We start from the raw sequence: 56,506 nt of genomic DNA on the forward strand, positions 1-56,506 counted from the left end.
TGAGGGGGAGTTTCCGCGCGTCCAACTCTCACCTTTTTGTGCCGAGAGAGCCCCTCATCCCCGACCCTCTCCCCGTAAGAACGGGGAGAGGGAGAAGAAGCATCGAGCCCCCCATGCGCATCGCCCTTATCCACGCCCTCAAGCATTCCATCGCCCCGATCGAGGCAGCGTTTGCGCAGGCGTGGCCCGAGGCGCGGCTGATGAACCTGCTTGACGACAGTCTCTCGGCGGATCTCGCCCGCGACGGGCAACTCAACAATGCCATGACGGAACGGTTCCTCGCGCTCGGCGACTATGCAGCGGCGACGGGAGCGGATGGAATCCTGTTCACCTGCTCCGCCTTCGGCCCGTGCATCGAGGCCGTCGCGCGCGCGCATGCGCCGATGCCGGTGCTGAAGCCGAACGAGGCCATGATCGAGAGGGCGGTGACCATCGGCCGGCGCATCGGCCTGCTCTCGACCTTTCAGCCGACGCTGGCGTCGATGCCGCCCGAGTTTCCCGCCTCCGTCGAGGTGGTGCCGAAGCTCGCCGACGGCGCGCTGGCCGCGCTCGACCGCGGCGACCGCGCCACGCATGACCGGCTGATCGCGGAGGCCTCACGGAGCTTGCGCGATTGCGACGTCATCGCGCTGGCGCAATTCAGCATCGCCGCGACGGCGCCGCTGGTCGCGGAGGCCACCGGCCGCCCCGTCGTGACCACGCCGGACAGCGCGGTCGAAAAGCTGATGAAGCTGCTGAAGGCGAAGGCCTAAAGCGCGATGCGATTAGGATGGATCGTCATCGCGCTTTAGGTTATTGTTTGAGCATGATCTTTTCGGAAAACCGCCATGCACTTTTCCGGATCATGCTCTAAGCGCCGGCCTTGGTCCGACGTCGCGCATCCTTGATCGCGACCGCAAGCGCAGCCTTCGTCTCGTTGACGAAATCCTCGACCAGCTCCTCGCGCGTGGCATGCGCCGCCTCGCCCGTGAACAGGCCCTGCTCGGCCAGCATCACCACGCCGTGCAGCGCCGCCCAGATCTTGAGCGCCTGCCGTTCGCGCAAATAGCCCACGGCGGGCGCTTCCAGAGCTTCGATGACGAGCGCAAAGGTCTCCCGCGTTGCCTCGTGCAGCTCGCTGCCCTTGGCCGCGCAGGACACCGTGCGCGAGGCGAACATCAGGCGGTAGATGCCATTCCGGCGCAAGCCGAAATCGAGCGTCGCCTGTGCGAGCCGCGAGAGCTTCGATTGCTGCGACGGCTTTGCCATCGCATCACGCAAGAGCGCCGAGAGCTGCCGGAATGCTTGCGCGGTGACGGCGGCGAGCAGCGCCTCGCGGTCGGCAAAATGCCGGTATGGCGCCGGCTGCGAGACCCCGAGCTTCTTGGCAAGCGCCTTGATGCTGATCGCCTCCGCGCCGCCCCGCTCCGCCTCTTGCAGCGCGGCCTCGATCAGCGCATCGCGAAGATCGCCATGGTGGTAGGTCTTCGCGGGCTTGCGGGCTGGTCGTGAACGCATGTCGGGGCGAAGCCTACAAGTTCCCGCTTGACAAGGGAAGCCCGCCGCGAATGTAATAGTATATAACTTAAATAGAACCGAGATGAGGAAACGCGCCGCCTTCGGGCCCTCGCGCGCACACGACCAAGGAAGCCGAGCATGGCAGAGCGACTGAAGGTTCACGTCGATCCCGACAAATGCCAGGGCCATGCCCGCTGCAAGGCGCTCGCGCCGGAGCTTTTCGAGCTCGACGAATACGGCAACGCGCACGAAGCTGGTGACGGCACCGTCCCTCCGGGACTTGAGGACAAGGCCTGGCTTGCGAAATCCAACTGCCCGGAAATCGCAATCGATGTGATCGAGGAATAGTGCGGCCGTTGCCGCCCCGCTGCGTTCAGCGAATACGAGCCAAGGGATTCCCTGCCATGTCCGACGTCGACCAGCCTGTCGCCCATCCGCCCGTCACCGACTGGGTTCATGATTTCGACCACACCGATCCGCAATGGACCGAGGACCCGTTCCCGATCTGGGACGAGCTGCGAGCCGTAAGCCCCGTGGTGCACACGAAACGCTTCCTCGGCTGCTATTTGCCGACGACCTATGAGGCCGTGCGCGAGATCGCCAACGACACCGAGCACTTCTCCTCCCGCCGCATCATCGTCCGCGACGTACGGCCGGAAATCACCAGCAGGAACGCAGCCCCGCCGATCACCTCCGATCCGCCCGAGCACAAGCCGGCCAAGCAATTGCTGCTGCCGCCGTTCACCCCGGACGCGATGAAGAAGCTCGAGCCGCGCGTCCGCGCCATCTGCAACGAGCTGATCGACGACTTCATCGCCGAGCAGAGGGTGGACGCTGCGGCGCGCTACACCAAGCACATCCCGGTTCGGGCGATCGCGCACATGCTCGGAATTCCCGAGAGCGACAGCGACCTTTTCATCAATTGGATCCACATGATCCTCGAGCTCGGCATCAAGGACGAGAGCAAGCTGCTCCAGGCCGTGCAGGAGATGACGGCCTATTTCGGCGGCCACATCGAAGCGCGCAAGAGCAAGCCCACCGACGACCTGATCTCCTACCTGATGAACGCCAGGGACAAGAACGGCAATCCGCTCGAGGACACCCATGTGATGGGCTCGCTGCGCCTGCTGCTGATCGCCGGCATCGACACCACCTGGAGCGCGATCGGCTCCTCGCTCTGGCATCTTGCGAAGACGCCGGCCGACCGCGAGCGGCTAATCGCCGAGCCCGGACTGATTCCAACCGCCGTGGAGGAGCTGCTGCGCGCCTATTCGCCGGTGACGATGGCGCGCGAGGTGGTCAAGGAGACCACGGTGTCCGGCTGTCCGGTCAAGCCGGGCAACATGGTGCTGCTGTCGTTCCCGGCAGCCAACCGCGACCCCACGATGTTTCCGGACGCTGACAAAGTCGTGATCGACCGGCGCGAGAATCGTCACGCGGCCTTCGGCCTCGGCATCCACCGCTGCGTCGGTTCCAACCTCGCGCGCATGGAAATGCAGGTGGCGCTGGAGGAATGGCTGAAGCGGATTCCCGACTTCCGGCTCGATCCGGCAGGCACTGTGACTTGGTCGCAAGGAACGGTGCGCGGCCCCCGCCAGTTGCCATTTTTGCTCGGAAAGGCGATGTAAGGCCTTCCCAAAGGAAGCGGACAGGCCTTTCATGGCGGGCGCGACACCAAGCACGCCTCTGCCATGCATCGCCACGAGCACAGGCCATGACCGACGAGACGCCATCCGACAGCAAGCTGACGCGCATCAACGAGAAGTGGGCGCGCGAGGGCCGCTTTCTCACCGGCAAGATGACACGCCCGGAGGATCAAAGGCTTCCGCCCGGGCAGCACCTCACCAAGGACTGGCCGGTACTCGATCTCGGGGTCACGCCGCCGGTCTCGCGCGAGCGCTGGCGGCTCGACGTCTATGGCGCGGTCGAGGCCCCCGTGTTCTGGACCTTTGCTGAATTCGCCGCGCAGAAGCAGTCCCGGTTCACCTCGGACATCCATTGCGTCACGACCTGGTCGCGCTATGACAACGAATGGGAAGGGCTCGCCACGCGTGAGCTGCTGGTGGCCTGCCAGCCGCGCGAGGATGCTCGCTTCGTCGTGCTGCATTCCTATGACGGTTACACCACCAATCTCGCGCTGGAGGATTTTGCCGCCGAGGACGCGCTGCTCGCCCACAGCTGGTCCGGCCAGCCGCTGACGGAGGAGCATGGCGGCCCGGTGCGGCTGGTCGTGCCGCACCTCTATTTCTGGAAGAGCGCGAAATGGCTCCAGGCCATCGAATTCCTGACCGAGGACGCGCCGGGCTTCTGGGAAGTCCGCGGCTATCATAACCGCGGTGATCCCTGGGCCGAGCAGCGCTATTCGGGCGATTAGGTTCGAGCAAGACGGGGGGAAGCCCATGCCGACGGAACGCTTTCAATTCACCGGCGAAGGCGGCCATCAGCTCGCGGCCGCGCTGGAGCTGCCTGACGGCGAGCCCGCGGCTTTCGCGCTGTTCGCGCATTGCTTCACCTGCGGCAAGGACACGCTGGCGGCCAAGCGCATCTCGGTCGCGCTCGCCGCCAAGGGCATCGCGGTGCTGCGCTTCGACTTCACCGGGCTCGGCTCCAGCGGCGGTGATTTCGCCAATTCGACGTTCTCCTCCAACGTTGCCGATCTCGTGCGCGCGGCCGATCATCTGCGCGAGACCCGCAAGGCACCCTCGATCCTGATCGGCCATAGCCTGGGTGGCGCCGCGATCCTCGCCGCTGCCGGACAAATTCCCGAGGCACGAGCGGTGGCCACCATCGCGGCGCCCTCGGATCCCGCCCACGTCACCGGCCTGTTCCGGGAGCATCTCGACAACATCCGCGCGCAGGGCGAGGTCGAAGTCTCGCTCGCGGGACGCCCGTTCCGGATCAAGCGCGAATTCCTCGACGACATCGCCGAGCACGAGCTGATGAAGGACGTCACCGGCCTGCACAAGGCGCTGCTGGTGATGCATTCGCCCCTCGACGACACCGTCGGCATCGACAACGCAACGAAGCTCTTCGTCGCGGCAAGACACCCCAAGAGCTTCGTCTCGCTCGACCATGCCGATCATCTTCTGACCAAGCCTGCCGACGCGCTCTACGCCGCCGACGTAATCGTGGCATGGGCCAGCCGTTACGTCGATGCAGCGACGCCCGCGAAGGCGATGGATCTGCCGGAGGAGCCGCGCAAGGTCGTGGTGCAGGAGACCCGCAAGAGCAAGTTCAACCAGACCATCACCGTCGGCCCGCATCATCTGGTGGCGGACGAGCCCATTGCAGCCGGCGGCGCGGATGCCGGGCCCGGCCCGTACGATTTCCTGCTCGCCGGCTTAGGTGCCTGCACCTCGATGACCATGCGTCTCTATGCCGACCGCAAGTCGCTGCCGCTCGACCGCGTCACGGTCACGCTGAAGCATTCCAAGATCTACGCCAAGGATTGTGCGGAGTGCGAGACCCGCGAGGGCATGCTCGACCAGATCGAGCGCGACATCGCGATCGACGGCGCCCTCGATGCCGAGCAGCGCAAGAAGCTGATGGAGATCGCCGACAAGTGCCCGGTGCACCGGACGCTGACGTCGGAGATCCGGATCGTGACGAAAGCGGTGGAGTAGCGATGCCCCACTAGAAGCACGACGCCATCGTGCGCACGGCCGCGCTGATCTCGTTTTCGCGCCACGCCGCAAAGCCGAGCAGCAGGCCGTGATCGCGCGGCTTGCCGAGCGCCAGGCTGGACAAGGCGCGCGTTTCGACGCCCGCCTCGACCAGCCGCTTCACCGCCGCCCGATCAGTGCGGCCGCGCTCGAGACGGGCGACGAGCTGGATACCGCCGGGGGGCACCTCGACCAAGAGCATGCCACCGAGATGCCGCTGCAGCTCCTCGACAAGATGATCGCGGCGCGCGTGATAGAGCCGGCGCATGCGGCGCAGATGTGCGAGGAAGTGCCCATCGGCGATGAATTCGGCCAGCGCCTCCTGGATGTGGCTGGCGGCGATCAGTCCCATGTGCTGCTGCGCGATCTCCAAGGTGCTGACCAGCGCCGCCGGCGCGACCAGATAGCCGAGCCGGATGTCCGACCTCATCGCCTTCGAGAATGTGCCGACATAGAACACACGGCCATGGGCATCTAACCCCTGCAAGGCCGGCACCGGCCGGCTGTCGTAGTGGAATTCGCCGTCGTAATCGTCCTCGACGATCCAGGTCCTGCCGGGCCGGCTTGCCGCGAGAAACTCGGTTCGACGGGCTAGCGACATCAACCGGCCGGTTGGGTGCTGATGCGACGGCGTCATGAAGATCAGCCTGGGAGCTCCAAGGCCTGGCATTCGCTGCATGCCCTGTTCATCCAGCCTGATGCCGGTCAGGCGCGCGCCGGATGCGTGAAAGGCAGCCGCCGCGCCGGGATAGCCGGGGTCTTCAACCCATACATGATCGCCCGGTGAAATGAGTGTGGCAGCAATCAAGGTCAGCGCGGCCTGCGCGCTCGGCAGGATCATGATCTGCTCCGCCGTGGCGCGGACGTCCCGGTTCGTCGCCAGATAATGCGTCAGCGCCTCCCGCAGGCGCAGCCGGTTGACCGGTCCCAGCTCGCGCCTGCCTGCATGCACGGCACTGCGGCGCAGGCAGCGTGCCCAGACCTCGTTCGGAAACTCCCTGAAATCGCCCAGCCCCGGGCGCAGCGGTTTGAGCTCCCCCCGATAAGACATCGGCCAGTCGGCCTGCTGGAGCTTCGTAGCCCAAGGCGAGAGCCGCAGTTTGCCGACGCATTCGCCCGCTGCGACGGCGCCCCGTTCGATGCGTTCGTGGCCGTCGATCATGACCACGGGACGGCGGCCATGAGACGCTGCGACATATCCCTCGGCCGCGAGCTGCTCGAACGCGTATGTGACGGTGTTGCGCGAGACGCCGAGATCGCTCGCAAGCCGTCGACTCGACGGCAGCACGCGGCCTTTGCCGAGGCGGCCGGTCGCGATCAGGCCTCGCAGCTGGCTCGTCAGTTGCGCCACCAGCCCCTCGCCATCGGTCCGCTTCAGCTCGATCAACGCGGAGATCGTCGTGTCGGATACTGGCACTCTCTTCTTCTCCAATCTGGCACTTTTTCAAATGCCAGTCGGGATGCTATCCGGCGGCTCGGACTGCTTCAAGGACCTGCGACATGAACACCCTGTCACCCCGTGCGGCCATCGGCCTGTTCCTCATCGTGGTGCTGGCCTGGGGCGTGAATTGGTCGGTGACCAAGCAGCTCGTGCAGTTCGTCCCGCCGTTGTGGAGCGCGGCAATCCGGAGTTGGATCGCGCTGGCTGGATTGTTCGTGCTGCTCGGACTGAGCAACAATCTCGTGATCCCGGAGCGACGCGACTTTCCCGTGATCCTGAGCGTGGCGCTGCTGCATATGACGCTGTTCTCGATCCTGGTTGCCAGCGGCCTTCGCTTCCTGCCCGCAAGCAAGGGCATCGTGCTCGGCTACACCACGCCGCTCTGGGTCGCACTCGCCGCGCCCCTTTTCGGCAAGGACACGCTGACGGCGCCGAAGCTCGCCGGCGCTCTGCTCGGGCTGATCGGCCTTGCCGTCATCCTGAATCCATCCTCGATCGACTGGACCAACCCAAACGTGCTGCTCGGCGCCGGCATGGTCATCCTGGCCGCGATCTCTTGGGCTGCGAACATCATCTATATCCGCGCGCATCGCTGGATCGGATCTCCGCTTCAGCTTTTGCTTTGGCAGGTGCTCGTGGCAACGATCGTGCTGTCGGTCGGCGCGACAGCTGTGGATGGCCTCCCGCATGTGGAGTGGTCGTGGAGGCTCGTATTGTTGTTTCTCTATTCGGGCCTGGTCGGAACGGTCCTGGCTTATTGGGCGATGTCGATGGTCAACAAGAGCATCTCAGCCCTGACGACGTCGCTCGGCACCACCGGGACACCGCTGGTCGGCATCGCCAGCGCTGCGATCCTTCTGGGTGAACCCATCGACGCGAGCCTTGCCGTCGCGGCCGCGCTGATCGTCTCCGGCATCGGCCTTGCGACGCTGGGCGATCGGTTGTTGCGCAGTCAGGCCACCGCGAGAGGCTGAACCCGCAGAACCCCGCGCAGGCCCGCCGCGGTGCCGAGCAGGATGCCGGCAGCCGCGACGCACGATCCCAGCGCGAGCGTAGACACGCCGGTGAGCCCCTGCCCGATCGAGCAGCCGAACGCCATCACGCCGCCGATCCCCATCAGCGCGGCACCGGTCCCTGAGCGGAGCATGTGGCGCGGCGAGGAATAGCCTTCGAGCTTGAAGTGGCCAGTTGCGAGTGCCGTCACCAGACTGCCGGCGAAGACGCCGGCCACCGTCGCGATGCCGAAGTTGAGCGTCAGTCCAGTCGAGAGCATGGCATATTGCAGGCTATCGGCGATCGGCGCGACGAACGTAAGGGAGGTCACGGGGACCGGATTGAAGTCGTCGGCACCGAGATAGCCGGTGGCCAGCCAGCCGCCGGCGACGAGGAGGCCCACAATGATGCCCGCTACGACCTGACCGGGCGAGCGACGGAACGCAGGATGCGCAAAAGCGAACAGGCTCAGCGCGACGGTTGTCGCGGCCGCGGCGAGCGCACGTGAAAGCGATTCCGTGAAGCCGAGCGTCGCCAGCAACGACGGCAGCGAATTGGCAGGAGCCGTGGCTTGCGTTGCCTGGACCAGCGCAATGCGCGCCGGTGCGATGAGGCCCTTCAGCGTCATCTGCGCGGCAATCGCGAGCACGATCACGACCACGAAGGAGCGGAGATTGCCGCGGCCGAGCAGCACCAGCGCCCGCAAGCCGCAGCCGTTCGAAAGCACCATGCCGTAGCCGAACAGCAGGCCGCCGAGGAACAGCACCGCCGGCGAAAACGATTGCTGCAGATAGATCGACTTGCCGAGATCGATCGTGCCGCTGCCGGCGAGGAACTGGCTCGCGGCGATCGCAACAGCGATTGCGAGCGCGTAGGTCCGCACCAGCCGCCCGTCGCCCTCAGCCAGTAACCCGCGCATGCTGCTCATCAGGCAGAAACCGCTGAGCAGGCCAACGGCACCGTAGACGAGACCGATGGCCAGGCCGGCGAGGATAACGAGTTGCGTGGATTCCATGGTTACGGCTTCAGGATCACCCGGTCACGTGACGAGCCGGCGACCGCAACATACGCTTCCTTCGCGCGCTCCAGCGGATAGATCGCATTCGCCCTGATCGGAAACGGCTTCAGATGGCCGCTAGCGAAACCCGGCCCGAGGTCGCGCAGCACCGCGCCCGTCGCGGCCGAGGATAGACCCAGCGTGTCGATGCCGACATAAGTGTGCTGGCCCCGATAGAATTCGAGGATGTTGAACTGCACGATGCGGTCGATCGCGGCGATCAGGATTTGGCGGCCGCGAAGCGCGAGCGATTTGTGCGCGGCCTGGAAATAGGGATCGCCGACCGTGTTGAAGACGACGTCGGCGCCCTTGCCGCCGGTCAATTCGTGCACGCGCGCGGCGATTTCGGTGGCGGAGGCGTCGATCACCTCGATGGGCGCGTTGGTGTGGCCTTCATAGGCTTCCGCCCTGCGCACCACGCCGATCACGCGCGCGCCCTGCCAGGTCGCGATCTGCACCGCGGCCTGACCGACCTTGCCATTCACCCCGAAAACCAGAACGGTCTCGCCGCGCTTCGGCACGCCCGCCCTGCGAAAGCCTTCCATCGCGGTCACGAAGGGCACGCCGATGCCGGCGGCCTCCTCCCAGGACACAGTCTTCGGCTTCTCCACGACCGCATCGGCTTCGACCACGAGACGGCTCGCATGAGTGCCGTCACGACGAATGCCGAGGTCCCCGGACGAGCCGAACACTTCGTTCCCAATGGTGGCGGCGGGCCCGTCAATCACCACGCCGGCATAGTCGCGGCCGGGGGTCCGGGGGAACACGGCATAGGGCATCAGCCCGGTCGCAGCCTTGACGTCGGAGGGATTGACCGCGGCAGCCTTCACCTCGATCAGAAGATCGTTCGGCCCGCGCGCAAGCATCTGCCGCTCAATGGTCGGCGCAAGCGCAGCGGCATTTTCAGCTTTGGCGCTGAGGCGCACACAGCGCGCTTCGACGGTTTTGGCATCGGCTGACATGAAAAGACCCGCGATTTCTCGCGGGCCTTGTCGCCTCTGGCGCCGGTCGAGTCAATCCGTCCGGTCAGTCCTTTGGCCGCTTGTCGAAGAGCCGCTTGGCCTTGCCGAGCGAGCGCTCCAGCGTGGCCGGCGCAACTACCTGCACCCTGGAGCTGACGCCGATCGTATTCTTGATGTGGGTCGAAATTCGATCCGCATGGTCAACGAGGCCGCGGCCGTCCCAGCTCTCGGGCCGCGCCTCGGCGATGATGGTGAGCTCGTCCATGCGGCCTTCCCGGGTGAGCTCGAGGATGAAATGGCCGCCGCACCAGTCGGTCGCGAGCAGCACCTCCTCGATCTGGGTCGGGAACAGATTGACGCCGCGCAGGATGATCATGTCGTCCGAGCGCCCGGTCACCTTCTCCATCCGCCGCATGCCCGGCCGTGCCGTTCCCGGCAGCAGCCGCGTCAGGTCGCGGGTTCGATAGCGGATCACCGGAAAGGCTTCCTTGGTGAGCGAGGTGAAGACCAGCTCGCCCTTCTCGCCGTCGGGCAGCACCGCGCCGGTCTCGGGGTCGATCACTTCCGGGTAGAAATGATCCTCCCAGATGTGCAGGCCGTCCTTGGTCTCGATGCATTCCTGAGCGACGCCCGGGCCGATCACCTCGGACAGGCCATAGATGTCGGTCGCGTCCATGTCGAAGGCGTCCTCGATCTCGGCGCGCATCGCGTTGGTCCAGGGTTCCGCGCCGAAGATGCCGATCTTGAGCGAACACTGGCGCGGATCAAGCTTCTGGCGCTTGAACTCGTCGAGGATCGCCAGCATGTAGCTCGGCGTTACCGTGATGATGTCGGGGCGGAAATCGTTGATGAGCTGCACCTGCCGCTCGGTCATGCCGCCGGAGATCGGCACCACGGTGCAGCCGAGCTTCTCGGCGCCGTAGTGCACGCCGAGACCGCCGGTGAAGAGTCCATAGCCATACGCATTGTGGATGATCATGCCGGTGCGGCCGCCGGCGGCCCGGATCGAGCGCGCCATCACCTCGGACCAAGTGTCGATGTCGCGCTGCGTATAGCCGACCACGATCGGCTTTCCGGTCGTGCCGGATGAGGCATGCACCCGCACCAGCTTTTCGCGCGGCACGGCGAACATGTCGAAGGGATAATTGTCGCGCAGGTCCGTCTTCACCGTGAACGGGAATTTGGCGAGATCAGAGAGCTCGCGAAAGTCGGACGGATGCACGCCCGCTTTGTCGAACGCCTTGCGGTAATGCGCGACGTTGTCGTAGGCGTGCTTCAGCGACCACGCCAACCGCTGCTTCTGCAGCGCCATGATCTCGCCGCGCGAGGCGCGCTCATGCGCATCCATCTCGGCGCTATAGGCGTTGCCACCTTCCTTGAGCCTCGTCAGAGCCATCCTCGTTTCCCCACATTGCCTGTTCTTTTTTGTTTGGTTTTATTGATCTTGCGCCGGCAGCCATTTGCCGGGAATGACGCGGGAATGTCCGCGGAATTCCGCGATGACGACCTCGCCCACCGTGACACGCACATCGTAGATGCCGGAGCGGCCGCCGCGCGTGATCTCCCGCGCCTTGGCGATGAGACGATCGCCGAGCTTGCCGGGCTTGATGAAGGTGATCTGGCCCTGCGCCGCCACGACGCGCTCATTGTGCGAGTTGCAGGCGAACGCGAAGGCGGAATCGGCGAGCGTGAAGATGAAGCCGCCATGAGCAATACGCTGGCCGTTGACCATATCAGGCCGCACCGTCATGGCGAGCGTCGCGAAGCCCGGGCCGATCTCGACGATCTCCATACCGAGACCCTTGGAGGCATCGTCCTCAGCCCACATCGCCTCGGCGCAGGCACGGGCAATATCCTCAGGCGACAGGGCGGCTTTGACGTTCACGCGCTTCTCCCGGCCAGACGGTTGCTCATGATGTTGTTCTGGTTGGCTCACTCTGTCAAATATTGCGACGCATTTGCATTGCGGAGCCGCAGAACGCCTGATCAGACATGATCATAATCGACCACGACACGCTCGGTGGACGGCTTGGCCTGGCAGGTGAGAACAAAACCGGCCTCGAGCTCCCACGGTTCCAGCGAATAGTTGATGTCCATCGGCGCCTCGCCTTCGACCAGCTTGGCGCGGCAGGTCGAGCACATCCCGCCCTTGCAGGCGAAGGGCAGATCGACGCCGGCGCGCAGCGCGGCATCGAGGATGGCCTCGTCCTCGGCGACGGGCACGTCGCGGCGCTTGCCGTCGATGATCAGCGAGGCGATCGCCTTCGGCGGCGCGTCGGGCGCAACCGCCTTTTTCGGCCGCGGCTTGCCGCCGAACTCGGAAACGAAGCGCTCGACATGGATGCGCTCGTCGGCGATGCCGAGATCGCGGCAGGTCGCCTCGATCTCCTCGCTCATGCCAAGAGGACCGCAGATGAAGACGTGATCGACGCTGGCCGCCGGCACCAGCGCGCGGAGCAGCACCCTCACCTTGTCGCCGTCGAGCCGGCCATGCAGGATCGGAATGTCCTGCTCCTCGCCGGAGAGCACGTAAAAGATCGAGAGACGATCGATGAAGCGGTCCTTGAGCTCCTCGAGCGCTTCGAGGAACATGATGTTGTCGGTGGTGCGGTTGCCGTAGAACAAAAAGAAGCGGCTGCCCGGCTCGCGCGCGAGCACGCCCTTCACGATCGACAGGATCGGCGTGATGCCGGAGCCGGCGGCGAAGCCGACATGAACGCGCGCACGATCTGTCGGCGGGACCAGACCGAAGCGGCCGGTCGGCGTCATCACGTCGAGCTCGTCGCCGCATTTGAGATCTTCGGCGGCCCAGCTCGAAAATGCGCCGCCATCGACCTTCTTGACGGCGATACGGATCTCGCCGTCGTCAGGGCCGGAGCAGATCGAATAGGAGCGGCGCACCTCTTCGCCGTCGAGCGTGGCGCGCAGCGTCAGATACTGGCCAGGCGTGAAGGCGTAATCGCCGGCGAGTTCGTTGGGGATGGCAAAGGTCATCGAGACGGCGTCCGTGGCCTCGCGGCGGAGGTCCCTGACGGCGAGGCGATGGAAGCGCGGTGCGGCTGCGGACATGGTCAATGGCACTTGAAATAGTCGAAGGGTTCGCGGCAGGCCTTGCAGCGCCAGAGCGCCTTGCAGGAGGTCGAGCCGAATTCGGACAGCAGCTCTGTCTTGTCCGAGCCACATTGCGGGCACGCCACCGTCTGATCGCCGAACAGCGCACGGCGCGAGTTCGAGGCTTGCGGCGGCGCGATGCCGTAGGCGCGCAGCTTCTTGCGTCCGTCCTCGGTCAACCAGTCCGTGGTCCAGGCCGGCGACAGCACGGTTCGTACCTTCGGATGATGGAAACCGGCGCGCTCCAGCGCGATCTCGATTTCGAGCGCGATCATGTTCATCCCCGGACAGCCCGAATAGGTCGGCGTGATCGCAACCTCGACATGATCGCCGTCGAGAACGACGTCGCGCAGCACGCCGAGATCGCCGATGGTCAGCACCGGGATTTCCGGATCGACCACGCTGGCGGCGGCGTCCCAGGCGCGCTGGCGCAGCGCGGCGTCATCGGTCACCATCACCATGTCAGCCCCGGAAAAGTCCGCTGCATCGATTGCAGCTCCGACAGGAGGTGGCCGAGATGCTCGCTGTGACGACCGGAGCGGCCGCCCTGCTGCATCCACTCGTTCTGCGGCAGCGCGAGCGTTGCTTCACGCGTGACGTCCGAGAGCGTCGCCAGCCAGCGCCCGCGCAAGCTTGCGGGATCGACGGCAATGCCGGCATGGATCAGCGCGCGTTCGCCGTCGTCGACGGCAAACATCTCGCCGGTAAAGGCCCAGAGATGATCGATCGCTCCTTGCGTGCGCGCGTGGCTCTCCTCAGTGCCGTCGCCGAGCCGGATAATCCATTCCGAGGCATGGCGCAGATGGTAGGCGCTCTCCTTCTCCGATTTCGCAGCAATCGCCGCCAGCGTCGCATCGCGCGAATTCATCATCGCGCGCCAGTAGAGATCGGCGAAGGCGGAATAGAAGAATTGCCGCACCAGGGTCTGGGCAAAATCGCCGTTGGGTTGCTCGACTAGGAGAAGATTGCGGTACTGCCGCACGTCGCGCAAGTAAGCGAGCTTGTCCTCGTCGTTGTCCCTGCCTTCGACCTTGGCGGCAAAGGTGTAGAGCTCCCGCGCCTGGCCGATCAGGTCGAGCGCGATGTTGGAGAGTGCCATGTCCTCTTCCAGCATCGGCGCATGCCCGCACCATTCCGACAGCCTGTGACCGAGGATCAGCGCATCGTCGGCGCGGCGCAACGCGTAGATCACCAGCGGGGTTTCGGAGACCTGGATGTTGGCGACCACCATCACATGTGCCCCACTTCATCCGGCACCTCGTAGAACGTCGGGTGCCGGTAGATCTTGGATTCCGCCGGCTCGAACATCATGCCCTTCTCGGCGGGATCGCTCGCGGTGATCGCGCTCGAGGGCACGACCCAGATCGACAGGCCCTCGCCGCGCCGGGTGTAGATGTCGCGGGCGGCCTGCAGCGCCATGGTCGCATCGCTCGCATGCAGCGAGCCGACATGCTTGTGTGCGAGCCCGTTGCGGCTGCGAATGAAGACTTCCCACAGCGGCGTGTTCGGCGTGGCCATATCGGCCTCCTATTCGGCAGCCTGGGCGGTCTGACGCTGGGCGCGCTTGGCGGCATAGCTAGCTGCCGCCTCGCGCACCCAGGCGCCCTCCTCGTGCGCCTTGCGGCGCGCGGCCATGCGGTCGCGATTGCACGGGCCGTTGCCGGCCAGCACCTGCTTGAATTCGGTCCAGTCGATCTCGCTGTAGCGCCAGTGGCCGTCGGCGTCCTGAATCATGCCGGGATCGGGAATGGTGAGGCCGAGATATTGCGCCTGCGGCACGGTGGCATCGACGAATTTCTGGCGCAGCTCGTCATTGGAGAAGCGCTTGATCTTCCACTTCGTCGAGGTGTCGCTGTGCTGGCTCGTCGCATCCGGCGGGCCGAACATCATCAGCACCGGCCACCACCAGCGGTTCAGCGCGTCCTGCGCCATCGCCTTCTGCTCCTCCGAGCCGCGGCACAGCGTCACCATGATCTCGTAGCCCTGGCGCTGGTGGAAGGACTCCTCCTTACAGACGCGAATCATTGCGCGCGCATAGGGCCCGTAGGAGCAGCGGCACAGCGGGATCTGGTTCATGATCGCGGCGCCGTCGACCAGCCAGCCGATCGTGCCGATGTCGGCCCAGGTCAGCGTCGGATAATTGAAGATCGAGGAATATTTGGCCTTGCCGGCGAGCATGGCGTCGACCAGCTCCTCGCGCGAGGAGCCGAGCGTCTCGGCGGCGGCATAGAGATAGAGCCCGTGGCCGCATTCATCCTGCACCTTGGCGAGCAGCGCGGCCTTGCGGCGCAAGGTCGGGGCGCGCGTGATCCAGTTGCCTTCTGGTAGCATGCCGACGATTTCAGAATGGGCGTGCTGGGAGATCTGGCGGGTCAGCGTTTTGCGATAGGCCGCCGGCATCCAGTCGTTCGGCTCGATGCGCTCCTCGGCATCGATGCGGGCCTGGAACTGCGCAGCCTTGCCTGCGTCCTCCAGATCGCGATCAGCGGTCTCGGCCGTGTTCAGCGCCTGGGTGTACATGCGCGTCCTCCTGTTTATTAGGAGGGAATATATAACATAATTTAGGCCATGCAAGATATTTCTGTAACATAATAGTCAGGCGCCGAACCTCCGTTCCAGCAGCTTTCGCGCCGCCGGCAACGGCCCTTTTTCGTTGGTTCCATGGCTGTCGAGCCATTGTTCGGACGGGGCGAGCAGCGCGCGGTAGATTGCGCCGCAGAGTTCGCGGGCGGCCCTGCCCGGCCAATCCGGCGGCAGCAGGGTCTCGGGCAGCAATGGATCGCGCAGCACGACGCGGCGGTAATGGTGGATCAAGAGGATCCGCGCGGTGAAGGCGTCGGCCTCGGACAGATCCGTGCCGCGCGCGATCGCGGCGCGCAGCGGCTCGAACGTCTTCATGAATTTCAGATAGGCATCGGCGGTCCGATCGAGCGGCCAGCTCGCGCTGAGCAGACGGCGGCCGCTGTCGTCTTCCGCCGAGACTTCGAGGCGGATCGCGCCCGCGGCCTCATCCGGCACCGGAACGCCCGATGGCGCGACCCACACGCCGGGCAGCGGGCTGCCGAAGCCGGCATTGCGGAGCGCTTCGCGCGAAGCGTCGCGATCCTCGCCATTGCCGATCAGCAGCAGCTCGAAGCGCCCGGTCCAGTCGGACGGCGGCGGATCGTAGATGTGGCGCGTCGCGGCCTCGAAGGTCTGGCGGCCCTTGTCGGCCAGGCGATAGAAACTGTTGCGGCCGACCTTCTCGCGCGTCAGCCAGCCGTCGGCGGCAAGCCGCGACATTGCGGTGCGCACCACGCCGCTGTCGATGTCGAGGCTTTCGAAGAATTCCAGAAGCGTGCCGAGCCACACCGAGCCACCACGCGGCACGATGGCATCACCAAACACTGTGATGACGATGGAGCCGGTGCGCGAGGGCTCGCGCTTGAGCTGGTCGATGATACGAGAGAGCGGATGCGCCATGCGGCAGCCTTAGCGCGTTTGGTGCAGGCGCGACAGTGGAGCGGGACGACGGCTCTTCTCCTTCTCCCCGCTATCGCATCTCCGATGCAATCCGACCTCGCCCAGCTTGCAGGGAGAGGTGAAGAGGAGCGCTACCGATGCGGATCGGGATACACCACGCTGCGCCAGCCGCTGCGATCGAACGGGCGCCACTGGCCTTCCTTCTGCGCGAGGCGATCGGCTACGGCATAGACGGCGGCCGGATGATGACCCATGCCGCAATGGCTGCTCTCGACCTCGATGCTCTCGGTCTGTGCGCCCGACTTCTCCATGCAGCCCTGCCAGGCACAGACGCCGTCGGTGCGGCTGAAGATGGCGGTGGTCGGCACCGGCGGCGGAGCGGCAAGCTCGCCGCCGAAACGCGGATCAACCTCGTCGGCCTTGCGGCCGCTCGCCCATTCATAGACGCGCCAGGCGTTGGTTGAGCGTGGATCGCCGGCAAAGGGGCTACCAAGCGTAATCACCTGGCGCACGCTGTCAGGCACCATCTTGGCAAGCTGGCGCGCATAGATGCCACCGAGGCTCCAACCGACCAAGCTGATCTTGCGGCCGTGGGTGTCGTTGAGCTCTCGGATCTGATCGAGCATCGCATCCTGCACGCCGGGCCGCAGGCCGTAGTTGCGGCCTTGGCGCCAACCAGCCACTGCATAGCCCTTGCTGCTCAGAAACGTGCGCAGCGCGCCAGTGGAGGTGTCGGAGGCCACGAGGCCTGGCAGCACCAGCACCGGATGCCCATCACCGCGCGGCGCAAGGCTCAACAGCGGCAGCGCGCCGAGGAATGCGCCGAACTCGTGGATCGCGCGCCCCTCCAGAAACATCAAGGTGCGGGACGGCGGGCGCAGCGTCTGGGCAGTTGCGGTCATCAATATTTCCCCTGGGAAGAATTCCTGGAAAGGCCGCCGGCAGCGAGACCGGCAAATCGGCATGAATTCCAATGCACCGGCTTCTTGATCGTTCCGCAGCGCAACATGAATCAGCTAGGCGGCCGGTTCCCGACATTCAAGCGGGAGAGACGCGGGGCGACAATAGGTCCGCGCGTTAATGCTAACGGCCGTGACGCAAAAGTCACAACAATCGGAGCAGGAATTCTACGGTGTAGAGCGCGAGCCCGGCGAGCCCGCCGATCAACGAGCCGTTGAAGCGGATGTATTGCAGGTCGCGGCCGATGTTGATTTCGATCAGCGAAATCAGCTGCGTCATATTCCACGCCTTGACCTGATCGGAGATGAAGGTGGAGACGCCGCTCTTCTGGTCCGCGACGAAGCTGCGCAGCACGGTCACGAGACCCTTGTTGATCTCGCCGCGCAGCTCGGCATCGCCGGCGAGCGCCTCGCCAGCCGAGACGAACATCCCGGCGAGATGATGTTGCAGCACCTGCGTCTCGCCGCTCGCGCTGCGCTCGATGAAGGAGCGCGTGTTGGCCCAGACGGTGCGGGCGAGATCGGCAAGCTCCGGCCGCGCCAGGAGATCGCGTTTCAGGCCGTCGATGCGGTCGATATAGGCCTGATCGGTGCCGAGCCTGTCGACGAAGTTCAGCACCATGCGGTCGAACTCGCCGCGGAACGGATGCTTGGGATCGCTGCGCACTTCGTTGAAGAAGGCGGTGGCGGAGGCCACGATCTTGTTCACCAGAAACTTGTCGGCGCGATAGAGCTTGAGCAGGGTCGGCAATTCCGCGCGCACCTTCTCGCGGATCATCGCCATCGTCTCCGTCTGGTTCAAGGTCTCGTGCATCACGCGCAGGAGATCGTCGAACAGGATCTGGTGCCGTCCCTCCGCGACGAAGCCGCGCAGCGTGCCGGCCGCGAGCGGCGCGAGGTCGATCGCCTGGAGCTGCGAGGACATGCGGCGGATGATGAAGGTCATCAGGCCGGAGCTTTCGGTTGCGGATACGGCCTCCGGCAACAGCCGCAGCGCAAAGCGCGCAAGGTCGTCGCTGCGCTTGCGGTCGCGCAACCAGTCGGCGACGAAGGAGCCGAAGTCGATCTCCTTCAGCTTGGCTTCGACTGGACCCGCCTCGAGGAAATGCACCTGGATGAATTCGCCGAGCTTGTCGGCGATGCGGGCCTGGTTGCTCTGGATGATCGCGGTGTGCGGGATCGGCAGGCCGAGCGGCCGCTTGAACAGCGCCACCACGGCATACCAGTCGGCGAGCCCGCCGATGGTCGCGGCCTCGGCGAAGGCGGCAATGAAGCCGAACACGGGATGCACGGGCAGAAGCCATTTCGCGACGACGAACAGTGCCAGCGTCGCGGCCAGCACCAAAGTCGCCAGCGCCTTGACGCGGCGCAGCTCGGCCGCTCGTTCGGCATCGCCGGGGGCGTCGAAGGAAAAGGTGACAGATGAGTCCATGACTGCATCACAGTACTCGTCATTGCGAGCGAAGCGATCCAGAATCGTTCAAAGACTTTGGATTGTTCGTCGCATCAGCGCAAAATTGCTACGCAATTTTGTCGCGAGCTCCTCGCAATGACGGCGGCGCAAAAACAAAGGCCCGCCGAAGCGGGCCTTAAATTCAGTTTGTGCTCAGGCGCCAGATCAGGCGGTCTTGCTGTAGACCTTGGCGAAATTGTCCTGAGCGGACTTCGCACCGTTGGCGGCGAGCTTGCCGAGATAGTCGGCGGTCGCCTTGGCGCGCGAGACGAACACTTCGCCGCGGGAGCGGAGCAGGCTCGACTGGATCTCGACGGCTTCGCTGACCGACTTGGCGGACGCGAGCTTGTCGATGCCCGAGAAGAACGCCTCGGCGTCCTCGTAGATCGCCTGCTGGATGTTGCGGCTGATCTTGCCGGCCTCGGTGATGGACTCGGTCACCGCGTTCTCGACGGCGGCGGTCACGCGCTCGGAGCCAGCGAACACCTCGGCAGCACGGTCCTTGGCAGTGTTGGCAGTCTTCTTGACGAATTCGCGGGCGGCCTCGGGAACTTCCAGGTTCTGGATGTTCTTGAAAGCGTCCTTGAAGCCCTCGAAAGCGGTGTTGGTTTCAGTGGTCATGGGGTTCTCTCCATCCTCAATGGTTTGAGCTATGGGCTCACCCCGTCCGCATTGGCCCGGGGCACGACCTATATGGCACGGTTAATTGTGCATTGCAATATTGATATTGCAGTGCGATATCACGAAATAGTGAACAGCCCTCGCGAGAGGCATCCTGATGCTTCCGTAGCCATGGGGGCACGTGAATGGGTCCGATCCGGACCCAATGTCGGACGCCCCCTGTTTAGTGCTGCACGGCGCCAGGCAGGCCGTAGGCCTCCATCTGAGCCTGGACCTGCGCGATGTTGTGGCCGAGCACGACGATGTCGTGGGTCTTGCCGTCGACGTCCCGCACATGGTCCCGCAGCAGGGCTTCGGCCTTGAAGCCGAGGCTCTCGAACAGGGCGATGGCCGCCTGCTGATCCACCGTCATCTGGACCGAGAGCTTTTCCAGACCCGCCCCGAGCGCGAGGGCAAAGGTCTCCTGCGACAGCGCCTTGCCCACGCCCTTGCCGCGGACCTCGGGCGAAACCACCATGCGGATCTCACCGACATGGGGCGACCAGGAATGGGGATCGCGCACCAGCGTGCCGCAACCAACGACCCTGCCCTCTCTCACCGCCAGCAGGCTCGTGATCGCTCCGCGCTCGATCTCCTTGACCCAGGCCGACAGCACCTTCGGCTCGCTAATGTTGCGCGGCAGGAACAACAAATCGTGGGTCGGCAGGCCCTTGCCGAAGGCCAGCACGGCGGCCTCGTCCGCGGGCGACATCAGGCGGATCTCGATGGCGCCGGCGTCGGTCTTGACGTCGCGCGGATAGGAACGCTGCTCGCTCATGTCGATCTCTTTCCCAGCCAGGAATCCAGTTTCGGCCACAGCCGCTTCACCGCGTTGGCGCCGGCGACGAGCGAGACGTGACCGCCCTTCAGGATCACCTCTTCCTTGTCGGTCGAGCCGATCTTGGCGATCAGGTGCTTGGCGGCCTCGTAGGGCACGATGTGATCATGCTCGGCGACGGCATGCAGGATCGGCACCGTGATGTTCTTGAGCTTGGCCACACGGCCGCCGACCGACATGCTGTCGTTGAACAGCTTGTTGTCCCACATCAGGTCCTTGGTGATGGTGCGGAAATATTCGCCGGCGAGCGGCAGCGTGTCCGTCGCCCAGCGGTCGAACATGCGGTACGACTTCACGAACTCGTCGTTCCAGATGTTTTCCCAGAGCTGGATCTGACTCACCGTGCGCGAGGCCGGGCGCAGCATCTCAAACGAGGACAGGATCATCTCCGGCGGCACGTTGCCGACGCTGTCGACAAGGTGGTCGACGTCGAAATAGCGGCGGTCGGAGAAGTTCGAGAACAGCTTCATCTCCCGGAAGTCGATCGGCGTGGTGAAGCAGATCAGGTTCTTCATCGGCCCGTCCTTGTGGATCGCGCCGTAGAGCAGCGACAGCACGCCGCCAAAGCAATAGCCGATAACGGAGACGTCCTGCTCGCCGGAATCGGCTTGCACGCGGCGGACGCAGTCCGGAATGAAGTCGAGGACATAGTCCTCCATGCGCAGGCTCTTCTCCTCCGGCCTCGGCGCGCTCCAGTCCAGCATGTAGACGTCGTAGCCGCGTTTCAGCAGGAACTCGATGAAACTTTGACCGGGCACGAGATCGAGGATGTAGCCGCGGTTGGTGGTTGCCATCACGATCAGCACCGGCACGCGGTAAATCTCGTCCGACATCGGCCGGTAGTGATACAGGCTCATGGTGCCGCGCGAGTGCAGCACGTCCTTTGGCGTCGAGCCGAGCGAGGGGCCTGAGCTCGAGAAATATTCGACGCCCTTGATGCTGCGCTGAATCGCGCGCTGCACCTCGGACTGGATGCGCTCCGGGATCGACGCAAGATCAAGTCCCGCCGGCGCGTTCATTTTTGGTCTCCGCCTTCGGACGGCGGACGTTTGGTGCGCGGCGGCCGCGGCGCGGCGCCGGGTTGCTGCGCGCCCGAATTGGCCGACATCTGGCTCAGCATCGACTTGATCTCGCCGAGCTGGCCTTCGATCGACTGGAGCCGTTCCGCGATGCCGGTGATCTGCTCGCGGCTCGGCAGGTTCATCGAGAGCAGGTATCGCTCCATGAGATCGCCGAATTGCTTCTGAGCACCTGCAGCAACGCCGCCGGCGCGGTTCATGGCCTGCGAGAATTCGGGCGTCTCCATCGCCTTAGTCGCGAAGGAGTTGAAACCCTTCTCCATTTCGCCAACCATCTTCTGCCACAAGGCGACCGGATCAGTGATCTTGTCGGTCATCAGCGTCCTCCCAATGCGGAGGGCTTTGCACCCTTCTTGTCCCGCCATACCACACCGTTGCGTGGTGCCGGTCAACCGGCAAGCAACTGACGCAACGTCGGAGACGCGGCTTCTTCGTGGAATGAAACCGTGCGATACAGCATCGGTCAGCAGGAGGAACCCGTGACCGCCCATCAACCGTCCCAGACCGTCCGCGCCAACGGCATCGACATCTGCTACGAGATCTTCGGCAACGAAAATGCCGAGCCGCTACTGCTGATCATGGGCCTCGGCGCGCAGATGATCCATTGGGACGATGCGTTCTGCGAGCAGCTCGCCGCACGCGGCTTCCGCGTGATCCGCTTTGACAACCGAGACATCGGCAAGTCGAGCCATCTCACCGGCGGCAAGCGGCTGACGCCGTTCGAGCTGCTGAAGCTGCGCTTCTTGCGCATCCCGGTGGCCGCCACCTACAAGCTGATCGACATGGCCAAGGACACGGTCGGGCTGATGGATGCGCTCGGCATCAAGTCGGCGCATCTCGTCGGGGCGTCCATGGGCGGCATGATCGCGCAGGAGGTGACGCTGTCGTTTCCGCACCGCGTGCGCTCGCTGACCTCGATCATGTCGACGACGGGCAATCCGCGCGTGCCGCCGCCGACGCGCGAGGCCGCCGCGGTGCTGATGGCACCGCCGCCGCGCAGCAAGGAGGAGTTCATCGTCCGCTATGGCCAGACCTGGAAGGTGCTGCGCGCCGGGCATTTCCCGGAAGAGGAAGCGCTCGACCCCGGCCGCGCCGAGCGGGTGTTCGCGCGCGGGCTCAATCCGGCCGGCGTCGGCCGTCAGCTCCGCGCCGTGCTTGCCTCGGGCAGCCGCAAGGAGCGGCTGCACACCGTGAAGGTTCCGACGCTCGTGATTCACGGCACCGTCGATCCGTTGGTCCGCCCCGAAGGCGGCAAGGACACGGCCGCGTCGATCCCGAACGCAAAGCTGCTGATGATCGAGGGGATGGGCCACGCGCTGCCCATGCGCTTCTGGCCGGAAATCATCGACGCGATCGACAAGCACGCGCATGGCGCGGCGGCGCAGGCGGCCTAGGCCGGCCGGTCTCCTCCAGGTGACCATGTGAGCAGCCGGTGCCTGTCTTAACGCGGGTTCCGATGAAGGCTATACAGACCGTCTTAGACGCCAGACAGAGGCTGCGGCCTCTCGGAGCTCACATGCACTTCATCATTCGATCGGCGGCAATGGCCGCTTCCATTCTCATATTGTCTCTCGCCGGCGGCGCCGCGATGGCGGCCAGCGCGCAGGAAGAAGCCAACCGCCAAACTGTGCTGGCCTTCTATGAGAAGGGCCTCAATCAGAAGGACGCCGACGCCGCCCTCGCCTATGTCGGCAACCGTTACGTCCAGCACAATCCAACCGCTCCCGACGGGCCGGAGGGCTTCCGAAAGTTCATCAGCTTCCTGCGCGAGAAGTTTCCGAACTCGCGCAGCGAGATCAAGCGCAGCTTCGCGGAGGGCGACTTCGTCATCCTGCACGTCCACTCCGTTCGCGAGCCCGGCACCAGGGGCCGCGCGATCGTCGACATCTTCAAGCTGGAGAACGGCAAGATCGTCGAGCATTGGGACGTCATTCAGGAGATTCCTGAAAACCCGGCGAACGGCAACACGATGTTCTAGCCTCGAGGCGCGCCTAGCCTTTCCGCGCGATCCAGATCACGTGGCGCGCGCCGCCGCCTCTGCCGGTGGCGCGAACGTTGACTTCGTTGACGTCGAAGCCGGCGCGCTTGAGGCGCCCTGTGAACGGCGGATTGGGTCCCGACGACCAGACGGCCAGCACGCCTCCCGCCCGCAGCGCCGTCTTCGCAACCTGCAGCCCGCTCGCATCGTAGAGCGCGTCATTGCCCTTCCGGGTCAGCCCTTCGGGCCCGTTGTCGACGTCGAGCAGGATGGCGTCGAAGGCCGAACGCTTCGCCCGGATGATTTCACCGACATCGATCTCGCGAATGCTCACCCTGGCATCATCGAGGCTATCGCCGAAGACCTCGGCCATCGGGCCTCGCGCCCAGGCGACGACCGACGGCACCAACTCGGAGACCACGATCTTCGCCTGGGCTCCGAGCACGGCCAGCGCCGCGCGTAGCGTAAAACCCATGCCGAGACCGCCGATGAGAACGACGGGCTTTGCGACTTTCTCGATCTGCTTCGCGGCAAGGGTTGCCAGCGCCGCTTCCGACCCCGACAGGCGGCTGTTCATCAGCTCGTTGGTGCCGAGCTTGATGGAGAACTCCTTGCCCCGCCGCATCAGGCGGAGCTCCTCGTCGGAACCGGGGATCTTGGCGGTGTCGATCTTTTCCCAGGGAATCATGGGAATGCTTTAGCACGAACAGGATTGTAGGGTGGGTTAGCCGAAGGCGAAACCCACCGCTCGGACAGAATTGGTGGGTTACGCCTAGCGGTTTGCGCTTCGCGCAATCCGCGGGGCTAACCCACCCTACGATCTGCGGCTACGCTCCCGCCCAGACGTCCAGCACATAGCGGTTGTTCGCGCCCATCTCCTCGATCCAGCGCGCGCCTGCCGCGGCATCACTGCCGCTCTTGTCGCGGTGGATCGCGACGAGCGCCGCCTTCACGTCGGGCTCCATCTTGCCGCCATCGCCGCACACATAGATGATCGCGCCCCGCTCGATCAGCGGCCAGACCTTGTCCTTCTGCGCCGCGATCACGTGCTGCACATAGGTCTTCGGCCCGTCCGCGCGCGAGAATGCCGTGAACAGCTCGGTGATGCCGCTCGCCGCCAGCGCCTTCAGCTCCTCCGCGTAAAGAAAATCCTGGTCGGGATGGCGGCAGCCGAAGAACAACATGGCCGGGCCGAGCGCGGCCCCTTTCGCCTTGCGCGCGGCGCGCTCCTGGAGGAAGCCGCGGAACGGCGCAAGTCCCGTGCCCGGACCGATCATGATAACAGGCACGGAAGGATCGTCCGGCAGGCAGAAGCCCGCCTTGGTCTCGCGCACGGTGGCATAGATCGTATCGCCCTCCCGCCGATTGGCGAGATAGTTCGAGCAGATGCCCTTGTAGGTGCCGCGGCCGGAGGCAGCCGGACCTTCGACCACGCCGACCGTGACGCTGCAACGCGCCGGGTCGACCGACGGCGAAGACGAAATCGAGTAATAGCGCGGCGCCAGCAGCGACAGCATTTCGAGATAGACGTGGAACGGCAGTTCGCAAGCCGGATATTCGAGCAGCAGGTCGAACACCGATTTGCGCTTGGCGAGGATCTCACCGCGATAGCGCTCGAGCGGCTCCGCCTCCTCGCCGACGAAGGCCAGCAGCTTCGGCTTGGTGACGGGACAGCGGGTGTGCTCGGCCATGATCTGGATCTGCTTGCGCGTCGCGACCTGCTGCAGCTCGACGAACTCGCTGAGCAGGCGGCCAACCGACACGGCCGCGCCGACCGGCAATTGCGCGCGCCGGCCTTCGGCCACCTGAAGCCTGATCTGATCGGCCGGCAAAAAGCCGAAGCGGCGGGCAACTGAATCAACCAGCGTAGGATCGTTGCGCGGAACGACGCTGAGGTGATCGCCGACGCGGTAGCTGAGGTTGGCCGGCAGCTGCACCTCGATGTGGCGCGTCGAGCGCTCGGAAGCATTCGCGCCGGACTTGTTCTGGAGCTCGTCATTGACCAGCACCTTCATCGCCACTGCGCCGCCCTGGGCGACGATGGTGTTGACGGCGGTCACCGCGACCGGCTCGATTGCATAGAGCGGATCGTCCTCGGCGGTGCGGGTGAAATTCCAGTCGATGCCGAACTCCTTGGTCGCGACTTGCGCGGCGGCGGGGAACCATTTCTGGAACTGGTCGTCGAGATCGCTGCGGGCATCGCCCTCGCCGCGCGGATAGACCGCGCGCGCACCATGCTTCGACAATTGCTCGTCGATGAAGCGCGGCACCGATTGATAGGTCGCGGCCCAGTCGCTGTTGCCGCAGCCGAACACGGCGTAGCGCACACCGGCGAAGACATCCTTCGGCAGATCCTCACCGAGCCATTTGACGAACTGCGTCGCATTGTCCGGCGGCGCGCCGTTATAGGAGGCGCAGATGATCAGCACCCCGCCCTCCTGCGGCAGCTTGCCGACATAGTCGTCGAGCGGGCCGAGATGCACGGCAAAACCGTTGATCTCGGCAAGATCGGCCATGCGCGTTGCGAGCTCCTCGGCGGTGCCGAGATTGGAGCCGTAGAGCACCAGCATCGGCGTGTTGTGGCCGGGCCGCGTGGTGGGCTGACGCTGCGCCTTTGGTGCCGAGGACGCAACCGCAACGGGCCCGCCATAAGCGCCGCGCTCGCGATCGGCGCGCGGCCGCACCTTGATCTTGAAGCCTTCCGGCTTGATGGTCAGCGTCTCCTTCAGGTGCATCTGGTAGCGCTGGTGGTCGATCAGCTTGAAGCGCTGCAGGATCATGCCGAGCGCGAGCGCTGCCTCGTGCATGGCGAAGCCGCGGCCGATGCAGGCGCGCTGGCCGTTGCCGAACGGCTTCCAGGCATTGATCGGCCGTTTTGCCTCCGCCTCGCGGCTGAAATTCTCGGGGTCGAACGCGTCGGGATTGGGACCCCACACGCTTGGATCACGATGCAGCGCCGTCACCAGAATGGTGACGAACGTTCCTTTCCTGAGCTTGTACTTGCCGCCGCCGATGGTCTCGTCGTTCAGCGGCGAGATGCCATAGGCCGGCGCCGGCGGCCACAACCGCAACGACTCCTTGAGGATCTGCGTGATGTAGGTGAGCTGCGTCACCTGCTGATAGGTCGGCTTGGCGTTGACGTCGGGGCCGAAGACCCGGTCGACCTCGTCATAGGCCTTCTTGAGAATCTCCGGGTGCTTGAGCAGCGCGTACAGCGTGTAGGACAACAGGCCGCTTGTGGTCTCGTGCCCTGCGATCAGGAAGGTGTTGATCTGGTAGCGGATATTGACGTCGTCGAGCTGCTCGCCGGTGGAACGGTCGACGCCGGTCATCATCGCGGCGAGCATGTCCTTCTTGTCGTCGATGCCTTCCGCGCTCTTGCGCCGCTCGGCGATGATCTCGTCGACCATCTTGTTCATGAAGGCGACGTCTTGGGCCAGCGTCTTGCGCCGCTTCTGCATCCAGAGCTGCTCGAACGGCAGGCCGCGCGTCATCATGATGGTTTCGAGCGATCGTACCAGTGACTCGACGAAAGGATGGTAGTCGCGCCGGTAGAACGAGTTGAAGCGGTACTCGAAGCCGCACAGGCCGATCGTATCCAGCGTCAGCGCGGTCATGTCGTGGACGACGTCGATCTCGTCGTCGGCGTTGAGCCGCTCCCATTTCTGGACGAGCTGCTCGGCGATGTCGACCATGCTCGGGTGATAGGACTGCATGGCGCGGTTGCCGAAAGGCTGCAGCAGGATGTTGTGCGCCTTGCTCCAGTTCGGCTCACGGGTGTCGGCGGTGAAGAGGCCGTCGCCGCCGACCGCACGCACGCGCCGCAGCGCGCCGCGCACCGTCTTGTCGAACCGCTTCTCGTCGGAGAGCTCGTCGACGAGATCGTGGCCGGAGACGACGACGATCGGCGAGCCCATCATGTCAAGCCAGAAGATCGGACCGAGCTCCTTGGCAAGCCGCGTCAGGTGCTGCACGGGAGCGGCCGCGTCCAGCGACAGCATATTGCCGACCACTGGCTTGGTCGGCGGCTGCGGAATCGGGTCCAGACGGTTCTTGGATGACATCGAAATGTAGTCCCCCTGCCTCAATGTCGTCGTTGCGAGCGAAGCGAAGCAATCCAGAAATGTATCCGTGGAGGCAGTCTGGATTGCTTCGTCGCCAGCGCAAATTGCTTGGCAATTTGCCGCGGGCTCCTCGCAATGACGCGTTCCCAATGACGAGCGCTAGCCAAACCGCCTTCTCCGCCACTCGATCAGCTTGGCGCTGACCTCCTCCGGCTTCTCCTGTTGCGTCCAATGGCCGCTGTCCTTCACCAGATACTTCTCGAGATCATCGATCAGTTTCTCCATGCCGTCGGCCGCCGAGGGCGGCAGCACGGCATCATTCTCCGCCATGATCATCAACGAGGGCACGTGGATGTGGTGGTCCAGCCCCTCGGCGCGCTCCCAGTTGCGGGTGAAGTTGCGGTACCAGTTGATGCCGCCGGTGAAGCCGGTCTTCGTGAAGGTGTCGACGAACACCTTCTTCTCATCAGCCGACAGGATCGGCGTGCGCGGATCGACCTTGGCGTCGTACGCCGCAATCATCTGCGGGAAAGCCAGGTTGGTCTTCGACGAGGCGCCGACACCCGCGATCGGCGGCTCGTCCGGTTTCGCCGCCGGCTTTGCCAGCGGCTTGCGCATGAAGGCGTCGAAGGTCTGCTCGACGCGGCTGCCGAAGATCTTGTCCGGCTCGCGCGCGGGATCCTGGAACTGGACGATGTACATCTGGTCGCCGTAACGCTGGCGAAACAGCGCGATCGGGTCGATCGGCATACGGTCCCAATGCGGGGTGTTGACGCCGACGACTCCGGCGACGCGCGTGGGATGCCGCAGCGGCATCTGCCAGACGACGAAGCCGCCCCAGTCGTGGCCGACGAAGATCGCCTTGTCGATCCCGAGATGATCGAGCAGACCGACGAGATCGCCGGTCAGGTGCTCCATGTCATAGGCTTCGACCGGCTCGGGCCGGTCGGTCGCGCCGTAGCCACGCTGGTCGGGCGCGACCACGCGGATGCCGGCCTCGCTTAGTGCCTTGATCTGGTGACGCCAGGAGAATGCGAGCTCCGGCCAGCCGTGGCACAGCACGACCGGCGGTTTGTCATCGGCCGGGCCCGCCTCGTAGAAGCCCATGCGGATTCCGTTCGTCGTCGCGAACTTGAGCGGCGGCATTTCAATCATTGCAAATTCCTTACTCCGCAGCGCCCTTGATATCGGTGGCCGGCGGCGTGTAGGCCGCCTCCAGCGCGGCGAACTCCTCGGGCAGCATGTCGCACATCACCTGCACATGCGGGATGATGTTGGCACCGACGATAAAGCCGAAATCGAGCTGGTCGCGATAGCTCTGCACGGTGATGTTGAGTGCCTGCCCGTGGGTCGAGATAGACACCGGGAAGATGTGCAAGAGCTCGGCACCGGCGGCATAGAGCGTCTGCCGTGGCCCGGGCACGTTGGACACGGTGATGTTGGCCGCGGGCGGCAGCACGTCGGAGAGGTTCGAGCGGCTATAGAGCAGCGCCAGAATCTGCACCATGATCGGCGCGCCCAGCATCGAGATGTTGGAGACCTGCGGCATCAAAGCCCGCAAAGGATGCGACATCTCCTTGGACTTGGTTGATTGCGCGATGATCGCTTCCAGCCGCGCCTTGGGATCCTCGATGTTGGTGGCGATCGAGCAGATCATGCCGAACACCTGGTTGTTGGCCTCGGTGTTGCCCTCCTCCCGCAGCGAGATCGGCACCGCTGCGGTCAGGGATTTCGCCGGCAGCGTGCCGTATCGCAGGAGATAGCGGCGGACGACGCCGGAGGCGAGCGCCAGCACCACGTCGTTGAGCTTGCCGCCGGCCTGCTTGGCCAGCGCCTTGGCCCGCGACAGCGGGATCGATACGCCGGCAAAGCTCCGCTCCGAGGAGATCGTCTTGTTGAGCATGGTCGGCGGCGACACCATGCTGGCAAGGCTCTCGCGCGACTTCGGATCGGCGATCTTGCCGAGCACGTCGGAGACGCTCTTGAGCACGGTCGGGATGTTGCCGGCAAAGCGCACCGCGCTCTCGATCTGGTACATCGCGTTGTCGAACAGGATCGAGCCGATGTCGCTCTTGCCGGTGCGGGGCAACTGCAGGTTCTTCGCCGCTTGCGAAGCCTCCAGCGGCTGGCTGAACAGCTGCTGATAGGAGTCGAGCAGGTTGGCGGCGATGTCGCGCGGCTCCTGCCCGGGCTTGCTGCCCGCGGTCGGCGGATCGACCTTCCGCGGGATCGGCGAGATGTCGTAGATCATGTTGGTCAGCGCCGCACCGGCGCCGCCATCGATCGCGGCATGGTGCATCTTGGAATAGAGCCCGACCTCGTTGTCCTTCATGCCCTCGAACACGTAGAACTCCCAGAGCGGACGGGCGCGGTTGAGCAGCTTGGCATGCATCCAGCCGACGATGCGCTCGAGCGCGGCGCGGTCGCGCGGCTGCGGCAGGCTTGCCCGGAAGATGTGGCGGTCGATGTCGAACTGGTCGTCCTCGATCCAGGAGGGATGATCGATGTCGAGCGGCGCCTTCTCCAGCCGCGCCTTGAGAATCGGCGCGATGTGCAGGCGCGAGACGATCATCGCCTTGAACTCTTCGAAGAAATCGCCCTTGTAGTCGTCAGGCAGGCGGAAGATCGCCATGCTGCCGACATGCATCGGCATCTCCGGTGTTTCCAGATAGAGAAACGACGCGTCAAGCGACGACAGCTTCTTACCGTCAGCCATGGTTCCCTCCCGAGTATTCGACGGGCGCCTTGGCGGCGCTTCTCGTCAGGCCGATACTGCCCGGTCCGGCGGGGCATATGCAATGGCAAACGGCCCCGCCCGGTCAAATGGCCGGAAGTCTCCCTCCGGTTGCGCCAGGCGATCCGCCACGGCCCACAGCACCGCCGGGTTCACGCCAAGCCCAATATGGCTCGCCAGGTGCACCTCGATGTTCTCGGCACGGTCGGAGGGGCGCAGCAGACAGGTCCGCCAGTTCACGACGCCGTCGGCGCGCGAATAGATCGACGTTGCCGGCACCGGCAGATCGCCGGCAATCGCCTCGCGCGCTTCCGCAAAGTCCTCCACCTTCTCGCCGGATAACGTCTCATAGAGCCGTGTCGCGTTGGTCGCCCGCACATCGTTGGCAAAAGGGCTGCCGAGCGTGACGACGTAGCGGACCTTGTCCGGCGCCCAAAGCGCGAGATCGCGGGCATAGACGCCGCCGAGACTCCACCCGACCAGGCTGACCTTGCGTCCCGTGGCGGCATGGATTTCGGCCAAGCGCATGCGCAGCGAATCCCGCATGCGCCCGAGCCCGCCGAGATTGCGGCCCATCCGCCAGGCATGCGCCGCATAACCGAGCTCGCTGAGGTAGCGCCGTATCGGCACCATGGAGAGGTCGCTGGCGAGAAAGCCCGGCAGCGCCAGCACCGGATGGCCATCGCCCCGCGGCGCCCGCATCAGGAGCGGCGACAGCAAGAGGCTCGCATTCAACTCGAATAGCCCACGGGCCTCGGCGAGCAGCAGGCCGAGACCCGGCGGACGAAGCCGGCCTTCTTGCAGCGCCCCGTCCGGCTCGGGCGACACTATTTTTTCTTGTCGCCGCTGCGGGTGCCGCCGAGGCCGGCCATCGCGACGAACATGTCCTGAAACCGCTCGGCGATCTTGGGATCGAAGGTGAACCAGCTCTGGATCAGCGATTCCGGCGAGATCTTCTCAATATTGCTGAGCACCTGCTGCTGCAGCTTGTCCATGACGGCGGACTGCATCGGCGCCACGTCAGGCAGACCGAAGAACTGACGGGCTTCGAGGGGGGTACAGTCGATTTCGATGTTAACCTTCATGTCCCCTCCGGATGAGATTCGAGCGGCCTGTCGGAGTATCACCGCGAGAAGGTCTGCAAGGCAAGCGACCTGAGAGGAAGCCGCTAGGACCAGCTTCCCCAATCGACGGGTATGGTCAATCAAATTGTCGGCCCGCGCCCCGCGCAGAAGCTCGCCGGCCTGCCGGGGATTGCCGGGCAGCATTGCTGCACAGCGGCGCAACTTGGCGCGTTCCTTGCTGGAATGACGCTTGCACGGCTCGAGAACTCTGGGCAACATGGATCAGTCAGCCTCGCCGAACAATCAAAAATCACCGGCGCGGCGGTGTGGAGAGGGTCAAGAATGTCAGTCGGTCAAAGTCTGTTTGCGGCGACACTCGCCGGTACGCTCGCGTTGGCGGTCTCGCCAGCATCGAGCCAGACGCTACGTTATGCCAACCAGGGTGACCTGAAGTCGCTCGATCCCTATACCCTGAACGAGAGCACCACCCACGCTCATCTCGGCCACGTCTATCAGGGCCTCACGGCGCGCGACAAGGACCTCAAGATCATTCCGGCGCTGGCGGAAAGCTGGGAAACCCCAGAGCCGACGCGCTGGCGCTTCCATTTGCGCAAGGGCGTGAAATTCCACAACGGCAACCCCTTCACCGCCGACGACGTGGTGTTCTCGGCCGATCGCGTCCGCAAGAAGGGGTCGAACATGCAGACTCGCCTTGCGCCGGACGTCAAGGTGGTCAAGGTCGATGACTACACCGTCGACTTCGTCCTGCCCTCGCCAAATCCCATTCTGCATAACGCGTGGGACGTCTGGTACATCATGAACAAGAAATGGGCCGAGGAGAACAACGTCGTCGATCCGACGCCGGTGGCGGCGACCACGCCGAGCTATGCCTCACTGAACGAGAACGGCACCGGTCCCTTCATCATTGAAAGCCATCAGCCCGGCGTGAAGACGGTGTTCAAGGCCAATCCCAATTATTGGGGCAAGGTCGAGGGCAATCTCAAGGAGATCATCTTCACCCCGATCGCTTCCGACGCCACCCGCGTCGCCGCCCTGCTCTCGGGCGAAGTCGACGTCATCGAGCCGGTTCCGATCCAGGACATCTCCCGCGTCGATTCCAGCCCGAACGCTCAGGTGCTGAAGGGGCCGGAGCTGCGCACCATCTTCATCGGCTTTGACCAGATGCGTGACGAGCTGCTCTACTCCAACATCAAGGGCAAGAACCCGTTCAAGGACGTCCGCGTCCGCGAGGCCTTCTACAAGGCGATCGATATCGAGCTGATCAAGACGCGCGTGATGCGCGGGCTGTCGACGCCGTCGGCGCTGATGATCGCACCGGAACTGTTCGTGCTGTCCAAGGAGTTCACGCGGCCGAAATTCGATCCCGACGGCGCCAAGAAGCTCCTGACCGAAGCCGGTTACCCCGACGGCTTCGAGGTCACCATGGACTGCCCGAACGATCGCTACGTCAACGACGCCGCGATCTGCCAGGCCGTGGTCGGCATGCTCGCCCGTATCGGCGTCAAGATCAATCTTCTGGCGCAACCGAAGGCGCAGTACTTCGCCAAGGTGCTGAAGCAGGGCGGCTACCAGACCTCGTTCTATCTGCTGGGCTGGACCCCGAGCACGATGGACTCCCACAACGTGCTCTACGACATCATGGGCTGCCGCGACGATGCGAAATCCTCACGCGGCGAGGCCAATCTCGGCGGTTATTGCAACAAGGAGTTCGACGCCATCACCGACAAGGTGCTGGTCGAAACCGACACCGCCAAGCGCAACCAGCTGATCAAGCAAGCCTACGAAATCGGCATGAAGGGCTGGTCCTACATCCCGCTGCACCAGCAGGCGCTGGCCTGGGGCGTGTCGAAGAAGGTGAACCTGCCGCAGCGCGCCGACAATCTCGTCATGTTCCACTGGGCAACCAAGAAGGAATAGGATGGGTTGAAAACGAGGTCCCGGCGGCATCCACCTTCCGGGACCTTTTCTTTTCCGGCCGCCAAGGACGTCGGCCGTACGCTCACCCAAGGACAGTGGAAGGCATGCTCGCTTTCACGCTTCGCCGCGCCGTTCAGGCCATCGGCGTCATGTTCGCCGTCGGCATCATCGCGTTCTCGATGTTCCGGTTCGCCGGCGACCCCGTCAACCAAATCGTCTCGATCGACACCTCGGCCGCCGAACGCGCGATCGTGCGCAAGTCGCTCGGCCTCGATGACCCCGTGCCGGTGCAGTTCGTGCGCTATTTCGCCGATGCGGCGCAGTTCAAGTTCGGCGTCTCCTACCAGTTCCGCCAGCCGGTCGCGACGCTGTTGATGGAGCGCATGCCCGCGACGCTGGAACTTGCGATCTGTGCGACCGTGTTTGCAATGGTGTTCGGCATCCTGATGGGCGTCTATTCGGCGCTCAAGCGCGATACCGTGCTGGCCAAACTATTCCAGGCGGTCTCGCTGATCGGCATCTCGCTGCCGACCTTCCTGATCGGCATTCTCCTGATCTACCTGTTCGCAGTGACATTGGGCTGGTTGCCCTCGTTCGGCCGCGGTGAGGTGGTCAAGCTCGGCTGGTGGACGACGGGCCTGCTCACGGTGTCGGGACTGAAGGCGCTGATCATGCCTTCGATCACGCTCGGTCTGTTCCAGATGACCCTGATCATGCGGCTGGTGCGCGCGGAGATGCTGGAAGTGTTGCGGACCGACTATATCCGCTTCGCCCGCGCGAGGGGGCTGACTACGCGCGCGATCCACTTCGGCCACGCGCTGAAGAACACGCTGATTCCGGTGATCACCGTGGCCGGGCTTCAGTTTGGCTCGGTTATTGCATTTTCGATCATCACTGAAACCGTGTTCCAATGGCCGGGCATGGGGCTTCTGTTCGTCCAGGCCGTGCAAAACGTCGACATTCCGATCATGGCCGCCTACCTGCTGATGGTTTCACTGATCTTCGTCACCATCAATCTGGTGGTCGACATTCTCTACACCGTGGTCGATCCGCGCCTGCGCTCGACCGTCGGTCGCGCCGCATAGGGCAGCCTGCATGTCCGACGCAGTCGTCTCCAATTCCGACAAGCAAAGCGCGCAGCCGGCGCAGGCCGCCCATGGCTGGTTCAGCCGCACGCTCGACAGCGACCTGTTCTATTCGTTCCGCCGTTCCAAGCTCACCATGGTGGCTGCGGCCATCACGGTCCTGTTCTTCCTGCTTGCGATCTTTGCATCCGTGCTCGCGGTGCAGAACCCGTTCGATCCGGCACAGCTGCAATTGATGAATTCGCGGATTTCACCGCTGTGGACCGCGGACGGCCAGAGCCCGTTCCTGCTCGGCACCGACGAGCAAGGCCGCGACGTGTTCTCCGCGATTCTCTATGGCATGCGCATCTCGCTCGCCGTCGGCGTCGCCGGCGTGATCTTCGCCGGCGCGCTCGGCATCGCCCTCGGCCTGATCGCCGGCTATTTCGGCGGCGCAGTGGACGGCGTGATCATGCGGATCGCCGACGTGCAGCTGACCTTCCCTGCGATCCTGATCGCGCTGCTGGTCAACGGAATCGCGAAGTCGATCCTCGGCAACCGGCTGGACGCCACCAGCATGCTGGTGGTGCTGGTGATCTCGATCGGCCTGAGCTTCTGGGTCGGCTATGCCCGGACGGTGCGCAGCTCCGTGATGGTCGAGAAGAACAAGGACTACGTCGCCGCCGCACAGCTGATCGGCCTGCCCGCGCCGAAGATCATGCTGCGGCACGTGCTGCCGAACACGATGGGCCCGATCCTGGTCATCGCTACCATCAACCTCGCGCTCGCCATCATCACCGAGGCGACGCTGTCCTTCCTCGGCGTCGGCCTGCCCGACACCATGCCCTCGCTCGGCACGCTGATCCGCATCGGCAACAATTATCTGTTCGCCGGCGAATGGTGGATCGTCGCCTTCCCGGGGCTCGCGCTCGCGGCGCTGATCCTGTCGATCAATCTGCTCGGCGACTGGCTGCGCGACGCGCTCAATCCGAAGCTTCGATGAATACGCCTCGTCCATGACCGAACCCGTCCTTTCCGTGCGCGATCTTCACGTGGAGTTTGCCTCCCGCCGCGGCACGCTGCGCGCCATCGACGGCGTCTCCTTCGACATCGCCAAAGGCGAGGTGCTCGGCGTCGTCGGCGAGTCCGGAGCCGGCAAGTCCGTCACCGGCCTCGCGGTGATCGGCCTGATCGATCCGCCCGGCCGCATTGCCGGCGGCGAGATTCATCTCGCGGGCCTGCGCATCGACAATCTGCCGCCGGAGGAGATGCGCCGTATCAGGGGCAAGCGCATCGGCATGATCTTCCAGGATCCGCTGACATCGCTCAATCCGCTGTACAAGGTCGGCGACCAGATCGTGGAGACGATCCGCACCCACCTCAATCTGTCCGAGTCGGCCGCCCGCCGCCGCGCCATCGACCTCCTGGCCGAAGTCGGCATTCCCGCGCCGGAAAAGCGTATCGACGGCTATCCCCACGAGTTTTCCGGTGGCATGCGCCAGCGCGTCGTGATCGCGCTCGCGATCTGTGCCGAGCCCGAGCTGATCATCGCGGACGAGCCGACCACCGCGCTCGATGTCTCCGTGCAGGCGCAGATCATCTCGCTGATCAAGCGGCTCGGACGCGACCACGGCACCGCGGTGATGCTGGTGACGCACGACATGGGCGTGATCGCCGAAACCTCCGACCGCGTCGCGGTGATGTATGCCGGCCGCGTCGCCGAGATCGGCCCGGTGCAGGACGTCGTGAAGAATCCGCTGCATCCTTATGCCAAGGGCCTGATGGGCGCGATCCCGACGCTTGCGGGCGAGGACAAGCGCCTGGTGCAGATCCCGGGCTCGATGCCGCGCCTGTCGGCGATCCCGCGCGGCTGCTCGTTCAATCCGCGCTGCGCCTTCGCCTTCGATCGTTGCCGTGTCGATCGGCCGGAGCCGCTGCCGCGCGGCGCGCAATCGGTGGCCTGCCACCTCTATGACGACGTGCCGGCGGAGAGCGTGGCATGAGTGCTCCCTTCGTCCAGGCCACAAACCTGCGCCGCGTCTTCGACGTCTCGAAACCCTGGCTCAACCGCGTGCTTGAAGGCGGACATCTCGAATATCTCAAGGCAGTCGATCACGTTACCTTCGACATCAGGAAGGGCGAGACGTTTGCCCTGGTCGGCGAGTCCGGCTCCGGCAAGACCACGGTGGCACGCATGGTCGTCGGCCTGCTGCCGCCAAGCGCCGGCGACGTGCTGATCGACGGCGTCTCCATGACCGACCCGCGGCAGGCGCCAGCGCGGCGGAAGCTGCGCCGGCGCATCCAGATGATCTTCCAGGATCCCTATGCGAGCCTGAACCCGCGCTTCCGGGTCGATGCCATCATCTCCGAGCCGATCCGTGCCTTCGACCTGATCCAGGGCGAGCGCGACATCCAGGCTCGCGTCGGCGAGCTGCTCAGCCTCGTCGGCCTGCATCCGGACGACCGGCTGAAATATCCGCACGAATTCTCCGGCGGCCAACGCCAACGCATCGCGATCGCGCGCGCGCTCGCGTCCGACGCCGAATTCATCGTCTGCGACGAGCCGACCTCGGCGCTCGACGTCTCCGTGCAGGCGCAGATCCTGAACCTGATGCGCGACCTCCAGGACAAGTTCGGCCTGACCTACATGTTCATCAGCCACAACCTCGCCGTGGTGCGCCACATGGCGAGCCGCGTCGGCGTGATGTATCTCGGCCGCATCGTCGAGATCGCGGACGGACGCGAGCTGTTCGCAAATCCGCGCATGCCCTACACCAAGATGCTGCTGGGCGCCGTGCCTGATCTTGCCATGAGCGGCCGCCAGCGCATTCCGGTCAAGGGCGAGATCCCCAACCCGATCAATCCGCCCTCCGGCTGCGCCTTCAATCCGCGCTGTCCGCTGGCGTTCGATCTCTGCCGCAAGGAGACCCCGGAACTGATCGACGGCGTCGCCTGCCATGCGGTCAACACCGCGCCGGTCCCGGCGTGACGCGCGCGTGCCATGCAGCCTGCGCATTTGGAAGCGGCGTGGCCCTGTGATCAATTGCACGCGCCGGAAATAAGGTGGTGAAGTCCCATGGGCAGTAATATCAATCCCGATCCGTTCACGACGAGGCCCGAGATCGAGGGCACGTTCGGGGTCGTCGCCACCACGCACTGGATTGCGACGGCCGTGGGCATGGCCATCCTGGAAAAGGGCGGCAATGCCTTCGATGCCGGCGTCGCCACCGCCTTCACGCTCCAGGTGGTCGAGCCGCATCTGAACGGTCCCGGCGGCGACGTGCCCATCATCGTGCATGACGTCAAGCGCGGCCGTACCGAGGTGATCTGCGGTCAGGGCCCGGCGCCGGCGCGGGCCACCATCGCGCATTATAGAAGCGAAGGCCTCGACATGGTGCCGGGCACGGGCCTGCTCGCCGCCTGCGTTCCCGGCACCTTCGAATCCTGGATGATGCTGCTGCGCGACTACGGAACGATGCGCGTGCGCGACGTGCTGGAGCCGGCGATCTCCTACGCCCGCGACGGCTATCCGCTGGTCGAGCGCGCCTGCGCCACGATCCAGACCGTCGAGCAGCTGTTCCGCAAGCACTGGCCGACGTCCGCCGCGGTCTACCTCCCGAACAGTGAAGTGCCGAAGCCAGGCACGCTGTTCACCAACAAGACACTGGCTGCGACCTACGCCCGGATCCTGAGCGAGGCGGAAAGCGGCGGCGGTGGCCGCGATGCAGAGATCGAGCGCGCGCGCAAAGCCTGGTCGCAAGGCTTCGTCGCGGAAGCCGTCGACAAGTTCTGCCGAACCCAGGAGGTGATGGACGTCAGCGGCTCGCCACATCGCGGCGTGCTCTCCGCCGACGACATGGCGCGCTGGCAGCCGACAGTCGAGGCGCCGCTCACCTACGATTACGGCCGCTACACGGTCTGCAAGGCCGGCGTATGGAGCCAGGGCCCGGTCACGCTGCAGCAGCTCGCGCTGCTGAAGGGCTTTGCGCTCGACGGCCTCGACCCGACAGGGCCGGAGTTCATCCATCTCCAGATCGAATGCGCCAAGCTCGCCTTTGCTGATCGCGAAAAATTCTACGGCGATCCCAAGTTCAACGAGATCCCGATCGAAACGCTGCTGTCGGATACCTATAACGACGAGCGCCGCAAGCTCGTCACCGACAAGGCTTCGCTCGATTTCATCCCTGGTTCTGTCGAGGGCTTCGGCGGTGTCGTCAAGCTGCGCCGCGCGGAGGGCCAGCGCGAGGCGGTCGGCGCGCTCGGCGCCGGCGAGCCGACCGTGGGCCGCTTCGGCGAGGTGCGCGGCGACACCGTGCATTTCGACATCATCGATAGGGACGGCAATATGGTGTCGTCGACGCCGTCGGGCGGCTGGCTGCAATCCTCGCCGATCATTCCCGAGCTCGGCTTTTGCCTCGGCAGCCGCGCCCAGATGTTCTGGCTGGAGGAAGGCCATCCCGCCGCGCTCGCGCCGGGCAAGCGGCCGCGCACGACGCTCTCTCCGACCATGGCGCTGCGCGACGGCGAGCCTTACCTCGCCTGGGGCTCGCCGGGCGGCGATCAGCAGGACCAGTGGATCACGCAATTCTTCCTGCGCCACGTCCATTGCAACCTCAATCTCCAGGAAGCGATCGACGCGCCGGCCTGGCATTCCGAGCATTTCCCGATCTCGTTCTGGCCTCGCACCGCGCGTCCCGGGGTGCTCGTGGTCGAGAACCGCGTGCCGAAGGCAACCATCGAGAACCTGCGCGAGCGCGGACATATCGTCGAGGTCGGCCCCGACTGGTCCGAAGGCCGCCTCACCGCGGCCTCACGCGTGGGCCCGCGCCGGCGCGCCGCCGCCAATCCGCGCGGCATGCAGGGCTACGCGGCGGGACGCTGAAGGCAGCACATGACCTGGTCGATCATCGCGCGCGATCCTGCCACCGGCCAGTTCGGAATCGCGGTCGCGACCCGCTTCTTCGCCGTCGGCGCGCGCGTGCCGTATATTGCCGCCGGCCTCGGCGCAATCGCAACACAAGCCTTCGTCAATCCCTATTACGGCATCGACGGCATCAAGTTGTTGCGCGAGGGCCTCAACGCCCACGACGTGCTCGCCACGCTGCTGGCGACCGATGGCGGCCGCGAGAGCCGCCAGGTCCATATCATGGATGCCAGCGGCGCAATCGCCGCGCATACCGGGCGCGACTGCGTTGATTGGTGCGGCCACGTCGCGGGCAGCGGCTTCTCGATCGCCGGCAATATGCTCGCCGGCCCAGACGTGCTCGACGAGACCGCGAAGACATATATCGCAAATGACAGCCTGCCCTTCCCGCGCCGCCTGCTCGCGGCCATGCGCGCCGGCGAAGCCGCCGGCGGCGACAAGCGCGGCAAGCAATCGGCCGCGCTCGTGATCCACGGCGAGGAGGAATGGCCAGCCCTGGACATTCGCGCCGACGACCATCCCGATCCGCTCGGTGAGCTCGAACGCCTCGAGCGCGTCAGCCACGAGCTCTGGGTGCACTTCCGCGCCTCCATGCCGACGCGGCAGAACCCGGCCGGCAACACCGATCGCAGCGTCATCGACGCCAGCATCGAAGCGGCGCGCGCGAGACGATCATGAACGCCAGCCCCCTCATCGAGATCAAGGATCTGCGTATCCGCTTTCAGGGCGACGACGGCCGCATCACCCACGCGGTCGACAGCGTCGATCTCAGCGTCGCCAATGGCGCGACGCTCGGCCTGGTCGGCGAATCCGGCTGCGGCAAGAGCGTGACGTCGCTGGCGATCATGGGCCTGCTGCCGAAGCAGAGCGCGGAAATAAGTGGCGCGATCCGCTTCGACGGTTTCGACCTGCTGACCACGCCGGACCAGACGTTGCGCGATCTGCGCGGCAACCGGCTGGCGATGATCTTCCAGGAGCCGATGACCTCGCTCAATCCGAGCTTCACGATCGGCGACCAGATCATCGAGACAATCCTGCGTCACCGCGGCGGCTCGCGGAGGAACGCGCGCGAGCGCGCGATCGAGCTGTTGCGCCGCGTCCATATCCCTTCGCCCGAGCGTCGCATCGACGACTACCCGCACAAGCTCTCCGGCGGCATGCGCCAGCGCGTCATGATCGCGATGGCACTCGCCTGCGACCCGCGGCTGCTGATCGCGGACGAGCCGACCACCGCACTCGACGTCACCCTGCAGGCCCAGATCCTGGAGCTGATGCGCGAGCTGAAAGCCGCGAGCGGCGCCGCGATCATCCTGATCACCCACGATCTCGGCGTCGTCGCCGAGGTCTGCGACGAGGTCGCGGTGATGTATGCCGGCGAGATCGTCGAGCGGGCGCCGGTCGATGAATTGTTCTCCGCGCCGCAGCATCCCTACACCGTCGGCCTGCTCGGCTCGATCCCGCGGCTCGACCACCGCGCCGAGCAGCTTGCGACAATCGAAGGCATGGTGCCGAACATGGCGCGGCCGCCCGGCGGTTGCCGCTTCGCCGCGCGTTGCCCCTTCGTGCTCGACGCCTGCACCAGGGCGCCGCCGCCGCTGGTCGAAGTCAGCGGCGGCCACCTCTCGCGCTGCATCCGCGCGCCGCTCGAACTTCTGGTGTCGTGATGGCGCTGCTCGAGGTTGAAGGCCTGGTCAAGCATTTTGTCGCCCAGCGGTCGCTGCTCGGCCGCGCGCTGGCGCACGTCAAGGCGGTCGATGGCGTGTCCTTCTCGCTGGAGGCCGGCAAGACGCTGGCCTTGGTCGGCGAATCCGGTTGCGGCAAGTCCACCGTCAGCCGCCTGGTGCTGCGGCTGATCGAGCCGGACGCTGGTATGATCCGCTTCGACGGCCGCAACCTGCTCGCGCTCGACGCCGGGACCTTGCGCGCCTTCCGGCGCGAGGCGCAAATCATCTTCCAGGATCCCTACGCCTCGCTCAATCCGCGCATGACGGTCGGCCAGATTCTGACCGAGCCGCTGGCGTTGCACGATCTGGTGCCGCCGGTGCGGCGGGCCGAGCGCGTTGCCGAACTGCTGCGGCTGGTCGGGCTGGAGCCGCGCCTCGCCCGGCGCTATCCGCATGAATTCTCCGGCGGCCAGCGCCAACGCATCGCGATCGCCCGCGCGCTCGCGGTCGAGCCGAAGCTCATCATCTGCGATGAGCCGGTCTCGGCGCTCGACGTCTCGATCCGCTCGCAGATCCTCAATCTGCTGCGCGAGCTCCAGGACCGGCTTGGCCTCGCCTACATCTTCGTCTCGCACGACCTTGCCGTGGTCAAGCACATCGCCGACCACGTCGCGGTGATGAATCTCGGCCAAATCGTCGAGACGGCGGAAGCCGACGCGCTGTTCGCCGCGCCGCGCCACCCCTACAGCCGGGCGCTGCTGTCGGCGATCCCGCTGCCGCAGCCGAAGGCGAAACGAACGACGGTGCTGCTGGAGGGCGAAATCCCGAGCGCCCTCAATCCGCCCGCCGGCTGCCGCTTTCACACCCGCTGCCCGTTCGTGATCGAGCGCTGCCGCAATGAGGCGCCTGCGCTTCTAGCTGACCGCACCGGCCATGCCACCGCCTGTCACCGCACCGCGGAGCTGCCGTCCGCCGACGCCATTCTACCCACCGCCGGCGGGTTTTCGCCGGCGCTTGCAAAGCTGGTCGCGGCCTTCAGCCAAAAGACGGAAGGCAGCAGCCCCGCCGGGGTTGGTATACAGTGCGCCGCGTCCGCAACGAAATAGCCGAAGCAATGGGGATTGACCGATGAAGATGTTTCGCCTGGCCGCAACAGCTGCCGCTGTGCTGGTGTCGATCGGGGCCGCGCAGGCCCAGACCACGTTGCGCATCGGCCTCGCCGAAGACCCCGATATCCTCGACCCTACGATGGCGCGCACCTATGTCGGCCGCATCGTGTTCTCCTCCTTCTGCGACAAGCTGTTCGACATCGACGAGAAGCTCAACATCGTGCCGCAGCTGGCGCTCTCGAGCGAAACCGCCGACGACGGCAAGGCGCTGGTCATCAAGCTGCGGCCCGGCGTGAAATTCCACGACGGTGAGCCGTTCGATGCCGAGGCCGCAAAATTCTCGCTGGAGCGGCATCTGACGTTCCCCGGCTCGTTCCGCAAGCCGGAGCTCGCCTCGGTCGATCACGTCGAAATCGTCGATCCCCTCACGGTCAAGCTGGTGTTGAAGTCGCCGTTCTCGCCCCTGCTCGCTCAGCTCACCGACCGCGCCGGAATGATGATGTCGCCGAAGGCCGCCAAGGAGGCCGGCGACAAGTTCGGCCTTCGCCCGGTCTGCGCCGGCCCCTACAAGTTCGTCGAGCGCGTGCAGCAGGACCGCATCGTGTTCGAGAAATTCGCCGACTACTGGAACAAGGACAACGTCTTCATCGACAAGATCGTGTTCCAGCCGATCGTCGATGCCACCGTGCGGCTCGCAAACCTGAAATCCGGCGGCCTCGATCTGATCGAGCGCGTACTCGCCACCGACCTCAAGGAGGTGCGCGCCGACTCGCGGCTGAAGGTCGCGACCGCCATCGAGCTCGGCTATCAGGGCATCACGCTCAACATCGGCAAGGACAAGGCCAAGGGCCCGCTCAGCCAATCCGCCAAGGTGCGGCAGGCACTCGACTGGTCGATCGACCGCGAGGCGATCAACCAAGTGGTGTTCAACGGCGAATTCAAGCCGGGCAACCAATGGGTCAATCCCGATCACCCCTATTATCAGGGCGCATTTCCGATCCACGGCCGCGACATCGCCAAAGCCAAGGCCCTCCTGAAGGAAGCCGGCGTCACTGGGCCAGTCAGCGTTGACTTCCTGGTACCAAAGGGTGCCGAGACCGAAGCGGTGGCTCAAGTGGTGCAATCCATGGCGAGCGAGGCGGGCTTCGATATGAAGATCCGCGTCACCGAGTTTGCGACGTCGCTGAAGCAGGCCGAGTCCGGCGAATACCAGGCCTTCATGCTGGCATGGAGCGGACGCATCGATCCCGATGGCAATTCCTACGTGTTCCTGCGCAAGGATGCGCCGCAGAACTACAGTGCCTGGACCAACGCCGACGCGGACAAGGCGCTCGACGATGCCCGCCGTACGTCGGACATGGCTCAGCGCAAGGCCGCCTACGAGAGACTTGCGAAGCTGGAGCTGGAAGATCACGCCATCCTCTACCTCTATCACCGCCGCATCATCATCGCGCACACGACCAAGCTCGAAGGCTATAGGCAAATGCCGGACGGCCTCGTCCGCGTTGTCGGCCTCAAGCTGAAGTGACGCTGCGAGGATGCTGAACTTCCTCGCCCGCCGCCTTGTGCAGATCGTGCCGACGCTGTTCTTCGTCTCGGTGCTGATCTTCTCGCTGCAGCAATTGCTGCCGGGTGACCCCGCGCTGGTGATGGCGGGCGAGGAGCGCGACCCGGCCGTTATCGAGCAGATCCGCCGCCAATACCGGCTCGATCAGCCCGTCCCGGTGCAGTACGCCTACTGGATCAAGGGCGTGCTCTCTGGCGATTTCGGCGAGTCGCTGCGCAACAAGATGCCGGTGCGCGAGTTGATCGCACAGAAGCTGCCGGTGACGCTGCAGCTCGGCTCGATGGCGATCCTGATCGCGTTGCTGATCGGCATTCCCGCGGGCATCGTCGCGGCCGTGAAGAAAGGTTCGGCCTGGGACTACGGCGCGAACCTGTTTGCGCTGTGGGGCATCTCGACGCCGAACTTCTGGCTCGGGATCATGCTGATCTTCCTGTTTTCGATCGAGCTTGGATGGCTGCCGGCTTCCGGCTACGTGCCGCTCACCGAGAACTGGCGCGCGAGCCTGGCCGTCACCATCATGCCGGCCTTCGTGCTCGGCAATGCGATCGCCGCGATCCTGATGCGGCATACGCGCAGCGCCATGCTTCAGGTGCTGGAAAGCGACTACGTGCGCACCGCGCGCGCCAAAGGACTGTTGGAGCGCACGGTGATCCTCAAGCATGCCATGCGCAATGCGCTGACCCCCGTCATCACGCTCGGCGCGCTCGAGCTCGGTACGCTGCTCTCCGGCGCGGTCCTGACCGAGCAGATCTTCTCCATTCCCGGCTTTGGCAAGCTGATCGTGGATGCCGTATTCAACCGCGATTATGCCGTGGTGCAGGGCGTCGTCCTGGTGACGGCCACGGTCTACATCACGCTGAATCTGGTGGCCGACATCGCCTACATCCTCGTCAATCCGCGGCTCCGGGGCTGATCCATGACCGACGCCGCGCTGCCGAGCCCTCTCACGCGAGCCGACGAGCTGGATAGCCCGGCCCGCCGCGCGCGTCGGCGGCTGTTCAAGCGCAAGGCAGCGGTGTTCGGGCTCGTCGTGCTCACGATGTTCATCGCCCTTGCCGTGCTCGCTCCGCTCATCGTGCCCTATGATCCCATCGCGACGAGCTGGAGCCTGGTGCGCAAACCGCCGACCTCGGCCCACTGGTTCGGCACCGACGAGCTCGGCCGCGACATCCTCAGCCGCGTCGTCTACGGCGCGCGCGCCTCGCTGCTCGCAGGCCTGATCTCGGTCGCGATCGCGCTCGGCATCGGCGTGCCGCTCGGTCTCCTCGCCGGCTACCGCGGCGGCTTCACCGACGCGCTGATCAGCCGCATCACCGATGCGATGCTGGCCTGCCCGTTCCTGATCCTGGCGATCGCGCTCGCCGCGTTCCTCGGCCCGAGCCTCGGCAATGCCATGATTGCGATCGGCATCTCGGCGACGCCGATCTTCATCCGCCTGACCCGCGGCCAGGTGCTCGTCGTCAAAGCCGAAGACTATGTCGAGGCCGCGCGCGCACTCGGCAATCCGCCGTGGCGGATCGCGCTCTCGCACATCCTGCCGAATATCCTCCCCTCGCTTCTGGTACAGGCGACGCTCTCGATCGCTGCGGCCATCATCGCCGAGGCCGCCCTCTCCCTCCTCGGCCTCGGCCAGCAGCCGCCGGCGCCGTCCTGGGGCAGCATGCTCAACGCGGCACAACGCTTCCTGACCCAGGCGCCCTGGATGGCAATCTGGCCGGGCCTTGCGATCTTCCTCGTCGTGCTGTCGCTGAACCTGCTCGGCGACGGGCTGCGCGACGCACTCGACCCAAGGCAGCGCTGATTATTCCTCTTGGTGAGGACCTCAAATCACCACTTCCCGCAGCACGCGGCGGCAATCCATCTCGAATTCCAGATCGACCACCGGCGGACGGGCGAAATGCCAGGTCAGCCCGGAGCGGAGCGCGCCGCGACGGACCAGTTCGTCCACCAGCGCATGGTGAAAGTCGTGCACGGAATAGGCCTGCACCCCGGTTGTATCCTTCCAGCCGAAGCCGAAGGCTGCCATCCGGTTTTCCATCTGCGACGTGGTGGTGAAGCGCACCTTCTCGCGCAGCCCCTCCGGGCTGAGATCGCGGTAGCGCACCGTGCGCTCGACATAGGAGCCGCTGCCCTCGCGCGCCTCGGCGCCGCCGGCGATGACGAAGCTCGGCAAATCTGACCGCGTCGGACGCGTGAAGGAGAACGCATAGAACGACGGTTCGGACGGCGGATCGATCTCGGGGCAGACATTGCTGCGCGCCACCGGATTGGTAGTGCCGTCGAAGATGCCCCATTCGGACAGCGTCTTCACATAGTGCAGATTGAACGCGCGAAAGCCTTCTTCGCTGAAGGCCGCGGGCGAGCGCAGCTCGCAGGCGCAGAATGCCGTCAGCGGACGACCCGCCTCCTGGATGAACTTTGCGGCCAGCGCAAACCCTTCCGCGAGCGGCACCAGGCGGTCGAACCGGACCCGCTCGATCTCGTAGCCCTCATCCGCGGCAGCACCGGCGGAATATTGGAACACGGACGGGATGAAACGATAGTTGCCGGCCGAGAATTCGCGCGTCATGACGGACTCCTATTCCAGTTGCATGCGAGTGCCCTTGGCGCCGTTGAGCAGGCGCTTCAGGTGAAATCCGGCCAGCGGATCGTCGGCGTGCATGCCGACCAGCGCGGCGAAGGACGGCATGGCCGCGGCATCGCCGGCCTCCATCTTGGCAAACGCTTCGGCATATTGCGCCGTCGCTGGCGCCTCGAACCTCGCCTGCGGCAGCGGCTCGAATGCGCGCAGCGGCTCGCTGCGTCCGCGCAGCATCAGGTCGCCCACGGGACGGCCACGAAAGTTTTCGGCCCCATTCGCAACGCTGGCACTAACGCAAATGCGCGTTCCCAGGTGCTTGTTCGCCGCCTCAAGCCGGGCCGCAATATTGATGGTGTCGCCATAGGCCGTGTAGTCGAAGAAACGGTTGCCGCCGAAATTGCCGACCAGCGCCGGACCGGCATGAGCGCCGATGCGGGTAGCTCCGAAATTCACGCCTCTTGCCTTCCAGCGCGCCGAAAAGTCCTCCGCCCAGGCGTCGAGAGCATGGGCACAGGCGACCGCGCGCGTTGCATAGTCCGGCTGGTCGCCGGGGGCGTTGAACAGCACCTGGATCGCATCGCCGATGATCTTGGCGACCGTCCCCTCATGGGCGAAGACGATCTCGGTCATGCCGCCGACATATTCGTTGAGGAGCTCGCCCAGGGTCTGCGGAGGCGCGGTCTCGACCAGCGAGGTGAAGCCTGTAATATCGGTGAACAGGGTGGCGACATCGCGCCACTGCACCTCAATGCCGTCGCCATCGACGTTCGCGGCCAGCCGCCTTGCAATCTCCGGCGAGAAGAAGCGCGACAGCGAGGCATGGGCGCGCTCGGCTTCCATCTGGCGCCGCCGCACCTCGCGCAGCATCTCCACATGGCGGACGGTCTTCTCGATCGTAGCTTCGAGGTCGGCGAAGTCGATCGGCTTGGTCAGGAAGTCGAACGCACCGCGGTTCATGGCGGTGCGGATGTTGCTCATGTCGCCGTAGGCCGAGACGATGATGGTCGACTTCTTCTCCTGGGCCTCCTGGAGCTTCGCGAGTAGCGACAGGCCGTCCATTCGCGGCATGTTGATATCGGAGACCACCATGTCGACATGCGGATTCTGCTCCAGCGCTTCCAGCGCCTCCAGGCCGTCGCGCGCGAAGATCAGCGCGAGCTGCCCATCGCGGATCTGCCTGCGGAATTTCTGCAGGATCAGCGCCTCGAGATCCGGCTCGTCGTCGACGAAGAGGATGGTCGCAGTCATGCGGCTTGCTCGAGCCTCGTGTCGATCTCCTGCCGCAGCAGCGCAAAGTCGATCGGCTTGGTGAGGAGCCCGACGGCGCCCCGTTCGATCGCCTTGCGGCGCGTCTCCGCATCGCCATAGGCCGTGATCATGATGACGGGAACATCGGGATGCGCGGCACGCACCTTCGGCAGCATGTCGAGCCCGCTCATGCCGGGCATGTTGATGTCCGACAGGATCAGGATCAGCGAGGGATCACGGACTTCGGCGGCGCGCTCGAGCGCCTCGGGGGCCGAGAGGGCAAACTCCATCTGAAACCGGCCGGCGCGCAGGTCGCGCCGGAACTGCTGCCGAAACAGTGCCTCGACGTCGGGCTCGTCATCGACGACCAGGATGTAAACGTTCAAGACTTTCCTCCGGAAGTGTGGCCCGCTGCCATCGTCCGCGGCAGCGTGATGATGAACTCGGTGAATACGCCTTGTGTGGTGTCCACGTCGATCGTGCCGCCGTGTTGTTTCACCACGATGTCGTGGCTCATTGAAAGGCCGAGTCCCGTGCCCTCGCCGGCCGGCTTGGTGGTGAAGAAGGGATTGAACATCTTTTCCTTCACCTCGGCTGGAATCCCGGTGCCGTTGTCGCGAATCCGGATCTGGACCCTGTCGCCGAGATTCTTCGTTGCCGCGCGCAAGGTGGGCCCGAATGCATCGCCCTCGCTCTCCTTGCGCTTGGCCGCGGCATAGAAGCCGTTCGAGATCAGGTTCAGCAAAACGCGCGTGATCTCCTGCGGATACACCTCGATCATGCCGGTATCCGGGTCGAAATCGCGCTGGAGCGTGACGTTGAAGGCAGGCCTTTCGGCGCGCGCGCCGTGATAGGCGAGATTGAGGCTCTCCTCGACCACCGCATTGATGTCGACGGCACGATGCTCACCGGACCCCTGACGCGAATGCAGCAGCATGTTCCTGACGATGGAATCGGCGCGCTTGCCGTGCTGCACCACCTTCTCGAGATTGGCCCTGAGCATGCCGGTCAGCTCGTCGACCTCCTTCTTCGTCTTGCCGTCGAGCGCGGCCGATTGCAGGATCTCGTTGAGCTCGTCGATCAGCTCGGTCGAGACCGCGGAGAAGTTGTTGACGAAGTTGAGCGGATTCTTGATCTCGTGGGCGATGCCGGCGGTGAGCTGGCCGAGGGAAGCGAGCTTTTCGGTCTGAATCAGGCGGTCCTGCGCGGTGCGCAGATTGTCGAGCGATTGCGATAGCTCGGTCGTACGCTCGCGCAATTGCTTCAGCAGGCGCGTATTCTCAATCGCGATGACGGCTTGCTTGGTAAAGTTCTCCACCAACGCGACTTGTTTGTCCGTGAAGCCGCGAATCTCTTGTCGAAAAATCGTCATCGCGCCGATCAGATCATCCTCTTTCAGCATGGGTACGGAGAGAAGGGTTCGGGCGCCGGCAACGTCGGCCATTCCGACGACAAAGGGAACACCGGCCTTGTACCCAGGACTTTCCCTCAAGTCATTGATCTGCGCGGGCTGATGCGTCGCGATGATTGCAGCCAGCGTCGTTCCTGGATGTGGGAAGATCGGAGTCCGCTTACGGAAAGCGGAGAAATCGGGCGGAATGTTGTAGTCGGTGACGATGTTGAATTTCTGGCCGTCCCACAGATTCATCGTGCCGAAATTCGCACCGCAGACGCGGGTAGCATTCTCCAACATCTTCTGAAACACCGGCTCTAACTCTCCCGGAGAGGAGCTAATGACTTCGAGCACCTCCGACGTCGCCGTTTGTTGCTCGAGCGACTCCCGCAATTCGGCGGTCCGCTTCTCGACCTTGTTCTCGAGGTCCGCATAGGATTCCTGCAGGCGCGCGCCCATGTCGTTGAACTGGTCGGCGAGCCCTTCGAGCTCGTCGCCGGTCTTGATCGAGATGCGCTGGGAGAAATCACCACCGCCCATTCGTTCCGCGCCGCTCCGCAGCGCCTGAATCGGCCCGACCATGCGGCGCGCCAGGAAGATCCCGGCCAGCACCGCGAAGATGGATGCCGCGAGCAGCACGATTGCAAGGCGCTGCAGCGAAGCATAGAGCGCGGCATAGGCTTCCTCGACCGGCAGCTCGACGAACATGGTCCAGCGCAGCGGCTCGATCGGGGCCGATGCGGTCAGCACCTTCTGCCCCTGGATGTTGTGGGCCTCGGAAAGCACGTCAGGCATGGCGCCGCCGGCCTGCACGGCCCGTACCTGCGCAAGGCCGGACATGTCGGTGTTGCGCAGCACGAGACTGATGTCGGGATGCGCGATCAAGCGGCCCTCCGGGCCGACCACGTAGGCGTTGCCGTGCTCGCCGACCTTGATCTGGGACACGACGTCCCAGATCAGCTTGAGATTGACCTCGGCGATGCTGACGCCGGCATCCTTGCGTGCGCCCGCAAGCGCCAGCGTCATGTAGGGCTCGGACTCCCGGCGAAAATAGACCGGCCCGTAATAGACCTTGCGCGCGACCGCCTCGGTGAACTTCGGATCGCTCGACAGGTCGATCCCGCTGTCGAGCGCGTCCATCGCCAGCCGCGAGACCCGCAGCCGCTCCTTGCCGGTCGAATCCACCTGGGCCAGCTCGGTGATCGCAGGGACCTGGCGCAACAGGCGCAGCGCGTCAAACCGGCGCTGCTCGATCGAGCCGCCCGACCAGGGCAGCTGCGTGGTCCAGCCGAGCTGGCTCTCGATCTCCTTGACGAACCGGCCGATCTTGGCAGCGGCCGCCTCGGCCTGCTCGTGCTGGACCCGGATCAGAGCGGCCTTGTGCTCGCGATAATAGAAGTAGACCTCGAACAGGCCATTGGCGAGCAGCGCAATGGCCACGACCGCCACGAAAAGCGCGACGTATTTGGCGAAGAGCCGGGTCCGGATTCCGCGCCCCGCCGTGTCGCCGGAGGCGACCTCGCCTGGGGCCGCGCTCGGCAATGTCCCGGCTCGAGGTGTATCGGGGTGGAGGGACAGGCTCATTCCACGGAACCTAGCAAGAAGACCGGACCTTGTCTCTCGCAAGCGCGGCGAGGAGCTCGCCCGAGACCCAACGAAAAAGGGCGGCAGCGGATCACCGCTGCCGCCCTTTCGGGACTAACCTGCCAGCGGCCTCAGGTCGGCCGTAGCGCCTTTGAATCGAGGTCCAGCTCGCCGATCTGCTTGTTCCGCTCCGAATCGGCCGCCGCGCGATGGTCGGTCGCCAGCACCACATAGACTGCCGGCAGCACGAACAGCGTGAACAGCGTGCCGATCGACATGCCGGCGACGACAACGAGACCGATCGAGAAGCGGCTGGCCGCGCCCGCGCCGGTCGCGGTCAGGAGCGGGATCAGGCCGGTCACCATCGCGGCCGTGGTCATCAGGATCGGCCGCAGACGGATGCGGGCCGACATCTCGATGGCCGAGCGGCGGTCGAGCCGCTCGTTAACCTGGAGCTCGTTGGCGAACTCCACCATCAGGATGCCGTGCTTGGTGATCAGGCCGACCAGGGTGAGCAGACCGACCTGGGTGTAGATGTTTATGGTCGCCATGCCGAAGAACAGCGGGATCAGCGCACCGACGATCGCCATCGGCACCGAGATCATGATAACCAGCGGGTCGCGCAAGCTCTCGAACTGGGCCGCCAGCACCAGGAAGATGATGATCAGCGCGAAGCCGAAGGTGATGGCAAGCTGATTGCCTTCCTGCACGTATTGCCGGGAGTCAGCCAGATAGTCGTGGCTGAAGCCTTGCGGCAGCTTCTTGGCCTCGCCTTCGAGGAAGTCGACCGCAGCGCCGACGGTCACGCCGGGCATCGGCACGGCGGAGAACGTCGCCGAATTGAGCTGGTTGTAGTGCGTCAGCGAATTCGGATCGGTCTTGGTCCTGATCGAGACCACGGTCGACAACGGAAGCTGCTGCCCGGTGTTGGTCGTCACATAGTAGCCACCGAGCGATTCCGGGGACAGCCGCTTGCCGCGCGGCACCTGCGGAATCACCTGATAGGAGCGGCCCTCGAGGTTGAACCGGTTGATGTAATTGCCGCCGAGCAGCACCGCGAGCGTCGAGCCGAGGTTCTGCATGTTGACGCCGAGGTCCTGAGCCTTGGTGCGGTCGATCGTCACCTCGACGTTCGGCTGGTTGTAGGCGAGGTCGCTATCGGAGACGATGAACATGCCGCTCTTGCGTGCAGCCTCCTTCAGCTTCTCCATCTGCTCATAGACGGTCTGGAAGCTGGCCGTGGAATTGATCACCATCTGGATCGGCAGACCGCCGGGTCCGCCCGGCAATGGCGGCAGGTTGAACGCGAACGCCTGCACGCCCTCGATCTTGGAGAGCTCGGCCTGCACCAGCGGCTTCAAGGCGATCGACGAGCGTGTGCGCTCGTCCCAGGGCTTCAAGAGCATGCCGGCAATGCCGCCTTGCGGGCCGTTGATGCCGTTCAGTACGAAACGCAGATCGGTCTCGGGGAATTTCTGGAATTCCTTGTCGAGCTTCTCGCCGTAGAAATCGACATAGTCGATGTTGGCGTATTTCGGCGCCTTGGTCACCGCGAACACGATGCCCTGATCTTCCTCGGGCGCCAGCTCCTTCGAAGTGTTCATGTAGAGGAAGCCGACGAGTCCCAGGATCGTCACGGCGAACAGGCCGGTGATGGCCTTGTAGTCGAGCGAGCGGTCGAGCTTGCGGCCATACCACCGCGTCATGGCGCCGAACACCCGGTTCACCAACTTGGCGAAGCGGCCCTCTTCGGTGTTCTTCAGCAGCACCGAGCACATCATGGGCGACAGCGTCAGCGCGATCACGCCTGATACGATGACCGAGCCTGCGAGGGTAAAGGCAAATTCGCGGAACAGCGATCCGGTGAGGCCACCGAGGAACCCGATCGGCGCGTACACGGCGGCGAGCGTGATGGTCATGGAGATGACCGGCCCGACGATTTCGCGCGCGCCTTGTAGCGAGGCCTGGACCGGCGTCTTGCCCTCCTCCAGATGGCGATGGATGTTCTCCACCACGACGATGGCATCGTCGACGACGAGGCCGATCGCCAGGACCATCGCGAGCAGGGTCAGCAGGTTGAAGCTGAAGCCCAGCGCCAGCATCATCGTGCAGACGCCGATCATCGACAACGGAATGGTGACGACGGGAATGATGACGGAGCGCAGCGAGGCCAGGAACAGGAAAATGACCACGATCACGATGATGACGGCTTCGCCCAATGTATTCCGCACCTCGTCGATCGAAGATTGGATGAACTTGGTCGAGTCGTAGGCGACCTTCATCTTCATCGAGGGCGGGAGGTTGCGTTCGAGCTCGGGGAACAGCGCGCGCACACCCTTGACCAGCGTCAGCGGATTACCCTGTGGCGTCGCCTGCACGCCAATGAAGATCGCGCGCTCGCCGTTAAAGGCGACGCTGGCATCCGTGCTCTGGGCTGCAAGCTCGACGGTGGCGATGTCCTCCATCCGCACGAAGCCGCCGTCCTTGGCCTTGACGATCATCTTCTTGAACTGATCGACGTTGGTCAGGCCCGTGTTGGTCGAGACGTTCGAGACGATCAGATAGCCCTTGGTCTGGCCGGCCGCGGACTGGAAGTTGTTGGCCTGGATCGCCGCCGCAACGTCAGCCGGCGATACGTTGCGGCCCGCCATCTTCACGGGATCGAGCCACAGCCGCATCGCAAAGGTCTGGCCGCCCAAAATGTCGGCTGAGGCGACGCCGTCGACGGTCGACAGCACCGGCTGCACCACACGCGTCAGATAGTCGGAGATGGCCGAGCCGGACAGCTCGTCCGAGGAGAAGCCGAGATACATCACGGCCGTGGTCTGGCCGGTGGTCTTGGTGACGATCGGGTCGTTGGATTCCTTCGGAATCAGGTACTTCACTGAATTGGTCTTCGCCAACACCTCGGTGAGCGCCTGGTTCGGATCGAAATTCAGCTTGATGTAGACCTGGATCGTCGAGGTGCCGAGCACCGAGGACGAGGTGATGTAGTCGACGCCTTCGGCGGACGCGACCGCCTGCTCGATCGGCGTGGTGATGAAGCCCTGGATCAGGTCTGCGGACGCGCCGGGATAGACGGTCGTGATGTTGATGACCGTATTCGACAGCTTCGGATATTGCCGGATCGGCAGCACCATTGCCGCGCGCAGGCCGATCAGCAGGATCAGCAGGCTGACGACGACCGACAGGACCGGTCGTTTGATGAAAATGTCGGTAAAGGCCATCGCGGGCGATCTCGATTTCTTTTTTCAAGACGCGTGATCCGGCCGGGCCGGATCACGCGAGGATATTGTCAGTAGCGCGGCGGCTGCGCCGGGATCTGCGGGGCCGGATCGGTCGAGATCGATACCGGCGCGCCTGATTGCAGCTTGAGCTGGCCGAGAGCGACGACCTTGTCGCCTACCTTCAGGCCCTTGACGATTTCGACGCGACCCTCGACCCGGTTGCCGGTCTGCACGAAGGTGCGCACCGCCGACAGGCTGGTCTTGCCGTCTTCTTCCTTCTTCTCGGTGATCACGAACACCGAGTCGCCGTACAGCGTGTAATCGACTGCCGTTTCAGGCACCGTGATCACGGCCGGCTTTTCCGGCAGCACCACGGTCGTGGTGACAAACATGCCGGGCTTCAGGATCTTCTCCGGATTGGCAATCGTGGCCTGCACGCGGATGTTGCGAGTATCGGTCGAGATCTGGGGCTCGATCGTGGTGATCTTGCCCTCGAAGGTGCGGCCCGGATAGGCGTCGACCTTCAACCGCACGACCTGGCCGACCTTGAGGCTGCCGGAATCCTTTTCCGTCACCGTGAAGTTGGCCCACAGCTCGGACAGATCGGTCAGCGACACGATCGCCGTGCCGGCGGTCAGATACTGGCCGACCTCGACCTTGCGCATGCCGAGATCGCCGGCGAACGGCGCGCGCACCAGCTTCTGCGAGATCAACGCCTCGGTCTTGGCGATGCCCGCCTGGGCCTGGTCATAGGCAGCCTGCGCGGTATCGACGGTCGCCTGCGGACCGAACTGGCGCGAGGCCAGCTGCTTGGCGCGTTCAAGCGACAGCTGCGCGACGGTCGCTTGCGCCTTGTAATTGGCGAGATCGCCCTGCTCGGGCGCGTCGAACAGTTGCACCAGCGGCGTGCCGGCCTCGACGCGCGTGCCCGGCTCGAACTTGATCGCGGTGACACGGCCGTTGACGTCGGCGCTGACGTCGACCTGATGCACGGCGACGAGGCTGCCGACCGCGGTGAGCAGGTTCGGCACCACCTCGGACTTCGCCTCGGCCGCGCTGACAGCGGTCGGCGGCGGCTTGTTGTTGGCGAAGAATTGCTTGATCATCTGGCCGCGGAAGTAATTGAACCAGACGAGCCCTCCGACGAGCACGGCCAGAAGCGTGCCAACGATGATGAACCAGCGCACTGGCCGGACCGGACGCTTGGGAGCCTTGTTGTCGATCGGTTGCCCCGAAATCTTGTTTTCGGCCACGATGTTCATGTCATGCACTTTCTGCAATCGCCGCCCGGTTCGCATCCGCGGCCTGATTGCGGCCCAGATGCGAAGCAATTGCGGCGTCGTTAAGTCCGATACCCCTCAGGAGAAACTCACAGAGCTGCCGCTCCAGGTCGGTCGCCCTGCCATAAGCAAGACAGGGCGTGGCCGGCAGCCTGGTCAGCGCCGCGGTCATCACCGCATGATGCGCGAACCAGAACAGGTTGAGCGGATCGCCAGCGCAGGGCCGCGCGTCACCGCTCGCAACCGCACGCTCGAGCGAGGCGACGAAGACAGCGCCGATCAGCGTCTCGATCTTGGCATACAGCAATCGGGCGAATTCGCCGTCATCCAAATGGCTCGTGGCCATTAGCCGCAGGCGCTGGGCCTCTTCCTGATCGGGACCGTCGGCGATCTGGAGGAAGTGTTCGACCATGCCGCGGATCACCTCGACCAGCGTAGCCGTCGACGGCTCGCGCTCGAGCAGCTCCGTCAGAGCGGGATCCGCCTCGCATTCGTCGCTGAGGATCTCGGCGTAGAGCGCCGCCTTGGACGGGAAATGCTTGAACAGCAGCGCTTCAGAAATGGCAGCGGCGGCCGCCACGCTCTTGGTCGTGGTGCCGTTATAGCCGTGTCGGGCAAAGCAGCGCTTTGCGGCGCCGAGGATCAATTGACGCCTCAGGTCGCTCGTCATACGCAATGAGCTCATGCTGGGTGAGTAAGCACTCACCCACGCAGGAGTCAAGCACTATGTTGCATCGCAACCTGCGTGCGACCTAGAATCAATGGAAATTGGCCGAGCCTGCACGGCCCGCGTGCAGACGTTCAGCAAGGGATTGCCGGACCGCCTAGATCGGCTGGAAGCCCAGGTCAGCACGGATCCGATTGACGATGTAGGTCCCGTCCCGCGTCGGCAGAATCCGCTCCAGGCCGGCGCTGTCGATCTTCACATTGGCAAAGCGCGGACCCGCAGAGACGTCGTGGACGGCTTTGGCGAAGGCTTCGACTTCGGCCATGGTCGTGACAGCCCGGCTGTCCTTAATGCCGCAAGCCCTGGCGATGCCGACGAGGTCGGCGGCGGCGGAGGTGTGGCTGGTCTGGCCGCCGGTCTCGCCATAGGCCTCGTTGTCGAGCACTGCGATCGAGAGGTTGGCCGGCTTCTGCAGGCCGATGGTGGCAAGGCTGCCCATGCCCATCAGCATCTCGCCGTCGCCGGTGATGACCAATACCGGCAGCTTCGGCTGCGCCAGCGCCAGACCCAGCCCGATCATCGCGGCGCCGCCCATGCCGCCCCAGAGGTAGAAGTTGCGGGCGTGGTCGCCGGCGGCGCACATGTCGTTGGTGGAAGCGCCAAGGCCGCCGATCGCGACGACGTTCTTGCGGTTCGCCAGCAACGTGGACACCACCTGCCGGCGGTCGAGGAGATTGGCCTTGCTCATTTGGTGAAAACCTTGGCGCCGATCAGGCGCTGCGACAGAAGGACGGCGGTTGGCGTCAGCGCGTTGTAGGCCTGCGCCGCGGCCGCTTCCAAGACGGCAGGCACCTCGGCAGCGTGCGAGGCGCGCAGCACCTTGACGCCGGAGAGCTCGAACACGCCTTGCGTGGTCGAGCCCATCGGCACCTGCCACGGATTGAACTCGCCCCACTCGCCGCGCATCGTCACGAGCGTGAGGAACGGAAAGCGCAGGATCGGGATCAGCGACAGCATGTTGATGCAATTGCCGACGCCGCTCGACTGCATCAGCAGCACGCCGCGCTGTCCGCCGGCCCAGGCGCCGGCGAGCAGCGCCACGCCCTCCTCCTCCGTCGTCAGCGCAATGCCGCGCATGGTGGAGGAGGCCAATACGCGCTGGATCAGCTTGGAATGACCGGCGTCCGGAACGTAAGGCACCTGCCGGACGTCGAAGCGCTGGAGGGTCGCGAAAATATCGTCGGGC

53 protein-coding genes (1 of these 53 only partly in view) are annotated in these 56,506 nt (G+C 64.8%); 20 read left to right on the forward strand and 33 right to left on the reverse strand.

Annotated elements, in window-relative coordinates:
• Positions 1 to 113: 113 nt before the first annotated feature.
• Complete coding sequence (locus XF30_RS28230; RefSeq protein ID WP_109144491.1) at positions 114 to 752, forward strand: aspartate/glutamate racemase family protein; 639 nt, start codon at positions 114 to 116, stop codon at positions 750 to 752.
• 97 nt (positions 753 to 849) lie between these two features.
• Here the strand turns inward: XF30_RS28230 and XF30_RS28235 are convergent, their stop codons facing one another.
• Positions 850 to 1,497, reverse strand: coding sequence for a TetR/AcrR family transcriptional regulator (locus tag XF30_RS28235; RefSeq protein ID WP_036025733.1), 648 nt, complete (start codon positions 1,495 to 1,497; stop codon positions 850 to 852).
• A 138-nt stretch (positions 1,498 to 1,635) separates the two neighbouring features.
• On the opposite strand from XF30_RS28235, the gene XF30_RS28240 reads away from it, so the two are divergent.
• The 4 genes from XF30_RS28240 to XF30_RS28255 all read left to right on the forward strand — a co-directional run bounded on the left by XF30_RS28240 (position 1,636) and on the right by XF30_RS28255 (position 5,120).
• The gene (locus tag XF30_RS28240; protein WP_018648108.1) at positions 1,636 to 1,845 is read left to right on the forward strand and encodes a ferredoxin; all 210 of its coding nucleotides are present in this window, start codon (positions 1,636 to 1,638) and stop codon (positions 1,843 to 1,845) included.
• 56 nt (positions 1,846 to 1,901) lie between these two features.
• Positions 1,902 to 3,125: a cytochrome P450 gene (locus XF30_RS28245; protein WP_036025735.1), complete on the forward strand. Its 1,224-nt coding sequence runs from the start codon at positions 1,902 to 1,904 to the stop codon at positions 3,123 to 3,125.
• A gap of 86 nt (positions 3,126 to 3,211) precedes the next feature.
• Positions 3,212 to 3,871 (forward strand): sulfite oxidase-like oxidoreductase, encoded by a 660-nt coding sequence (locus XF30_RS28250; RefSeq protein ID WP_109144492.1) that lies wholly within the window; start codon positions 3,212 to 3,214, stop codon positions 3,869 to 3,871.
• A 25-nt stretch (positions 3,872 to 3,896) separates the two neighbouring features.
• Positions 3,897 to 5,120 carry a bifunctional alpha/beta hydrolase/OsmC family protein gene (locus tag XF30_RS28255; RefSeq protein WP_109144493.1) on the forward strand — a complete coding sequence of 408 codons (1,224 nt, stop codon included), beginning with the start codon at positions 3,897 to 3,899 and terminating at the stop codon, positions 5,118 to 5,120.
• A 10-nt stretch (positions 5,121 to 5,130) separates the two neighbouring features.
• On the opposite strand, the gene pdxR is transcribed toward XF30_RS28255, so the two are convergent.
• Positions 5,131 to 6,576 carry a MocR-like pyridoxine biosynthesis transcription factor PdxR gene (gene pdxR / locus XF30_RS28260; protein ID WP_109145880.1) on the reverse strand — a complete coding sequence of 482 codons (1,446 nt, stop codon included), beginning with the start codon at positions 6,574 to 6,576 and terminating at the stop codon, positions 5,131 to 5,133.
• 83 nt (positions 6,577 to 6,659) lie between these two features.
• Here pdxR and XF30_RS28265 point away from each other — a divergent pair, with 83 nt between their 5' ends.
• Complete coding sequence (locus XF30_RS28265) at positions 6,660 to 7,574, forward strand: DMT family transporter (protein WP_109144494.1); 915 nt, start codon at positions 6,660 to 6,662, stop codon at positions 7,572 to 7,574.
• Here XF30_RS28265 and XF30_RS28270 read toward each other — a convergent pair.
• The 16 genes from XF30_RS28270 to XF30_RS28345 all read right to left on the reverse strand — a co-directional run bounded on the left by XF30_RS28270 (position 7,553) and on the right by XF30_RS28345 (position 21,491).
• On the reverse strand, positions 7,553 to 8,608 hold the full coding sequence (locus XF30_RS28270) for a YeeE/YedE family protein (RefSeq protein ID WP_109144495.1): 1,056 nt from the start codon (positions 8,606 to 8,608) through the stop codon (positions 7,553 to 7,555). The genes XF30_RS28265 and XF30_RS28270 overlap by 22 nt on opposite strands.
• A gap of 2 nt (positions 8,609 to 8,610) precedes the next feature.
• The gene (locus XF30_RS28275; RefSeq protein WP_109144496.1) at positions 8,611 to 9,612 is read right to left on the reverse strand and encodes a quinone oxidoreductase family protein; all 1,002 of its coding nucleotides are present in this window, start codon (positions 9,610 to 9,612) and stop codon (positions 8,611 to 8,613) included.
• 64 nt (positions 9,613 to 9,676) lie between these two features.
• Entirely contained in the window at positions 9,677 to 11,008 is a 1,332-nt protein-coding gene (gene paaK / locus XF30_RS28280) for a phenylacetate--CoA ligase PaaK (protein WP_036025742.1), read from the reverse strand.
• A 39-nt stretch (positions 11,009 to 11,047) separates the two neighbouring features.
• Positions 11,048 to 11,497, reverse strand: coding sequence for a hydroxyphenylacetyl-CoA thioesterase PaaI (gene paaI / locus XF30_RS28285; RefSeq protein ID WP_109144497.1), 450 nt, complete (start codon positions 11,495 to 11,497; stop codon positions 11,048 to 11,050).
• A gap of 101 nt (positions 11,498 to 11,598) precedes the next feature.
• Complete coding sequence (paaE, locus tag XF30_RS28290) at positions 11,599 to 12,681, reverse strand: 1,2-phenylacetyl-CoA epoxidase subunit PaaE (RefSeq protein WP_109144498.1); 1,083 nt, start codon at positions 12,679 to 12,681, stop codon at positions 11,599 to 11,601.
• 2 nt (positions 12,682 to 12,683) lie between these two features.
• Positions 12,684 to 13,184: a 1,2-phenylacetyl-CoA epoxidase subunit PaaD gene (gene paaD, locus XF30_RS28295; RefSeq protein ID WP_109144499.1), complete on the reverse strand. Its 501-nt coding sequence runs from the start codon at positions 13,182 to 13,184 to the stop codon at positions 12,684 to 12,686.
• Complete coding sequence (paaC, locus tag XF30_RS28300) at positions 13,178 to 13,954, reverse strand: 1,2-phenylacetyl-CoA epoxidase subunit PaaC (protein ID WP_192893277.1); 777 nt, start codon at positions 13,952 to 13,954, stop codon at positions 13,178 to 13,180. The genes paaD and paaC overlap by 7 nt, the downstream gene beginning before the upstream one ends.
• Positions 13,954 to 14,241: a 1,2-phenylacetyl-CoA epoxidase subunit PaaB gene (gene paaB / locus XF30_RS28305; RefSeq protein ID WP_109144501.1), complete on the reverse strand. Its 288-nt coding sequence runs from the start codon at positions 14,239 to 14,241 to the stop codon at positions 13,954 to 13,956. Before paaB ends, paaC begins: the two co-directional genes overlap by 1 nt.
• 9 nt (positions 14,242 to 14,250) lie before the next feature.
• Entirely contained in the window at positions 14,251 to 15,243 is a 993-nt protein-coding gene (gene paaA, locus XF30_RS28310) for a 1,2-phenylacetyl-CoA epoxidase subunit PaaA (RefSeq protein ID WP_036004899.1), read from the reverse strand.
• A gap of 75 nt (positions 15,244 to 15,318) precedes the next feature.
• The gene (gene paaX / locus XF30_RS28315; RefSeq protein ID WP_109144502.1) at positions 15,319 to 16,185 is read right to left on the reverse strand and encodes a phenylacetic acid degradation operon negative regulatory protein PaaX; all 867 of its coding nucleotides are present in this window, start codon (positions 16,183 to 16,185) and stop codon (positions 15,319 to 15,321) included.
• Between the two features lie 131 nt (positions 16,186 to 16,316).
• On the reverse strand, positions 16,317 to 17,087 hold the full coding sequence (locus XF30_RS28320) for an esterase/lipase family protein (RefSeq protein WP_109144503.1): 771 nt from the start codon (positions 17,085 to 17,087) through the stop codon (positions 16,317 to 16,319).
• Between the two features lie 202 nt (positions 17,088 to 17,289).
• Positions 17,290 to 18,576 carry a DUF445 domain-containing protein gene (locus tag XF30_RS28325; protein ID WP_109144504.1) on the reverse strand — a complete coding sequence of 429 codons (1,287 nt, stop codon included), beginning with the start codon at positions 18,574 to 18,576 and terminating at the stop codon, positions 17,290 to 17,292.
• A 186-nt stretch (positions 18,577 to 18,762) separates the two neighbouring features.
• Positions 18,763 to 19,218 carry a phasin gene (locus XF30_RS28330; RefSeq protein ID WP_036004804.1) on the reverse strand — a complete coding sequence of 152 codons (456 nt, stop codon included), beginning with the start codon at positions 19,216 to 19,218 and terminating at the stop codon, positions 18,763 to 18,765.
• 223 nt (positions 19,219 to 19,441) lie between these two features.
• Positions 19,442 to 20,035: a GNAT family N-acetyltransferase gene (locus tag XF30_RS28335; protein ID WP_036043135.1), complete on the reverse strand. Its 594-nt coding sequence runs from the start codon at positions 20,033 to 20,035 to the stop codon at positions 19,442 to 19,444.
• Positions 20,032 to 21,114, reverse strand: a complete 1,083-nt coding sequence (locus XF30_RS28340) for a PHA/PHB synthase family protein (RefSeq protein ID WP_109144505.1) — start codon at positions 21,112 to 21,114, stop codon at positions 20,032 to 20,034. Before XF30_RS28340 ends, XF30_RS28335 begins: the two co-directional genes overlap by 4 nt.
• A complete protein-coding gene (locus XF30_RS28345; RefSeq protein ID WP_036043133.1) occupies positions 21,111 to 21,491 on the reverse strand; it encodes a hypothetical protein in 381 nt (126 codons plus the stop codon). The genes XF30_RS28340 and XF30_RS28345 overlap by 4 nt, the downstream gene beginning before the upstream one ends.
• Before the next feature lie 162 nt (positions 21,492 to 21,653).
• On the opposite strand from XF30_RS28345, the gene XF30_RS28350 reads away from it, so the two are divergent.
• On the forward strand, positions 21,654 to 22,568 hold the full coding sequence (locus XF30_RS28350) for an alpha/beta fold hydrolase (RefSeq protein ID WP_109145881.1): 915 nt from the start codon (positions 21,654 to 21,656) through the stop codon (positions 22,566 to 22,568).
• A gap of 122 nt (positions 22,569 to 22,690) precedes the next feature.
• Entirely contained in the window at positions 22,691 to 23,152 is a 462-nt protein-coding gene (locus XF30_RS28355; RefSeq protein WP_109144506.1) for a nuclear transport factor 2 family protein, read from the forward strand.
• Between the two features lie 13 nt (positions 23,153 to 23,165).
• Here XF30_RS28355 and XF30_RS28360 read toward each other — a convergent pair whose 3' ends face one another.
• The 6 genes from XF30_RS28360 to XF30_RS28385 all read right to left on the reverse strand — a co-directional run bounded on the left by XF30_RS28360 (position 23,166) and on the right by XF30_RS28385 (position 31,035).
• Positions 23,166 to 23,840: a polyamine aminopropyltransferase gene (locus XF30_RS28360; protein WP_109144507.1), complete on the reverse strand. Its 675-nt coding sequence runs from the start codon at positions 23,838 to 23,840 to the stop codon at positions 23,166 to 23,168.
• Between the two features lie 139 nt (positions 23,841 to 23,979).
• Positions 23,980 to 27,216, reverse strand: a complete 3,237-nt coding sequence (locus XF30_RS28365; RefSeq protein WP_109144508.1) for a bifunctional cytochrome P450/NADPH--P450 reductase — start codon at positions 27,214 to 27,216, stop codon at positions 23,980 to 23,982.
• A 159-nt stretch (positions 27,217 to 27,375) separates the two neighbouring features.
• Positions 27,376 to 28,371, reverse strand: a complete 996-nt coding sequence (locus tag XF30_RS28370; protein WP_036043129.1) for an alpha/beta fold hydrolase — start codon at positions 28,369 to 28,371, stop codon at positions 27,376 to 27,378.
• Between the two features lie 10 nt (positions 28,372 to 28,381).
• Positions 28,382 to 29,932 (reverse strand): WS/DGAT/MGAT family O-acyltransferase, encoded by a 1,551-nt coding sequence (locus XF30_RS28375; RefSeq protein WP_109144509.1) that lies wholly within the window; start codon positions 29,930 to 29,932, stop codon positions 28,382 to 28,384.
• 45 nt (positions 29,933 to 29,977) lie between these two features.
• Entirely contained in the window at positions 29,978 to 30,778 is an 801-nt protein-coding gene (locus tag XF30_RS28380) for an esterase/lipase family protein (RefSeq protein WP_109144510.1), read from the reverse strand.
• On the reverse strand, positions 30,778 to 31,035 hold the full coding sequence (locus tag XF30_RS28385; protein ID WP_109144511.1) for a DUF6489 family protein: 258 nt from the start codon (positions 31,033 to 31,035) through the stop codon (positions 30,778 to 30,780). Before XF30_RS28385 ends, XF30_RS28380 begins: the two co-directional genes overlap by 1 nt.
• Positions 31,036 to 31,356: 321 nt before the next feature.
• On the opposite strand from XF30_RS28385, the gene XF30_RS28390 reads away from it, so the two are divergent.
• From XF30_RS28390 to XF30_RS28445, 12 genes are all read left to right on the forward strand, one after another.
• Positions 31,357 to 32,952, forward strand: a complete 1,596-nt coding sequence (locus XF30_RS28390) for an ABC transporter substrate-binding protein (protein ID WP_109144512.1) — start codon at positions 31,357 to 31,359, stop codon at positions 32,950 to 32,952.
• Positions 32,953 to 33,056: 104 nt separating this feature from the next.
• The gene (locus tag XF30_RS28395; RefSeq protein ID WP_036025775.1) at positions 33,057 to 34,037 is read left to right on the forward strand and encodes an ABC transporter permease; all 981 of its coding nucleotides are present in this window, start codon (positions 33,057 to 33,059) and stop codon (positions 34,035 to 34,037) included.
• A 10-nt stretch (positions 34,038 to 34,047) separates the two neighbouring features.
• Entirely contained in the window at positions 34,048 to 35,019 is a 972-nt protein-coding gene (locus XF30_RS28400; RefSeq protein WP_057027054.1) for an ABC transporter permease, read from the forward strand.
• Positions 35,020 to 35,032: 13 nt separating this feature from the next.
• The gene (locus XF30_RS28405; protein WP_057027053.1) at positions 35,033 to 36,019 is read left to right on the forward strand and encodes an ABC transporter ATP-binding protein; all 987 of its coding nucleotides are present in this window, start codon (positions 35,033 to 35,035) and stop codon (positions 36,017 to 36,019) included.
• Complete coding sequence (locus XF30_RS28410; protein ID WP_036025780.1) at positions 36,016 to 37,005, forward strand: ABC transporter ATP-binding protein; 990 nt, start codon at positions 36,016 to 36,018, stop codon at positions 37,003 to 37,005. Before XF30_RS28405 ends, XF30_RS28410 begins: the two co-directional genes overlap by 4 nt.
• Positions 37,006 to 37,092: 87 nt before the next feature.
• Positions 37,093 to 38,898 carry a gamma-glutamyltransferase family protein gene (locus XF30_RS28415; RefSeq protein WP_109144513.1) on the forward strand — a complete coding sequence of 602 codons (1,806 nt, stop codon included), beginning with the start codon at positions 37,093 to 37,095 and terminating at the stop codon, positions 38,896 to 38,898.
• 9 nt (positions 38,899 to 38,907) lie between these two features.
• The gene (locus tag XF30_RS28420; protein WP_109144514.1) at positions 38,908 to 39,618 is read left to right on the forward strand and encodes a DUF1028 domain-containing protein; all 711 of its coding nucleotides are present in this window, start codon (positions 38,908 to 38,910) and stop codon (positions 39,616 to 39,618) included.
• Positions 39,615 to 40,604, forward strand: coding sequence for an ABC transporter ATP-binding protein (locus tag XF30_RS28425; RefSeq protein ID WP_109144515.1), 990 nt, complete (start codon positions 39,615 to 39,617; stop codon positions 40,602 to 40,604). Before XF30_RS28420 ends, XF30_RS28425 begins: the two co-directional genes overlap by 4 nt.
• Complete coding sequence (locus tag XF30_RS28430; RefSeq protein WP_192893278.1) at positions 40,604 to 41,710, forward strand: ABC transporter ATP-binding protein; 1,107 nt, start codon at positions 40,604 to 40,606, stop codon at positions 41,708 to 41,710. The genes XF30_RS28425 and XF30_RS28430 overlap by 1 nt, the downstream gene beginning before the upstream one ends.
• Before the next feature lie 22 nt (positions 41,711 to 41,732).
• Positions 41,733 to 43,241 (forward strand): ABC transporter substrate-binding protein, encoded by a 1,509-nt coding sequence (locus tag XF30_RS28435; RefSeq protein WP_109144517.1) that lies wholly within the window; start codon positions 41,733 to 41,735, stop codon positions 43,239 to 43,241.
• A 10-nt stretch (positions 43,242 to 43,251) separates the two neighbouring features.
• On the forward strand, positions 43,252 to 44,193 hold the full coding sequence (locus tag XF30_RS28440) for an ABC transporter permease (protein ID WP_025034874.1): 942 nt from the start codon (positions 43,252 to 43,254) through the stop codon (positions 44,191 to 44,193).
• 3 nt (positions 44,194 to 44,196) lie between these two features.
• Positions 44,197 to 45,081 carry an ABC transporter permease gene (locus XF30_RS28445; protein ID WP_109144518.1) on the forward strand — a complete coding sequence of 295 codons (885 nt, stop codon included), beginning with the start codon at positions 44,197 to 44,199 and terminating at the stop codon, positions 45,079 to 45,081.
• Between the two features lie 21 nt (positions 45,082 to 45,102).
• On the opposite strand, the gene cnbZ is transcribed toward XF30_RS28445, so the two are convergent.
• From cnbZ to XF30_RS28490, 9 genes are all read right to left on the reverse strand, one after another.
• Entirely contained in the window at positions 45,103 to 45,849 is a 747-nt protein-coding gene (gene cnbZ, locus XF30_RS28450) for a 2-amino-5-chloromuconate deaminase CnbZ (protein ID WP_036043114.1), read from the reverse strand.
• A gap of 9 nt (positions 45,850 to 45,858) precedes the next feature.
• Positions 45,859 to 47,109, reverse strand: coding sequence for an adenylate/guanylate cyclase domain-containing protein (locus XF30_RS28455; protein ID WP_036004735.1), 1,251 nt, complete (start codon positions 47,107 to 47,109; stop codon positions 45,859 to 45,861).
• On the reverse strand, positions 47,106 to 47,495 hold the full coding sequence (locus XF30_RS28460) for a response regulator (RefSeq protein ID WP_025034870.1): 390 nt from the start codon (positions 47,493 to 47,495) through the stop codon (positions 47,106 to 47,108). Before XF30_RS28460 ends, XF30_RS28455 begins: the two co-directional genes overlap by 4 nt.
• Positions 47,492 to 50,086: an ATP-binding protein gene (locus tag XF30_RS28465; RefSeq protein ID WP_109144519.1), complete on the reverse strand. Its 2,595-nt coding sequence runs from the start codon at positions 50,084 to 50,086 to the stop codon at positions 47,492 to 47,494. The genes XF30_RS28460 and XF30_RS28465 overlap by 4 nt, the downstream gene beginning before the upstream one ends.
• Positions 50,087 to 50,217: 131 nt before the next feature.
• A complete protein-coding gene (locus XF30_RS28470) occupies positions 50,218 to 53,313 on the reverse strand; it encodes a MexW/MexI family multidrug efflux RND transporter permease subunit (protein ID WP_036025801.1) in 3,096 nt (1,031 codons plus the stop codon).
• A gap of 68 nt (positions 53,314 to 53,381) precedes the next feature.
• Complete coding sequence (locus XF30_RS28475; protein WP_036004727.1) at positions 53,382 to 54,575, reverse strand: efflux RND transporter periplasmic adaptor subunit; 1,194 nt, start codon at positions 54,573 to 54,575, stop codon at positions 53,382 to 53,384.
• 1 nt (position 54,576) lies between these two features.
• Positions 54,577 to 55,278, reverse strand: coding sequence for a TetR/AcrR family transcriptional regulator (locus tag XF30_RS28480; protein ID WP_109144520.1), 702 nt, complete (start codon positions 55,276 to 55,278; stop codon positions 54,577 to 54,579).
• 139 nt (positions 55,279 to 55,417) lie between these two features.
• On the reverse strand, positions 55,418 to 56,008 hold the full coding sequence (locus XF30_RS28485; protein WP_109144521.1) for a thiamine pyrophosphate-dependent enzyme: 591 nt from the start codon (positions 56,006 to 56,008) through the stop codon (positions 55,418 to 55,420).
• Positions 56,005 to 56,506: the 3' portion of a phosphonopyruvate decarboxylase gene (locus tag XF30_RS28490; protein ID WP_036004713.1), read on the reverse strand. It continues 41 nt past the right edge of the window; the window shows 502 of its 543 coding nt (coding positions 42-543); its start codon lies off the right edge, out of view; its stop codon occupies positions 56,005 to 56,007. Before XF30_RS28490 ends, XF30_RS28485 begins: the two co-directional genes overlap by 4 nt.

Source organism: Bradyrhizobium sp. SUTN9-2 (assembly GCF_003122645.1).
Taxonomy (GTDB): Bacteria; Pseudomonadota; Alphaproteobacteria; order Rhizobiales; family Xanthobacteraceae; genus Bradyrhizobium; species Bradyrhizobium yuanmingense.

What these genes read in the sequence shown, in the direction of transcription:
- XF30_RS28390 (WP_109144512.1), top strand. Translation starts at nt 31,357, where the DNA reads ATGTCAGTCGGTCAAAGTCTGTTTGCGGCGACACTCGCCGGTACGCTC.
- XF30_RS28465 (WP_109144519.1), bottom strand. Translation starts at nt 50,086, where the DNA reads ATGAGCCTGTCCCTCCACCCCGATACACCTCGAGCCGGGACATTGCCG.
- XF30_RS28410 (WP_036025780.1), top strand. Translation starts at nt 36,016, where the DNA reads ATGAGTGCTCCCTTCGTCCAGGCCACAAACCTGCGCCGCGTCTTCGAC.
- XF30_RS28475 (WP_036004727.1), bottom strand. Translation starts at nt 54,575, where the DNA reads ATGAACATCGTGGCCGAAAACAAGATTTCGGGGCAACCGATCGACAAC.
- XF30_RS28325 (WP_109144504.1), bottom strand. Translation starts at nt 18,576, where the DNA reads ATGGACTCATCTGTCACCTTTTCCTTCGACGCCCCCGGCGATGCCGAA.
- paaE (WP_109144498.1), bottom strand. Translation starts at nt 12,681, where the DNA reads ATGTCCGCAGCCGCACCGCGCTTCCATCGCCTCGCCGTCAGGGACCTC.
- XF30_RS28360 (WP_109144507.1), bottom strand. Translation starts at nt 23,840, where the DNA reads ATGATTCCCTGGGAAAAGATCGACACCGCCAAGATCCCCGGTTCCGAC.
- XF30_RS28240 (WP_018648108.1), top strand. Translation starts at nt 1,636, where the DNA reads ATGGCAGAGCGACTGAAGGTTCACGTCGATCCCGACAAATGCCAGGGC.
- XF30_RS28270 (WP_109144495.1), bottom strand. Translation starts at nt 8,608, where the DNA reads ATGGAATCCACGCAACTCGTTATCCTCGCCGGCCTGGCCATCGGTCTC.
- paaX (WP_109144502.1), bottom strand. Translation starts at nt 16,185, where the DNA reads ATGGCGCATCCGCTCTCTCGTATCATCGACCAGCTCAAGCGCGAGCCC.
- paaA (WP_036004899.1), bottom strand. Translation starts at nt 15,243, where the DNA reads ATGTACACCCAGGCGCTGAACACGGCCGAGACCGCTGATCGCGATCTG.
- XF30_RS28235 (WP_036025733.1), bottom strand. Translation starts at nt 1,497, where the DNA reads ATGCGTTCACGACCAGCCCGCAAGCCCGCGAAGACCTACCACCATGGC.
- XF30_RS28430 (WP_192893278.1), top strand. Translation starts at nt 40,604, where the DNA reads ATGGCGCTGCTCGAGGTTGAAGGCCTGGTCAAGCATTTTGTCGCCCAG.
- XF30_RS28480 (WP_109144520.1), bottom strand. Translation starts at nt 55,278, where the DNA reads ATGAGCTCATTGCGTATGACGAGCGACCTGAGGCGTCAATTGATCCTC.
- XF30_RS28245 (WP_036025735.1), top strand. Translation starts at nt 1,902, where the DNA reads ATGTCCGACGTCGACCAGCCTGTCGCCCATCCGCCCGTCACCGACTGG.
- XF30_RS28355 (WP_109144506.1), top strand. Translation starts at nt 22,691, where the DNA reads ATGCACTTCATCATTCGATCGGCGGCAATGGCCGCTTCCATTCTCATA.
- XF30_RS28400 (WP_057027054.1), top strand. Translation starts at nt 34,048, where the DNA reads ATGTCCGACGCAGTCGTCTCCAATTCCGACAAGCAAAGCGCGCAGCCG.
- XF30_RS28265 (WP_109144494.1), top strand. Translation starts at nt 6,660, where the DNA reads ATGAACACCCTGTCACCCCGTGCGGCCATCGGCCTGTTCCTCATCGTG.
- XF30_RS28445 (WP_109144518.1), top strand. Translation starts at nt 44,197, where the DNA reads ATGACCGACGCCGCGCTGCCGAGCCCTCTCACGCGAGCCGACGAGCTG.
- XF30_RS28385 (WP_109144511.1), bottom strand. Translation starts at nt 31,035, where the DNA reads ATGAAGGTTAACATCGAAATCGACTGTACCCCCCTCGAAGCCCGTCAG.
- paaC (WP_192893277.1), bottom strand. Translation starts at nt 13,954, where the DNA reads ATGGTGGTCGCCAACATCCAGGTCTCCGAAACCCCGCTGGTGATCTAC.
- XF30_RS28335 (WP_036043135.1), bottom strand. Translation starts at nt 20,035, where the DNA reads ATGAGCGAGCAGCGTTCCTATCCGCGCGACGTCAAGACCGACGCCGGC.
- XF30_RS28405 (WP_057027053.1), top strand. Translation starts at nt 35,033, where the DNA reads ATGACCGAACCCGTCCTTTCCGTGCGCGATCTTCACGTGGAGTTTGCC.
- XF30_RS28230 (WP_109144491.1), top strand. Translation starts at nt 114, where the DNA reads ATGCGCATCGCCCTTATCCACGCCCTCAAGCATTCCATCGCCCCGATC.
- XF30_RS28365 (WP_109144508.1), bottom strand. Translation starts at nt 27,216, where the DNA reads ATGTCATCCAAGAACCGTCTGGACCCGATTCCGCAGCCGCCGACCAAG.
- XF30_RS28330 (WP_036004804.1), bottom strand. Translation starts at nt 19,218, where the DNA reads ATGACCACTGAAACCAACACCGCTTTCGAGGGCTTCAAGGACGCTTTC.
- XF30_RS28340 (WP_109144505.1), bottom strand. Translation starts at nt 21,114, where the DNA reads ATGAACGCGCCGGCGGGACTTGATCTTGCGTCGATCCCGGAGCGCATC.
- XF30_RS28320 (WP_109144503.1), bottom strand. Translation starts at nt 17,087, where the DNA reads ATGACCGCAACTGCCCAGACGCTGCGCCCGCCGTCCCGCACCTTGATG.
- paaB (WP_109144501.1), bottom strand. Translation starts at nt 14,241, where the DNA reads ATGGCCACGCCGAACACGCCGCTGTGGGAAGTCTTCATTCGCAGCCGC.
- XF30_RS28470 (WP_036025801.1), bottom strand. Translation starts at nt 53,313, where the DNA reads ATGGCCTTTACCGACATTTTCATCAAACGACCGGTCCTGTCGGTCGTC.
- XF30_RS28415 (WP_109144513.1), top strand. Translation starts at nt 37,093, where the DNA reads ATGGGCAGTAATATCAATCCCGATCCGTTCACGACGAGGCCCGAGATC.
- XF30_RS28395 (WP_036025775.1), top strand. Translation starts at nt 33,057, where the DNA reads ATGCTCGCTTTCACGCTTCGCCGCGCCGTTCAGGCCATCGGCGTCATG.
- XF30_RS28425 (WP_109144515.1), top strand. Translation starts at nt 39,615, where the DNA reads ATGAACGCCAGCCCCCTCATCGAGATCAAGGATCTGCGTATCCGCTTT.
- XF30_RS28250 (WP_109144492.1), top strand. Translation starts at nt 3,212, where the DNA reads ATGACCGACGAGACGCCATCCGACAGCAAGCTGACGCGCATCAACGAG.
- XF30_RS28485 (WP_109144521.1), bottom strand. Translation starts at nt 56,008, where the DNA reads ATGAGCAAGGCCAATCTCCTCGACCGCCGGCAGGTGGTGTCCACGTTG.
- XF30_RS28345 (WP_036043133.1), bottom strand. Translation starts at nt 21,491, where the DNA reads ATGACCGACAAGATCACTGATCCGGTCGCCTTGTGGCAGAAGATGGTT.
- XF30_RS28440 (WP_025034874.1), top strand. Translation starts at nt 43,252, where the DNA reads ATGCTGAACTTCCTCGCCCGCCGCCTTGTGCAGATCGTGCCGACGCTG.
- XF30_RS28375 (WP_109144509.1), bottom strand. Translation starts at nt 29,932, where the DNA reads ATGGCTGACGGTAAGAAGCTGTCGTCGCTTGACGCGTCGTTTCTCTAT.
- XF30_RS28275 (WP_109144496.1), bottom strand. Translation starts at nt 9,612, where the DNA reads ATGTCAGCCGATGCCAAAACCGTCGAAGCGCGCTGTGTGCGCCTCAGC.
- paaK (WP_036025742.1), bottom strand. Translation starts at nt 11,008, where the DNA reads ATGGCTCTGACGAGGCTCAAGGAAGGTGGCAACGCCTATAGCGCCGAG.
- XF30_RS28255 (WP_109144493.1), top strand. Translation starts at nt 3,897, where the DNA reads ATGCCGACGGAACGCTTTCAATTCACCGGCGAAGGCGGCCATCAGCTC.
- paaD (WP_109144499.1), bottom strand. Translation starts at nt 13,184, where the DNA reads ATGGTGATGGTGACCGATGACGCCGCGCTGCGCCAGCGCGCCTGGGAC.
- XF30_RS28455 (WP_036004735.1), bottom strand. Translation starts at nt 47,109, where the DNA reads ATGACTGCGACCATCCTCTTCGTCGACGACGAGCCGGATCTCGAGGCG.
- XF30_RS28435 (WP_109144517.1), top strand. Translation starts at nt 41,733, where the DNA reads ATGAAGATGTTTCGCCTGGCCGCAACAGCTGCCGCTGTGCTGGTGTCG.
- cnbZ (WP_036043114.1), bottom strand. Translation starts at nt 45,849, where the DNA reads ATGACGCGCGAATTCTCGGCCGGCAACTATCGTTTCATCCCGTCCGTG.
- XF30_RS28420 (WP_109144514.1), top strand. Translation starts at nt 38,908, where the DNA reads ATGACCTGGTCGATCATCGCGCGCGATCCTGCCACCGGCCAGTTCGGA.
- XF30_RS28370 (WP_036043129.1), bottom strand. Translation starts at nt 28,371, where the DNA reads ATGATTGAAATGCCGCCGCTCAAGTTCGCGACGACGAACGGAATCCGC.